Annotated in this window: 45 protein-coding genes and 2 tRNA genes (2 of these 47 cut by a window edge); 27 read left to right on the top strand and 20 right to left on the bottom strand. The window is 53.9% G+C overall.

The window, feature by feature from the left end:
* A protein-coding gene (gene rnt / locus RZ35_RS06900; RefSeq protein ID WP_026742643.1) for a ribonuclease T crosses the window boundary here: on the top strand, nucleotides 1–195 show its final stretch. 480 nt of this gene lie to the left of the window's left edge; only the last 195 of its 675 coding nucleotides appear in the window; its start codon lies off the left edge, out of view; the stop codon is at nucleotides 193–195.
* A gap of 78 nt (nucleotides 196–273) precedes the next feature.
* Here rnt and RZ35_RS06905 read toward each other — a convergent pair whose 3' ends face one another.
* The gene (locus tag RZ35_RS06905; protein WP_026742644.1) at nucleotides 274–624 is read right to left on the bottom strand and encodes a Grx4 family monothiol glutaredoxin; all 351 of its coding nucleotides are present in this window, start codon (nucleotides 622–624) and stop codon (nucleotides 274–276) included.
* Nucleotides 625–961: 337 nt separating this feature from the next.
* Between RZ35_RS06905 and RZ35_RS06910 the strand changes: the two genes are divergently transcribed.
* Nucleotides 962–1,885, top strand: coding sequence for a C40 family peptidase (locus RZ35_RS06910; RefSeq protein ID WP_026742645.1), 924 nt, complete (start codon nucleotides 962–964; stop codon nucleotides 1,883–1,885).
* A 115-nt stretch (nucleotides 1,886–2,000) separates the two neighbouring features.
* Here the strand turns inward: RZ35_RS06910 and cydH are convergent, their stop codons facing one another.
* Nucleotides 2,001–2,093, bottom strand: coding sequence for a cytochrome bd-I oxidase subunit CydH (gene cydH, locus RZ35_RS17810; RefSeq protein WP_099017386.1), 93 nt, complete (start codon nucleotides 2,091–2,093; stop codon nucleotides 2,001–2,003).
* A gap of 375 nt (nucleotides 2,094–2,468) precedes the next feature.
* On the opposite strand from cydH, the gene purR reads away from it, so the two are divergent.
* Together purR and cfa are read left to right on the top strand one after the other, a co-directional pair.
* On the top strand, nucleotides 2,469–3,494 hold the full coding sequence (gene purR, locus RZ35_RS06915; protein WP_026742646.1) for an HTH-type transcriptional repressor PurR: 1,026 nt from the start codon (nucleotides 2,469–2,471) through the stop codon (nucleotides 3,492–3,494).
* A 347-nt stretch (nucleotides 3,495–3,841) separates the two neighbouring features.
* Nucleotides 3,842–4,993, top strand: a complete 1,152-nt coding sequence (gene cfa, locus RZ35_RS06920; RefSeq protein WP_026742647.1) for a cyclopropane fatty acyl phospholipid synthase — start codon at nucleotides 3,842–3,844, stop codon at nucleotides 4,991–4,993.
* 48 nt (nucleotides 4,994–5,041) lie between these two features.
* Here the strand turns inward: cfa and RZ35_RS06925 are convergent, their stop codons facing one another.
* Nucleotides 5,042–5,689 (bottom strand): riboflavin synthase, encoded by a 648-nt coding sequence (locus tag RZ35_RS06925; RefSeq protein WP_026742648.1) that lies wholly within the window; start codon nucleotides 5,687–5,689, stop codon nucleotides 5,042–5,044.
* Between the two features lie 265 nt (nucleotides 5,690–5,954).
* On the opposite strand from RZ35_RS06925, the gene RZ35_RS06930 reads away from it, so the two are divergent.
* The 6 genes from RZ35_RS06930 to potF all read left to right on the top strand — a co-directional run bounded on the left by RZ35_RS06930 (nucleotide 5,955) and on the right by potF (nucleotide 13,247).
* Nucleotides 5,955–7,328 carry an MATE family efflux transporter gene (locus RZ35_RS06930; protein ID WP_026742649.1) on the top strand — a complete coding sequence of 458 codons (1,374 nt, stop codon included), beginning with the start codon at nucleotides 5,955–5,957 and terminating at the stop codon, nucleotides 7,326–7,328.
* Between the two features lie 153 nt (nucleotides 7,329–7,481).
* Nucleotides 7,482–7,558: transfer RNA gene (locus RZ35_RS06935), tRNA-Val, on the top strand.
* 330 nt (nucleotides 7,559–7,888) lie between these two features.
* Nucleotides 7,889–9,286, top strand: a complete 1,398-nt coding sequence (locus RZ35_RS06940; RefSeq protein ID WP_026742650.1) for an NAD(P)/FAD-dependent oxidoreductase — start codon at nucleotides 7,889–7,891, stop codon at nucleotides 9,284–9,286.
* Nucleotides 9,287–9,361: 75 nt separating this feature from the next.
* A complete protein-coding gene (locus RZ35_RS06945; protein WP_026742651.1) occupies nucleotides 9,362–10,219 on the top strand; it encodes a helix-turn-helix domain-containing protein in 858 nt (285 codons plus the stop codon).
* A 145-nt stretch (nucleotides 10,220–10,364) separates the two neighbouring features.
* Nucleotides 10,365–11,846: an aldehyde dehydrogenase family protein gene (locus RZ35_RS06950; protein WP_026742652.1), complete on the top strand. Its 1,482-nt coding sequence runs from the start codon at nucleotides 10,365–10,367 to the stop codon at nucleotides 11,844–11,846.
* Nucleotides 11,847–12,131: 285 nt separating this feature from the next.
* Nucleotides 12,132–13,247, top strand: coding sequence for a spermidine/putrescine ABC transporter substrate-binding protein PotF (gene potF, locus RZ35_RS06955; RefSeq protein WP_051625495.1), 1,116 nt, complete (start codon nucleotides 12,132–12,134; stop codon nucleotides 13,245–13,247).
* A 251-nt stretch (nucleotides 13,248–13,498) separates the two neighbouring features.
* On the opposite strand, the gene RZ35_RS06960 is transcribed toward potF, so the two are convergent.
* On the bottom strand, nucleotides 13,499–14,266 hold the full coding sequence (locus tag RZ35_RS06960; RefSeq protein WP_026742654.1) for an SDR family NAD(P)-dependent oxidoreductase: 768 nt from the start codon (nucleotides 14,264–14,266) through the stop codon (nucleotides 13,499–13,501).
* A gap of 1,448 nt (nucleotides 14,267–15,714) precedes the next feature.
* Here RZ35_RS06960 and RZ35_RS06965 point away from each other — a divergent pair.
* The 10 genes from RZ35_RS06965 (at nucleotide 15,715) to RZ35_RS17265 (ending at nucleotide 27,334) form a co-directional block, all read left to right on the top strand.
* Entirely contained in the window at nucleotides 15,715–16,599 is an 885-nt protein-coding gene (locus RZ35_RS06965; RefSeq protein WP_026742655.1) for a LysR family transcriptional regulator, read from the top strand.
* A gap of 355 nt (nucleotides 16,600–16,954) precedes the next feature.
* Complete coding sequence (locus tag RZ35_RS06970) at nucleotides 16,955–17,491, top strand: hypothetical protein (RefSeq protein WP_026742656.1); 537 nt, start codon at nucleotides 16,955–16,957, stop codon at nucleotides 17,489–17,491.
* A 1,149-nt stretch (nucleotides 17,492–18,640) separates the two neighbouring features.
* Nucleotides 18,641–19,273 carry an anthranilate synthase component II gene (locus RZ35_RS06975; RefSeq protein ID WP_051625496.1) on the top strand — a complete coding sequence of 211 codons (633 nt, stop codon included), beginning with the start codon at nucleotides 18,641–18,643 and terminating at the stop codon, nucleotides 19,271–19,273.
* Nucleotides 19,266–21,266: an aminodeoxychorismate synthase component I gene (pabB, locus tag RZ35_RS06980; RefSeq protein WP_026742657.1), complete on the top strand. Its 2,001-nt coding sequence runs from the start codon at nucleotides 19,266–19,268 to the stop codon at nucleotides 21,264–21,266. The genes RZ35_RS06975 and pabB overlap by 8 nt, the downstream gene beginning before the upstream one ends.
* 44 nt (nucleotides 21,267–21,310) lie before the next feature.
* Nucleotides 21,311–22,591 carry a chorismate mutase family protein gene (locus RZ35_RS18180; protein ID WP_455709700.1) on the top strand — a complete coding sequence of 427 codons (1,281 nt, stop codon included), beginning with the start codon at nucleotides 21,311–21,313 and terminating at the stop codon, nucleotides 22,589–22,591.
* Between the two features lie 16 nt (nucleotides 22,592–22,607).
* Complete coding sequence (locus tag RZ35_RS06990; protein ID WP_026742658.1) at nucleotides 22,608–23,192, top strand: hypothetical protein; 585 nt, start codon at nucleotides 22,608–22,610, stop codon at nucleotides 23,190–23,192.
* Between the two features lie 40 nt (nucleotides 23,193–23,232).
* A complete protein-coding gene (locus RZ35_RS06995; RefSeq protein ID WP_455709701.1) occupies nucleotides 23,233–24,366 on the top strand; it encodes an MFS transporter in 1,134 nt (377 codons plus the stop codon).
* Nucleotides 24,367–24,732: 366 nt separating this feature from the next.
* Nucleotides 24,733–26,154 carry a cytochrome ubiquinol oxidase subunit I gene (locus RZ35_RS07000; protein ID WP_026742659.1) on the top strand — a complete coding sequence of 474 codons (1,422 nt, stop codon included), beginning with the start codon at nucleotides 24,733–24,735 and terminating at the stop codon, nucleotides 26,152–26,154.
* 1 nt (nucleotide 26,155) lies between these two features.
* Nucleotides 26,156–27,163 (top strand): cytochrome d ubiquinol oxidase subunit II, encoded by a 1,008-nt coding sequence (cydB, locus tag RZ35_RS07005; RefSeq protein ID WP_026742660.1) that lies wholly within the window; start codon nucleotides 26,156–26,158, stop codon nucleotides 27,161–27,163.
* Between the two features lie 18 nt (nucleotides 27,164–27,181).
* On the top strand, nucleotides 27,182–27,334 hold the full coding sequence (locus RZ35_RS17265) for a DUF2474 domain-containing protein (protein ID WP_071999765.1): 153 nt from the start codon (nucleotides 27,182–27,184) through the stop codon (nucleotides 27,332–27,334).
* A 201-nt stretch (nucleotides 27,335–27,535) separates the two neighbouring features.
* Here RZ35_RS17265 and RZ35_RS07010 read toward each other — a convergent pair whose 3' ends face one another.
* A complete protein-coding gene (locus tag RZ35_RS07010; RefSeq protein ID WP_026742661.1) occupies nucleotides 27,536–31,402 on the bottom strand; it encodes a non-ribosomal peptide synthetase in 3,867 nt (1,288 codons plus the stop codon).
* Nucleotides 31,403–33,201: 1,799 nt separating this feature from the next.
* Between RZ35_RS07010 and RZ35_RS07020 the strand changes: the two genes are divergently transcribed.
* From RZ35_RS07020 to RZ35_RS07030, 3 genes are all read left to right on the top strand, one after another.
* Nucleotides 33,202–34,200, top strand: coding sequence for an ABC transporter substrate-binding protein (locus tag RZ35_RS07020; protein ID WP_455709702.1), 999 nt, complete (start codon nucleotides 33,202–33,204; stop codon nucleotides 34,198–34,200).
* A gap of 119 nt (nucleotides 34,201–34,319) precedes the next feature.
* Nucleotides 34,320–35,195, top strand: a complete 876-nt coding sequence (locus tag RZ35_RS07025) for an ABC transporter ATP-binding protein (RefSeq protein ID WP_051625499.1) — start codon at nucleotides 34,320–34,322, stop codon at nucleotides 35,193–35,195.
* Between the two features lie 30 nt (nucleotides 35,196–35,225).
* Entirely contained in the window at nucleotides 35,226–36,092 is an 867-nt protein-coding gene (locus RZ35_RS07030; protein ID WP_026742664.1) for an ABC transporter permease, read from the top strand.
* Nucleotides 36,093–36,504: 412 nt separating this feature from the next.
* Here RZ35_RS07030 and RZ35_RS16935 read toward each other — a convergent pair whose 3' ends face one another.
* A complete protein-coding gene (locus RZ35_RS16935; protein WP_026742665.1) occupies nucleotides 36,505–37,065 on the bottom strand; it encodes a helix-turn-helix domain-containing protein in 561 nt (186 codons plus the stop codon).
* A gap of 544 nt (nucleotides 37,066–37,609) precedes the next feature.
* Between RZ35_RS16935 and RZ35_RS07040 the strand changes: the two genes are divergently transcribed.
* Nucleotides 37,610–37,686: transfer RNA gene (locus RZ35_RS07040), tRNA-Val, on the top strand.
* Nucleotides 37,687–38,083: 397 nt separating this feature from the next.
* Here the strand turns inward: RZ35_RS07040 and RZ35_RS07045 are convergent.
* The 6 genes from RZ35_RS07045 to licT form a co-directional block, all read right to left on the bottom strand.
* Complete coding sequence (locus RZ35_RS07045) at nucleotides 38,084–39,115, bottom strand: nucleoside hydrolase (protein WP_099049249.1); 1,032 nt, start codon at nucleotides 39,113–39,115, stop codon at nucleotides 38,084–38,086.
* A gap of 55 nt (nucleotides 39,116–39,170) precedes the next feature.
* Nucleotides 39,171–40,763, bottom strand: a complete 1,593-nt coding sequence (locus tag RZ35_RS07050; RefSeq protein WP_036152827.1) for a carbohydrate porin — start codon at nucleotides 40,761–40,763, stop codon at nucleotides 39,171–39,173.
* 135 nt (nucleotides 40,764–40,898) lie between these two features.
* Nucleotides 40,899–42,593 (bottom strand): alpha-L-rhamnosidase-related protein, encoded by a 1,695-nt coding sequence (locus RZ35_RS07055; protein ID WP_200873751.1) that lies wholly within the window; start codon nucleotides 42,591–42,593, stop codon nucleotides 40,899–40,901.
* 95 nt (nucleotides 42,594–42,688) lie between these two features.
* Nucleotides 42,689–44,083, bottom strand: coding sequence for a glycoside hydrolase family 1 protein (locus RZ35_RS07060; protein WP_026742669.1), 1,395 nt, complete (start codon nucleotides 44,081–44,083; stop codon nucleotides 42,689–42,691).
* 27 nt (nucleotides 44,084–44,110) lie between these two features.
* Nucleotides 44,111–45,988 carry a PTS beta-glucoside transporter subunit IIABC gene (bglF, locus tag RZ35_RS07065; RefSeq protein WP_026742670.1) on the bottom strand — a complete coding sequence of 626 codons (1,878 nt, stop codon included), beginning with the start codon at nucleotides 45,986–45,988 and terminating at the stop codon, nucleotides 44,111–44,113.
* A gap of 264 nt (nucleotides 45,989–46,252) precedes the next feature.
* Nucleotides 46,253–47,107, bottom strand: a complete 855-nt coding sequence (licT, locus tag RZ35_RS07070) for a BglG family transcription antiterminator LicT (RefSeq protein WP_026742671.1) — start codon at nucleotides 47,105–47,107, stop codon at nucleotides 46,253–46,255.
* Nucleotides 47,108–47,753: 646 nt separating this feature from the next.
* Here licT and pykF point away from each other — a divergent pair.
* Complete coding sequence (gene pykF / locus RZ35_RS07075) at nucleotides 47,754–49,166, top strand: pyruvate kinase PykF (RefSeq protein WP_026742672.1); 1,413 nt, start codon at nucleotides 47,754–47,756, stop codon at nucleotides 49,164–49,166.
* Between the two features lie 334 nt (nucleotides 49,167–49,500).
* The gene (locus RZ35_RS07080) at nucleotides 49,501–49,737 is read left to right on the top strand and encodes a major outer membrane lipoprotein (RefSeq protein ID WP_026740320.1); all 237 of its coding nucleotides are present in this window, start codon (nucleotides 49,501–49,503) and stop codon (nucleotides 49,735–49,737) included.
* Nucleotides 49,738–49,909: 172 nt separating this feature from the next.
* Here RZ35_RS07080 and RZ35_RS07085 read toward each other — a convergent pair whose 3' ends face one another.
* The 7 genes from RZ35_RS07085 to sufA form a co-directional block, all read right to left on the bottom strand.
* Nucleotides 49,910–50,914: a L,D-transpeptidase family protein gene (locus RZ35_RS07085; RefSeq protein WP_026742673.1), complete on the bottom strand. Its 1,005-nt coding sequence runs from the start codon at nucleotides 50,912–50,914 to the stop codon at nucleotides 49,910–49,912.
* 249 nt (nucleotides 50,915–51,163) lie between these two features.
* Nucleotides 51,164–51,580 (bottom strand): cysteine desulfuration protein SufE, encoded by a 417-nt coding sequence (gene sufE / locus RZ35_RS07090; protein WP_026740322.1) that lies wholly within the window; start codon nucleotides 51,578–51,580, stop codon nucleotides 51,164–51,166.
* A 19-nt stretch (nucleotides 51,581–51,599) separates the two neighbouring features.
* Nucleotides 51,600–52,826, bottom strand: a complete 1,227-nt coding sequence (gene sufS / locus RZ35_RS07095; RefSeq protein WP_026742674.1) for a cysteine desulfurase SufS — start codon at nucleotides 52,824–52,826, stop codon at nucleotides 51,600–51,602.
* A complete protein-coding gene (sufD, locus tag RZ35_RS07100) occupies nucleotides 52,823–54,118 on the bottom strand; it encodes a Fe-S cluster assembly protein SufD (protein WP_026742675.1) in 1,296 nt (431 codons plus the stop codon). The genes sufS and sufD overlap by 4 nt, the downstream gene beginning before the upstream one ends.
* Nucleotides 54,093–54,839, bottom strand: a complete 747-nt coding sequence (sufC, locus tag RZ35_RS07105) for a Fe-S cluster assembly ATPase SufC (RefSeq protein ID WP_026740325.1) — start codon at nucleotides 54,837–54,839, stop codon at nucleotides 54,093–54,095. Before sufC ends, sufD begins: the two co-directional genes overlap by 26 nt.
* 93 nt (nucleotides 54,840–54,932) lie before the next feature.
* Nucleotides 54,933–56,444 carry a Fe-S cluster assembly protein SufB gene (gene sufB / locus RZ35_RS07110; RefSeq protein WP_026742676.1) on the bottom strand — a complete coding sequence of 504 codons (1,512 nt, stop codon included), beginning with the start codon at nucleotides 56,442–56,444 and terminating at the stop codon, nucleotides 54,933–54,935.
* A gap of 14 nt (nucleotides 56,445–56,458) precedes the next feature.
* On the bottom strand, nucleotides 56,459–56,830 hold the full coding sequence (sufA, locus tag RZ35_RS07115; RefSeq protein WP_026742677.1) for a Fe-S cluster assembly scaffold SufA: 372 nt from the start codon (nucleotides 56,828–56,830) through the stop codon (nucleotides 56,459–56,461).
* Nucleotides 56,831–57,249: 419 nt separating this feature from the next.
* Here sufA and RZ35_RS07120 point away from each other — a divergent pair, with 419 nt between their 5' ends.
* A complete protein-coding gene (locus RZ35_RS07120) occupies nucleotides 57,250–57,651 on the top strand; it encodes a hypothetical protein (RefSeq protein WP_026742678.1) in 402 nt (133 codons plus the stop codon).
* A gap of 15 nt (nucleotides 57,652–57,666) precedes the next feature.
* Here RZ35_RS07120 and RZ35_RS07125 read toward each other — a convergent pair whose 3' ends face one another.
* Nucleotides 57,667–57,671, bottom strand: partial view of a hotdog fold thioesterase gene (locus tag RZ35_RS07125; protein WP_026742679.1) — the 3' end only. It continues 421 nt past the right edge of the window; only the last 5 of its 426 coding nucleotides appear in the window; its start codon lies off the right edge, out of view; it ends in the stop codon at nucleotides 57,667–57,669.

Here is a 57,671-nt window from a genome sequence, read left to right on the forward strand (position 1 = left end):
CAAACGGTGCTGGCCAAGGCCTGTATTACCGCCGGGATTCCTTTCGACTCCTCGCAGGCCCACTCCGCGCTTTACGATACGCAACGCACCACTCAGCTGTTTTGCGAACTGGTTAACCGCTGGAAAAAACTGGGCGGATGGCCACTAGCGCTGAATGAGTCCGAAGAAAATAATGCTATGGTGGTCGATCGCTAGACACGTTCAGGGCGGCCTAAGCCGCCCTGAACAGTACCGAACACGCGGTCAACTCACGCTTTGGTCAAAGCCCTTGGCTTACTCTTTATCCTGCTGCTGAGCATTGTATTTTTCAGCCGTTTGTTTGATAAGTTTTGGCAGCTCGCCACTCTGATACATTTCGATCACGATGTCGCAGCCCCCTACCAGTTCACCGTCAACCCACAGCTGCGGGAATGTCGGCCAATTGGCATATTTCGGCAATTCTGCGCGGATGTCCGGGTTCTGCAGGATATCGACATAAGCAAAACGCTCGCCACATGCCGACAACGCTTGAACGGCCTGAGCAGAAAAACCACAGCTCGGCAGTTTCGGGGAACCTTTCATATACAGCAGGATCGGGTTTTCAGCGATTTGACGCTGGATTTTTTCAATTGTCGTTGTCGTCATTCTATTGCTTCCTTAAAGCACGTGATGGCTAGTGATAAGCCACTAGCCATAGCATCAGTACAGGGTATACGCTCACCCAACTACTCTGACATATTTTAACGATAGCGATAACCACAAAAAACGACATCTTTTGTAGGGTTATCGCCAGATGGTTTTTAGAGACAATAACCGGTTATATCAACAACAAAAATTAGCATTCATTCAGTGAAAAAATCACGTATTAACGATTTTTCACTATTCTGTACTCATTAACTGTGTTTTAGCACTTTGTAATTATGTTGATTTGAGGAATACTGTGGAAATCGGACGAATAAGAACCACCATCGGTCACACTATAATGCGTTTACTTGCTACTTTTTTCGTACTATTTTTTAGCCACTTGGTTATCAGTCAGGCGATATCTGCCCCCCAAGCTCCGACGTTAATCTCTCGTAAATCCCCCGTCGATCCCTCAGATGCTGTCGATACGAAGAAAAACAAAGAAACCAAAAACGCGAAAAAGTCTGCCCCCTCCCCACAAGACAAGAAAAAAATCCGCAATATCGCCCCGAAGTCCAAGGCAGCCGGTGATGGCGATAACGACAAAAAAACCAAGCGCAACATAAAACACACGCAGACCGTAGCCCACACCTCTTCACATAAAGACGCCCCCACCCGTCAGCCCACGCCCAAGACCGTCAAACGGTTATCCCGTGGTCAATCCACGCTGACGCTAGCGAAAAAAACACCAAAACGAGGTCACGCTGCTCGGATGGATGAAGAAAAATCGACCGCCGCGCGTGTTACTCGTAATAGAAAAGAGGATGTCGACGAACCCCGCGGCCTGACACTAAGCGCGGCGCACAAGCTCCGCTCACAACGCGCTAAAGTCACCGCGCTCAACAAATTGATGAGTCAAATTGGCAAACCCTACCACTGGGGCGGCTCATCGCCGTACACCGGTTTCGATTGTAGTGGGCTGGTCTATTACGCCTACAAAGATATTGTGAAAATACCTATTCCCCGTACCGCCAATGAAATGTTTCATTTGCGCGATGCCGCGCCTATCAAGAAAAACGAGTTGGAAAGCGGCGATCTGGTCTTCTTCCGCATCAACCATCGTGGTACGGCTGACCATGTAGGCGTTTATGTTGGAAACGGACGATTTATTCAGTCGCCTCGTGCAGGTTCAGATATCAAAATAAGCAAACTCAACGAAGACTATTGGCAGGAACATTATATTGGCGCCCGCCGGGTGGTCATGCCGCAGACGGTGAGATAACTCTCGGCAATCATTTAAATGAACACAACAACGAAATAGAAAAAGGGACCGAAGCCCCTTTTTACACTATGCCCACGAGAATGATTTTCGTGAGCGCAAACCTCGGCAAAATGGCTTAAGCGCCAAATACCGCAGTAAAACTGAAGGCGATAATCACCGCCAATGCCGCGACAGTCGTCAACAGCGACATTTTTAGATTGGTATCCATTACTCTCTCCTTAATTTTAAGCACAACCCTCGGGGTCGCCAGCCGTGTCAGTATAGGGGAACGGAGTGCTATCAGCACCCAAATGATGAATATAATGTTATGAGAACGTGACCCTTCTGTTTTATCACAGTAATAACGTCCTTTTATCGTTGCAGGAGTAGAATTAACGCTTTCACTTTTCGCCCGGATCGGACAGAATTACCGGTTTACTGCTGTACGAACTCCGTTGGTCGAGCATCATTTCCTATCTTCAGGTATATCCGTCGACACCCCTCCTTCTGAAATGCATCCATCTTCAGAAAGAGACGAATTCGCGCAGGCAAACGATTAACAAGTTACTTACTGCTGCAGGAAGTAGGTTTAGGAGTCATTTAGATGGCAACGATTAAAGATGTGGCAAAACGTGCTGGCGTTTCAACCACAACCGTATCCCACGTCATTAATAAGACCAGATTCGTCGCCGAAGAAACCAAAGCCGCCGTTCACGCTGCCATTGACGAACTGCATTATTCTCCGAGCGCTGTCGCGCGCAGCCTGAAAGTCAATAACACCAAGTCTATCGGACTGCTGGCGACCTCCAGCGAGGCGCCCTATTTCGCCGAAATTATCGAATCCGTCGAAAACAGCTGCTATGCCAAAGGCTATACGCTGATTCTTTGCAACTCTCACAACGATCTGGACAAACAGCGGGCTTATCTCGCCATGCTGGCGCAAAAGCGTGTAGACGGACTGCTGGTCATGTGCGCGGAATACCCGCCTGAACTTCTGACGATGTTGGAAGGCTATCGCCATATTCCTATGGTCGTCATGGACTGGGGACAGGCACACAGCGACTTCACCGATACCGTCGTCGATAATGCTTTCGAAGGTGGATATCTTGCCGCGCAGTACCTCATTGAACGCGGCCACCGCGATATCGGGGTGATCCCAGGGTTGCAGGAGCGTAACACCGGTAGCGGACGTTATCTGGGCTTCAGAAAAGCGCTCGACGAAGCTGGCATTGATATCCGTGATGAGTGGATCGTACAAGGCGACTTCGAGCCGGAATCCGGCTACAAAGCCATGCATCAGATATTGGCGCAGAAAAGCCGCCCGACCGCCGTGTTCTGCGGCGGCGATATTATGGCAATGGGCGCCCTCTGCGCGGCTGATGAACTTGGGCTGCGCGTACCGCAGGATATCTCCATCATCGGCTACGATAATGTTCGTCATTCACGCTATTTCACCCCGGCGCTGACCACGATACATCAGCCGAAAGAACGGTTGGGGCAATCCGCGTTCGCCATGCTGTTGGACCGAATCACCAGTAAGCGTGAAACGTCCCAGGTAATCGAGGTACATCCTCGACTGATCGAGCGTCGATCCGTGGCTGACGGCCCTTTCCGCGATTATCGCCGTTAGTTATTACATCTATTTCGATTGAAATAATTACCCCCGCCTTTTCCCCTGCTTCAGCCATTTAAAGCTTGTACCGTGGTTGAAGCAGTCATAAACTTGTCACTGTCTTCTAAGACAATAACCTACGAATAAGACATACTGAGCAGTTTGCTATCCTGTCGATATAACGTGTTGCCTACTTTGGCTTTTGTGGCATGGATAGATGCCTTTCGTACCGGCTTTTCTCTTAATTTCCCCCAGTCCCTTTTTCGGGGGATAGACGATGGATCACGTCCACCGACACCTTCTGCAGGTAATTTTGTCTAAGCTGTTTCTTGCGATGATCGCTGACAGCAAGATAGGGAGAGGTTATGAGTTCATCTTATGTGGAGGAACTGGACATCCATAACACGTCCTGGTTCCAAATTGTGAAAGAAATGTTGTCTTCGGCGGACATCGCCATTAATGGCGCGCGTCCGTTCGATATACAGGTAAAAAATCCTGACCTCTATAAACGCGTGTTGCGAGAAGGCTCTCTTGGTTTGGGAGAGAGTTACATGGACGGTTGGTGGGAATGTGAAAGACTCGATATCTTCTTCCACCGCGTACTCCGGGCCGGACTTGATAACAAGCTGCCCAAACATGTTAGCGATATCGCCCGCGTTCTCATCGCCCGCCTCACCAACCTACAGTCCAAAAAACGAGCCTGGATTGTCGGAAAAGAGCATTACGATCTCGGCAATGACCTTTTCTCACTCATGCTTGACCCTTACATGCAGTATTCCTGCGGCTATTGGAAGGACGCCGAGACGCTGGAGCAGGCGCAGGAAAACAAGCTGCGCATGATCTGTGAAAAACTGCAATTGCAACGCGGCATGACTTTATTGGATATCGGCTGTGGCTGGGGGGGATTATCTGAATATGCAGCCAGGTACTATGGGGTTTCCGTCACCGGCGTGACAATTTCGCGGGAACAGCAGAGACTGGCGCAGGAGCGGTGTCGGGATCTGGACGTCACCATCCTGCTTGAAGATTATCGTGATTTAGACCGCCAGTTTGACCGCATCGTTTCCGTCGGCATGTTTGAACACGTCGGCCCCAAAAATTACGATACCTATTTCCGCGTCGTTCGCAAAAATCTGAAGCCTAAGGGATTGTTCCTACTACACACCATCGGCGCGAACAAAACCGATCTGTCCGTTGACCCGTGGATTGACCGCTATATTTTCCCTAACGGCTGTCTGCCGTCCGCGCAACATATCGCACACGCCAGCGAGCCTTACATGATAATGGAAGATTGGCACAATTTCGGCGCCGACTACGACCGCACGCTGATGGCCTGGCATGAGCGGTTCCAGCAGCATTGGCCGGCGTTGGCCAGCGCCTATTCCGCTCGTTTCCAGCGTATGTTCAGCTATTACCTGAACGCCTGCGCGGGGGCTTTCCGGGCCAGGAATATTCAGCTGTGGCAGGTATTATTCAGCACCCATGGCGTGGAAGGGGGAATTCGCGTGCCACGTTGACAGTACAGGCTGGCGGAGTCCATCGGTTTCGCCAGCCTGCAACCGCGGTCAGGCCTGAGCAGGCGTAGGAACCACGGACAGCGAAAGGTTCTGATTCGCCAGGACGCGTTCGACGGTGTCGACAATCGCCTGAGTCTGCGGATCGATTTCGATGTTGATGTGCTCGCCCAGTCGTTTTTTACCCAGCGTGGTACGCTGCAACGTCTCGGGGATCAGATGCACGCAGAAGCGGCTTTTCGTCACTTCCCCCACCGTCAAGCTGATCCCATCGATACCGACAAATCCTTTGTGCAAGATGTACTTCATCTGCGTTTCGTCTGCCGGGCGGAACCAGATCTGATGGTTGTTTTCCGAGGTCAGAATCTTCACGATCTCCGCCGTACACATGATATGGCCAGACATCACATGCCCCCCGACGTCATCACCGAATTTGGCGGCGCGCTCGACGTTAACCCAAGAGCCGACCTGCAAATCCGCCAGATTGGTTAAACGCAACGTCTCTTTCATAATATCGAAACTAACATGGTCGCCATCGATTTTCGTCACGGTTAAACAGCACCCGTTGTTGGCGATAGACGCACCTATCTGCAACCCCGGCAGCAGCGCTTGGGGCAGTTGCAGAACGTGAGTGCGGAAGTTGTTTTTTTCATTAATAGACACCACCGGCGCGGTGCCCTGAACAATACCAGTGAACATGGATTCTGCCTCTTTACAAATCAAACTCGTCTGTTGAATATCGCTGGCTTGAAATCGCCAACAAAAACGCTACCGTCAGTTTGCACGATATCGAGTGATGTGGGTAGTTAGCCTGAAAGATTTAACTGCTGAAATCACCGAGTGTAAATAGACAACTTATTGGTAATAGTGCGTTAACGCATTACAATGTGCCACTTTTTCCCAAAAAATAGGATGATGGCGTCATCTAGTGTGACGAACTGTCGATCTTCATAAAGGTGTTCGCGTGCAAAAGTATCTAACGGAAGCGCGTCAGCTGTTGGCGCTAGCGATCCCCGTCATCATTGCCCAGGTTTCACAAACGTCCATGGGTGTCGTTGATACCATCATGGCCGGCTCCTACAGCGCTACCGATATGGCGGCGGTGGCAGTCGGAACGTCGATTTGGTTGCCAGTCATCCTGTTCGGCCACGGCCTGCTAATGGCGTTGACGCCGGTCGTGGCCCAGCTCAATGGTTCAGGCCGGCGTGAACGCATTGCGCATCAGCGGCAGCAGGCTTTTCTGCTGGCCGCCATGATCTCGGTCGTCACCATGCTCGTGCTTTATCAAGGCGACAAGGTAATTCAGCTGATGCATAACGACTCGCCGGAGCTGGCGGACAAAGCCGTCGGCTATCTGCGCGCGCTGCTTTGGGGCGTTCCCGGCTATCTGTTTTTCCAGGTGCTGCGCGGCCAGTGCGAAGGGTTGTCCAAAACCCAACCTGGGATGATCGTCGGTTTCATCGGCCTGCTGGTCAACATTCCTATCAACTACGTGTTTATTCACGGAAAGCTGGGCATGCCCGAATTGGGTGGGGTTGGCTGTGGCGTCGCCACCGCCTCGGTGTACTGGATAATGCTGTTGTTGCTGGCGGGCTATCTGCACCGGGCGCGCTGGATACAAAGTATTAACAGCCACGCCACGCCTTTGCGGCCCGACTGGCCCGTCATCAAACGGCTATTCAGCCTCGGGTTGCCGCTCGCGCTGGCGATGCTGTTTGAAGTCAGCCTGTTTGCGGTGGTCGCCTTGCTGGTCCTGCCGCTCGGCGTTGTCGATGTAGCCGGTCACCAGATCGCGCTTAACTTCAGTTCACTGATGTTCGTACTGCCGATGTCGCTGGGCGTCGCCGCCACCATCCGAGTAGGACACCGACTTGGGGAAGGTTCGGTGGCCGATGCCCGCATTGCCGCACGCACCAGTCTTTTTTGCGGCGTCGCGCTGGCGTGCTGCACGGCGATTTTCACCGTAGTACTGCGTGAACCCATCGCTTTGCTTTACAACGACAATCCACTGGTCGTGGCGATGGCGTCGCATCTGATGCTGCTCGCCGCCATCTATCAGGTGTCCGATGCCATTCAGGTTATTGGCAGCGGCGTGTTGCGCGGCTATAAAGATACCCGCGCCATCTTCTTTATCACTTTCACGGCCTATTGGGTGCTCGGCCTGCCCTCCGGCTACCTGCTGGCGCTGACGGATAAATGGGTTGCGCCGATGGGCCCGGCGGGATTCTGGTGCGGGTTCATCATTGGCCTGACCGCCTCCGCCATCATGATGGGCTTGCGTATTCGCTGGGTGCAAAACCAGCCGGCGGCGGTCACGCTGGCGCGTTCGGAGCATTAACTTACTGAAATGATGAAAAAAACACCGAACTGGATATAAGCTCGTCAATCGAACCGGCAAGGCGGCAATTTGGTTTATTTGCCCCTTGCCAGCCGCCGTTCAGGTCGTTAATATCCGTCCCCGTTGTCGCACTGACAGCAGCACTTCAGGAATGCGTTCTTAGCTCAGTTGGTTAGAGCACCACCTTGACATGGTGGGGGTCGATGGTTCGAGTCCATTAGAACGCACCATTCCTATTCCGCTTTACCGATAGGTCTTCGTTTTTCCGACTTGTAGAACCCCTTTTGCGACTGAAGGCTTTCAGTCGACAACCTGATGATTCTCAACAGATTCTGGATGACAGTCCTGCGGACGCCACCGCATCTCCCTCAAGCACAACCCAAACTAACTCATTAATTTTATTGCCATTTTTACCTCCTGTTTTCAACATTTCCCCGATCGCCTATCAGGCCATTTTTTCTCGCGGACCCGCACGGAAAGCCGCGGTCTATGTTTCAGCTGTAGCCGTGTTTAGACTCAGCTCATAAGAGACAGAGATTCGTTGTGTTTCAGGAGCCACCATGACCACTTATTCAAATCCAGACGCATTTGTTGACGTAAAACCTTATCCGTTCTGGCTGGATACCATTACCGCCGCAACGCCCGCCCCTTCGCTGCAAGACAGTATTACCTGCGATCTCGCCATCGTCGGCGGCGGCTATACCGGTCTGTGGACGGCGCTGCTGGCCCGCCGCCGGTGGCCCGAAAAAAGGATCGTCATTATTGAAGCCAGGCGCTGCGGCTCCGAGGCAAGCAGCCGCAACGGCGGCTTCTGCTCTCCCAGCATCTCCCATGGGGTCTCCATCGCGCTGAATCGCTGGCCTAAAGAAGCTAAAAATATTATCGAATTAGGCAAGACCAATCTGGCAGATCTGGAAGCGGACCTCCATGAATTTGGCATGGAGATTGAGTTCGAGCGCACCGGTCAATTGAACCTGGCGAGCCAGCCCTGGCAAATTGAAGGGCTGCGTTCCATGCAGCAGGATTATCAACGCTTCGGACTGGAATGCGAATGGCTGGAGGGCGACAGCCTGACCGAGAAGCTGAACTCGCCACGCTACAGCGCCGGGCTGTTCGAATCGAACTACGCCATGGTCAACCCCGCCAAAATGGTGAGCGAATTGCGTCGGGTCTGTCTGTCGCAGGGCATTGAGCTTTACGAAAACAGCGAAGTGAAAGCGCTGACGCAGCACGGTGAAGGCGTCCGTTTGCGTACGGCATCGGGGGAAGTCCTTGCCAAACAGGTGGTCCTCGCCACCAACATTGCTGTGCCGCTGTTGCGCCATCTGGCCTCGACGGTCATCCCCGTGTATGACTACGTGCTGGTCACGAATCCGCTCAGCGAACAGCAACTCGCTGCGATCGGCTGGACAGGGCGTTACGGCATCTCCGATAGCGGCAATAAGTTTCACTATTTCCGCAAAACGGCAGACAACCGCATTCTTTGGGGCGGATATGATGCGATTTATCATTACGGCAGTCGTCGAGACGAATCGCTGACCCAACGGCCCGAGACCTTCAACCGTCTTGCCGAACAGTTCCGCGAAGTCTTCCCGCCCATTCAGGACATCGGCTTCAGTCATGCCTGGGGCGGCATTATTGACACCTCGGCGCGCACGACGATGTTTACCGGCTGTGAGGCCGACGGCAAGATCGCCTACGCGTTGGGTTATACCGGACTCGGCGTCTCCGCCTGTCGTTTTGCCGCGCTGAATATGCTGGACCAGCTCGCTGGCGAAAAAACACCGCGCACGGAGTTACGTATGCTGTCCCGCGCGCCGATCCACTTTCCCCCTGAACCGCTGCGTTTTGCCGGCGTACAGGCCGCGATCCGCTCTTTGGCCCGGGAAGACCGTGACGGGCATCGCAATATGCTGCTGAAAACCTTTGATGCGCTGGGTATCGGCTTCGATTCCTGACGGCTTATGGCTTAGCTCAAAAAACGGCGGCGTTTTTAACTAATATCGGTTAGGTTCTCTGTGAAAGAATCTGCAATGGGATTGATTATGGATGATGACTTACGCGCCCCTGAACGATTAACTACCACTCCCTATTCACCCGAAACGGCGAATCACCACACGCAACAAGTCATGATGCGTTATTACGAAGCCTGGTGGCAGCGCGACCTGGATGGGCTTCTCGCCTTATACTCTCCGACGGTAGAGTACAACGACTTTTTTCAGGGATGCCGCATCGCTCCCGACGCGCTGCGCGATTACCTAAGCGCCTGTCTTTCAACGACGGCGGAAGACACGCTCCACTATACCGATCGCCTGCGCGTCGATGGCGATACGGCAACCCTGCAATATCAAACCCCGCTTAGCGGCAGTGACAGCCAGGCGATGATCTGCTGTTGCGAGGTAGTCACCGTCTGCGACGGCATGATTACCCGCGTTAATGAATACGCATCCCTGCTCTCTCAGCCGCAGGAAAAAGGCTCCCCGAGCGAACTGGACCACCGCGCCGCTTCCCAGCGACTGGGGCTGTCCGCCCGCCAGTTAAGTATCATGGCCGACGACATTCAGCATTATTTCACCCAACAGCACCCTCATCTGAATGCGGATCTGAATCTGGTTCAGGTCGCGACCGCCACGGGCTACACCCGCAATCAGATTTCGTTTTTCCTCAATCACGTCATGGGCTGTAGTTTTTACCAATATCTCAATCGGCTCCGGCTTCGCCATGTGTTGACGCAATGGAATGACGGCAAGTATTCGTCCAAACGCATTGACGATGATGCCAAAGCGGCTGGCTTTCACTCCCTCTCGACCTTTTACCGCTGCTTCAGAGAGGAGACCGGACTTTCGCCTAAATCTTACTTGCAGCAGAAAATCGCCAAAAAAGCGGATTGACCCAGTCACCGCGACAAACCTTCAAACGCGTGCCGGAATCATCCCCTTAAAACGCGCGCGGCCAACCGGCAAGACCGCGCTCTTTCGGCAGCCGGTCGCGTTGACCGCTTAACAGCATTTCATCGTCACCCGGGAGAAGAACATCATGCATGATCAGCTTTATATTGATGGCCAATGGCAGGCGGCAACCCAAAATGGGCGTCTGGCGGTAGTCAATCCCTCGACCGAAGCGCAAATCAGCACGGTCGCCGCGGCCGGACCGGACGATATCGAAAAGGCGGTAACGGCCGCCAGACGCGCCTTTGATGAAGGTCCTTGGCCGCGCATGAGCGGCCAAGCGCGCGCAGAGTATCTCCTCGCCATAGCGGAGATCCTGCGTCAACGTCAGAATGCGCTGGCCGAGCTTGAAGTCAAAGACAACGGCAAACCGTTACCGGAAGCGCGATGGGATGTTGAGGATGCGATCGGCTGCTTTGAATACTATGCCTCGCTGGCCGAGACGCTGGATGCTGAGGAACAAACGATCCCCCTGCCGGATGCGCGTTTTCGCTGCCGCGCGATCCGCGAACCGACCGGCGTCGCCGGTTTGATCATTCCCTGGAATTACCCGCTGCTGATGGCAGCCTGGAAAGNGGCTCCGGCGCTGGCCGCAGGTTGTACCGCCGTGCTCAAACCGTCAGAGCTGACGCCGCTGGGGGCGCTGGAACTTGCCGCCGTCGCCGATGAGGCGGGGTTGCCTGCCGGCGTCCTCAACGTAGTCACCGGTCTGGGCGGCGAAGCGGGCGCGCCCCTGGCTCATCATCCGGGCGTAGACAAGCTGGCCTTTACCGGCAGCGTGCCGACCGGACGCGCGATCATGCAGGCGGCCGCGCAGGACATCAAAAATGTCAGTCTGGAATTGGGCGGGAAATCGGCGTTTATCGTCTTTGACGATGCCGATATTGAGGCCGCCGTCGAGTGGATTTTGTTTGGCATCTTCTGGAATCAAGGACAGGTCTGTTCCGCGACCTCGCGCCTGTTGGTGCAAGATGGCCTCTATAAACGCCTGATCGAACGATTGATTGAGGCCACCCGCAACATACGTATCGGCGACGGTCTACAGGAAGGCGTACAGCTCGGCCCGCTGGTGAGCGCCGAACAATACCAGAAGGTGCTGCGGGCGATAGAACGCGGCAAACGCGAAGGCGCCCGTCTGGTCTGCGGCGGTAAACGCCCCGTCCATTTGACGCAGGGCTGGTTCATCGAACCCACAATCTTTCTTGACACGCCGACGGACAGCGCGCTGTGGACGGAGGAAATATTTGGCCCTGTGCTGGCCGTTCGTCGTTTCCGGCACGAAGAGGAGGCGGTGAAAGAGGCAAACAACAGCCGTTTTGGACTCGCCGCAGCGCTGATGTCGGCCGATGAGGAGCGCTGCCAGCGCGTCAGTCGGGCGTTGCGCGCCGGCATTGTTTGGGTGAACTGCTCGCAGCCAACATTCACGCAAGCGCCCTGGGGCGGTTACAAGCAAAGCGGCATCGGCCGCGAACTGGGCCGTTGGGGGTTCGACAACTATCTGGAAACGAAGCAGATCACGGAATACGTCAGTGAAGAGGCGTGGGGGTGGTATCTCAAGGGTCAGCCGTGATGGCTCACTCCCCCGTTCGCCCGAGGTCAAGGCGTCATGTCATGACGGCGGCATCAACCCACGTCGTTCGGCCTCTGATATTTGTTTTTCCTATTTTTCATTACCGGCAATTTACTTTATAAACATCAATTAAAACAATTAGTTAAATGTGTTTTTTACTAGGGCACCCTGTTTGCCTTAGGGCGTCTGATTGTCCACGCCCTGCAAATTATCTTCGTACAACATTAAAACTTCTCGTTACAGGTCTTTAATGGTTCATTCACTCCCGATAGGAGGAAGCAACGGATGTTCACCCCCAACAGTATGAAAAGGTTTTCTAACGCGGTGGCGGTCCTGCTGATGGCTGTTTCCGCCATCGCATCCGCACAAGAGAAGATACTGCACATCTACAACTGGTCTGATTATATTGCCCCGGATACGCTGGAAAATTTCCAGAAAGAGAGCGGCATCAAGGTCATTTACGACGTTTTCGACTCCAACGAAGTGCTGGAGGGTAAACTGATGGCCGGCAGCACCGGGTTTGATCTGGTGGTGCCGTCAGACAGTTTCATGGCGCGTCTTCGCACCGCCGGCGTTTTTCGCCCGCTGGACTGGAGCAAATTGCCGAATGCCAAAAATCTTGACCCCGACCTGATGAAACTGGTCGCACAGCACGATCCGGGCAATCGATATGCGGTCCCCTACCTGTGGAACACCACGGGCATCGGTTATAAAGTCGATAAAGTCAAAGCGCTGCTGGGCGCAGACGCGCCGGTCGACAGCTGGGATTTGGTGTTCAAACCGGAAAATCTGGAAAAACTGAAAAGCTGCGGCGTTTCATTCCTGGACGCGCCGGAAGACGTTTTCGCCGCGGTACTTAACTATCAGGGCAAAAATCCTAACAGCGAAAACGTGAAGGACTACAGCCAAACGGCGGCTGACCTCTTGCTGCAACTGCGTCCCTTTATCCGCTATTTCCACTCTTCGCAGTACATTAACGATCTGGCTAACGGCGATATCTGCGTCGCTATCGGCTGGTCGGGAGATGTGTTGCAGGCGGCGCAACGGGCCGAGGAAGCAAAGAACGGTGTCAATATTCGCTACAGCATTCCGAAGGAAGGCGCTCAGGTGACCTTCGATACCTTCGCCATCCCGACCGATGCCAAGCATCTGGACGAAGCCTATCAATTCCTCAACTACCTCATGCGCCCGGACGTTATCGCCAAAATCAGCGATCACGTGTTTTATGCCAGCGCCAATAAAGCGTCGTTGCCGCTGCTGAGCGAAGAGGTCCGTAACAATCCGGGCATCTATCCGTCGGATGCCGTCCGCGCCAGACTCTTTATTACCATGGACAAGTCACCCAAACTCGACCGCGCTCGTACCCGCGCCTGGACGCGCGTGAAAAGCGGCGGAAAATAACGTCTCCAGGGTCCGCCATCGGCGTTGCGCCTTGCAATGCGAGGAGAAAAAGCGGCTATCGGAGCAGGATAACCGCTTGCCTGTCACCCAAAATAACGCAGAGCGCTAAAACGGTCGCCAGCCTTGACGGCTCAGCTAACCCCTGGCGCGCTGGTGGGTGATGCGCCAAAGAATAAGCCCCGTTTCCCGAGGGGAAACGGGGCTTGCGTTGAGATGCGGCACAGCCGCCCGAGCGAATCGCTTTAACGCCCTTACTGCGCGAGGAACCCCCCGTCTATCGGCAGCACGGCGCCGGTGATGAACGACGCCTCATCGGACGCCAGGAATAAAATCCCCCAGGCGATCTCTTCCGGTTTCCCCATGCGTCCCAGAGGATGCATCGCCACCACCTTCTCAATACCGTCTTTGGTCAGACCGGCCACGGCCGGGGTATCGATCGTCCCCGGCGCCACAGCGTTAACGCGAACCCCTTTCCCCGCCAGCTCAATCGCCAGATGTTTAGTCAAACCCGACGCCACAAATTTCGCGGGGCCATAAACGGCCTGCCCCGGCTGCCCCCCGGCGGCGGAAATAGACGAGAGGAAGACAATGGCGCCCTTGCCTGCTTTTACCATCTCACTGGCGGCGTATTTTGCCGACAGGAACATGCCGCGCGCATCAACGGCAAACGTCTCGTCCCACAGTTCCGCGGTCGCCTCTTCCAGCGTGGCTTCCGGGATAATACCGGCATTGGCCACCAGAATATCGATACGCCCGAACTCTGCGAGAGTGGCGTCGATTGTGCGGCGAATATCATCTTCATGTCGGACATCACAGGCCTGCGCGGTGACCTTATTGCCGTGCTCGCTCAGGCGGACGGCCAAGTCCTTGACCCCCGCCGCATCCACGTCGGCGAGCATCAACTGTGCGCCCTGCGCGGCAAAGAGTTCCGCCGTCGCGCGTCCGATACCTTTCGCCGCCCCCGTAATGATGGCGACTTTGCCCGCCAGACGCCGATCGTGGTGAGTATTTACGCTCATGATATCTCCTGTAATTTGCGTGTTTCAGTCACAGAGTGGATGCATTCTGCAGGCACGTTGCCATCAATCGCGTCGGTGCCGTCGGTGTGGGACGGTAAACATCCAGTAAAGGCCAATGACGAGGCCTTGCCCTCGCATCAGTTAAGCGAGGTTGAAGCCCCATTGCCGGCATGCTCAGCCTCTTCGGCGGCGTGGCTCGCTGCAGAATGCGTTCCGTTCTTATTACAGTCTAGGTAGCGGAATGCGATCTTGCACCGCGTCTACGCTCCTCATCCTGATGTCGTAAGACGCGATACTACCGGTAGACATCGGCCCATCGCCTATTCGGTTTGGGAAAAGGTGAGACGGAGTCAAAACGTATTGATCATCGCCGCCTCGATGAATGAATCAAGCCACCAACTGACGGCGACCTTACCGAAATGAAAGTAAATAGTGTCCTAATTCACACAATCTATAATCCATGATGTCCTTACGTTTTTTTGACCTCTACTTCTTGAATATAATGGACATCCAGATTTTTCATTTCTTTCGAATAACTCACGTCAGTTTCTAAAAAAAGAAGAACCATTAAGAATCAAATAAGCGCCAGGTCTTACATCCCTTCACACAAATAATGACGGTACCGGCCTCATCGTTTCATCATAAAACGGTCCTGATTCACAAACGACGGCCGAATAACTTATTCGTTTTTGAGGTTATCCATGTTGACCGAAAAATACGGAATCGACATAACGACAAATACCCTGATATATTAGCCAACACTCGCAGAAAATTGGCCAATACCGCGCCTCCTTACATAATAAAGAAAAACAATCCGGACATATGGCGGTTATCCAGAATTCTCGTCAAAGTACAAAGTCCGTACGATTTGATATATTAAACACGCGCCCCATAGCAGCATGGCGTCCAGTCATTTCCGACTGTGAGACAATAGTTACCTAGCGGATCATCCTATTGCCCAGGGTTCACAGCGGACCGGCAAGCTCGCCGTCGATATGCCGTCGTATTTCCTCCCTACGGAGTCAAATAACGGCGTAAGCATATAGTGTTAAAGCCACTTCCTTCTGATCGGGTACAGCACTTGCCCATCGATTCGGAGTAGTGTATAGAATAGAAAGCTCACGTATTTCTAACCAAAATAAAATATCAGGATATCCCCCAATGCCGCACCGAGCTGTAGCCAACGAGAGAAACACCGGACGAAGAATTAAATATTTCCTTATTCTCTGTTACGAATTTTAATATAATCAAACATCACTCATAACTATTAACACGCTCATTAAATTCATCAATAATATGCATGCCAAAAATTTTTTCACGCGATGACGCTGCACCACTATTGCATTTGCTCTGGAAACTGGGAAGTACTGTTCTGGTCGGAACAACATGCTTTTCATTTATCAATTAGGAAGATGAGTTTTATTTAATGGAATCCACAGAGGTGGGATATGATATTTTCAAAAAAAGTTGAGCATTTTATCGTGATATCGGAATTAGGCTCATTTAAAGCCGCCGCAGAACGCATCCATGTGACACCTCCCGCACTGAGCAAAAGTATTAGCGATCTCGAAGACTCTCTTGGATACCGGCTGTTTAATCGTTCAAATTCAGGCATAAATCTGACGAAAGAAGGTGATTTATTTTATCGACAACTACTGCCTGTCAGAGAGCGTCTGGAAAACATCACCAAACTGGTCACCAAAAATACCCGGTTCTTTCGTGAGCTGAAAATCAGCACGGACNCCTACAACGATAGTTTCTATAAAATCATCTTTTCGGACTCGATAAAAAAAGGCATCAACCTCTTATGCATGCAGCATTCCTACGCCGAATTCAAAAACAAACTGTTATCGGAAGAGATCGACTTCTTTATTTCCTCCAGCCCTAAGTATGTCGACAGCTTTGAGCGTATCGCCTGCATCGCGTTCATGAATGACAGCTGTATGCTTATCAGCTCGCAAAATGTAATTGATAAATATCAAGATATCATGGATTTAGTCGTCGAGGAGGATTTAGTCGTCCACTCCTCGATGCTGCCTCATCCCATATTAGAAAAAACCATCCAGCACCGTCGGATGGCCAATACCCGCGCCAGAGTGCACGTTTTCCCTGACTTTTCTCACGTCATTGAATATCTCGCTGTCGATAAAGGTTATTCATTCTCCTGCTCTTCTTTCATGAACTTCGAAATATCCCGGCATATTCCTTTGGCTACACGCCCCCTCTCTCTCAATCAGCCTGCCGAGATGTCGTATATTTATTATCTCAAGCGCAAGGAGGATGAGCTGCACCACTTCATTCAATTGATCAGAGAGTGCCATAACGCACCGTGAGTTTTCTACGCCCCTCAGTAACTCCTGCCGCTTCTGAGGGATATTCAGGGGGTGACATAAGACGCCCGGCAGTGACGGTCGGCGGGCAGCGATGGGAACGATCATCGCGCAGTTCTCGGCCGCGAACATTCATCTCGCCGACATGGCAAATAGCGCGATAGGGGGAAATGCCGGGATGCCACATGGTGCCCTAGCCCTATAGCGTTAACGAGGTGATCGCCGTTGACATTATTGAAACGCGCACGTGTGTCTTTTCATAGATTTTGCTACTGTTTTATCGCATTTCTACTGCGCCAGGTCTCGATGCGCGCCCAGAGTGATTACCTCCGCCGATTCGGCATTGACAGGAGTTTCCATGAATCGGAGCTGTACCCTATTGTTTTTGGCGGCGCTGTCCGCCAATGTCTGCCCCCTAGCCCTAGCGGCTGAGATCAAGCCCGCCCTTGTTGCCGTTCAGTCAGAAACCGACGCCCAGCTCGCACAGGCGCATCCCAGCGAACTTTACCAGTATGCCCAGCGGCTGTATGAGGCCGGTGAACGGGATAAAGCCGTCACCTGGTTTTACATTGGCCAACTGCGCTTTCGCTATTATTTGTTGGCTAACCCCAACCTTCCGCCTGACGGGGAACCCGCGCTAATGGCCTCTCTCAACGCCACGCTCGGCCAGACCATTAACGAATGGGCTGGCGGCTCGCCCAAAAACTGGTCTGCCTCAATCCAGCAGGCGCTGGCGTGGGATGCCTCCCACCCTAATCCCGTGACGCCGAAAGCCCAGCATGCCGCTGAATTGCAAAAGGTACGCTCGGGCCTGGAGCAACTCGGTGACTATATTCGCCATAACGAAGCTGAAATTCGCGCCAAGCGCCAAGAAGCCGGGCTGGAAAATCGCTAATTGCACAGCAAAACGTAGCGGATGACACGACGCCCAAGGCCATTGGGCGTTATCTTGCGAGCCGACCTTCCGCGCTTTGGGCCTTGATACAGGACAAGGTCGGCGAAGCCGTCCCCCATTAAACGTCGTTTTCAGACCTATCGACCCATATAGTTTCCCCATCCCCCAGCGAACAGGCGCTCTGATAGACCTGAATTAATCCGGTACCTACTCTCATTTTTCAGCTAAGCCGCCACTCTCTATCGGTTTCTCGCGAACAGTTTCACGCGACCTAAGCGCCCGTTACGCCAATGATGCTTGTCTCCAGGGGTATGCAGCCCAGTCAATTGGCAGATATCCTCAAAAACAGATGAATGAGCCTCGTCCGTTGTTAAACGTTGAAGGTGAAGACTGCTACTTTAGGAATAGAATATCGAAATTCAACATAATTGGCGTTGCGGCAGGAACACGGCAAGAAAGCCGATAGAATGTTCGAATCCGGATCATAAGTTCTGGTGTACAAAAAACTCAGCGTACCGGCGAAGTGAAATATGATGCGACTTCTTTTATACGTTCAACCCTCTTAAAAGATGAAGAAATCATTATTTTTAATGATAACACTCACTCCAACCAAGTGTTAACCGGCCTCAACAAAAGATAGTAAATATTATTTTTACTCACTTTTAACGTGACTAAAAATCATCTTTTGATTACACCTAAAAAAGGCCAACAAATAAATAGATAAACTAACTTTAATAATAACTATTTTTCAGCATAACGTTTTCAATAAGTGGTATGAATTGGGTGATTCTTTTAATCCTCTTAACACATTCAAAGCACAATACGATCTATATGACTGATTAAAAACAAAAAAATACTGTAAAACCAACAAATAAACTGTCGGTGATTACTCTTTCATTTATTTGTGATTACTACGTACTGGATCACATAATTCCTCCAACCCTAAGTTTCTAACCGGGGAGATCTGCAATACTCCATTGCATGAAAAGTTTATAAGTGAAAGACTGAGAAGAATCTTAGATTAATGACTCTCTTCGTGATAAAGACTCATCATAGAGAAATAGAACAATCTATTTTTCCATATAAACCTGAACCAATGCCATGCGGACTGATAACACGCTATTTTCTAATTTCATGGAGGAATATACGATGCGTCACCAGAAAAGTGTTATTATCATTGATAATTTCGATAGTTTTACATTCAATATCGCGCAAATGATTGGCGAGGTGAATGGCCGGGAGGCTCTTGTATTACCAAATACCCTCGCCTGGCGTGAAATTAATAAAATTCCTCATGAGCGTATTATCCTCTCCCCCGGACCCGGCACGCCGCATCAGCGACGAGATGTCGGCAGCTCGATGGACATCCTGACTTATGCCGATGTACCGGTGCTCGGCGTCTGTCTGGGCCACCAGTGTATGACGTTGCATCACGGTGGTCGCGTCATCGCGGCCCCAGAGCCGATGCATGGCCGCATCCGCCGCGTTCGTCATTACGGCTCCCCATTGTTCCGCGGAATACCCGAGACCTTCGAAGTCACCCGATACCATTCGCTGGTGGCCGACAGCGCCTTGCCCGATGAGCTGGAACTTATCGCAGAGACGGAGGACGGCATCGTCATGGCGCTACGGCACCGTACCCAGCCGCATTGGGGCGTTCAATTCCACCCAGAGTCAATCTGCTCAGAGTATGGCCAAGAAATCTTCAACAACTTCCTCTCCGACGACATCGCCCCGTTGCAGATAAAAACAGGACAACACAAGGACGGTTTACATGTTTAAAGCCCATGACGGCGACCCCACGATCGCCTCCCCTGAATGTTACATGCTGCTGTGCGAGCCGCTGCCGCTGACCGTCGACGCCGAAGACGTTTTCGTGAACGTTTACGGCCACAGCGACTACGCGTTCTGGCTGGACAGCAGCCTGATTGCTCCCCATCTGTCGCGCTGGTCTTTTATGGGGGACGCCTCAGGCCACGATGCCAACATCACGCTTTTCGATGCCCCACGGCAGACCGTGCAAGTTCTCCGGCCCGTCGATAACAGCGAAGAGACGCTGACGCTGTCGATTTTCGATTATCTGGAACGTCGCCAAGCCTCACTCGCTCTGGACGCGCGGCAAACGCTGCCCGACATCCCCTTTCTCGGCGGCCACGTCGGCTATTTCGGCTATGAATTAAAAACCCTGACCTGCAACGTCTCATCGCCCCCTTCGCCTTATCCTAACGCCGCGTTTCTATTCTGCACCCGCTTTTTGGCATTTGATCATGTCGAAAAACGGCTGTATGTCGTGGCCGTTTATCGCCCGCAGGAAGAGGAAGCGGCGCGTGGCTGGGCCGAGGCGATGAAACAAACAGTGAGCCTTCTGCCGTCCGCCCCTCCCGTCGCGGGGGGAGCCGCTTCTCCACCGGTGAACTTTGCGTTGCGCCAGGACCGGGATACCTATCTGGCAAACATCGAAGCGTGTTTGGCACAAATCACCGCCGGGGAAACGTATGAAGTCTGTCTGACCAATGACATTTCCGCGCAGGTCCACGTCGACCCGCTTGACCTGTACCGCCGACTGCGTCGCCGCAACCCGGCGCCGTATGCCGCATATTTACGCTTCGGCGAACTGGCGGTGGCCTGCTCATCTCCCGAGCGTTTTCTGCGCATCGAGCGCGACGGCATCGTAGAAACTAAGCCTATCAAGGGAACGTCGCCGCGAGACGACGATCCCGCCCGTGATGCCGCCATTGCCGAAGCGCTACGTCTGGACGAGAAGAGCCGGGCCGAAAATCTCATGATTGTCGATCTGATGCGCAACGATCTTGGCCGCGTTTGCGAGCCTGGCAGCGTCAACGTCCCCAGCCTGATGCATATCGAAAGCTACCGCACCGTTCATCAGTTAGTCAGCGTCATTCAAGGCCGCCTTGGCGCCAATGAAACCGCGCTCAGCTGTATCGCGTCCTGTTTCCCCGGCGGCTCCATGACCGGCGCGCCGAAGATTCGTACGCTGGAAATCATCGACGCGTTGGAAGACGCTCCGCGCGGCATATACTCCGGCGCCATCGGCTACCTTTCACTGTCGGGCATCGTAGATCTCAACATCGTCATCCGGACCATCGTCTGTACGCCTGACCACGTTTCGGTCGGCTGCGGGGGAGCTATCGTCGCCCTGTCCGACCCTATCGCGGAGTTCAACGAAATCCTGTTGAAAGCGCGGGCGCCGCTTGCCGCTATCGCCGAGTCCGTCACCGGTCAGGTCGATGCGCCTTTCACGATTGCAGGTGAATTCAGCGATGCGGTCAGGCCTCCCGCTGAAGAACCGCTGCTGCGTTTAGCCAAACCGGAAGACGCGCAGGCGATGACGGACGCGGTCTATCAGCTACTGCGGGAGCTAGGCGGACCTGGGCCGCAGTTTTCTCACGACGGCGCCCGCCAGGCCGCCATCCGCATCACCGCCTCTCCCGATCTGGGCTTTGCCTATCTAATCGAAGACCCCGTCAGCCAGGCGATTATCGGGTTGGCGACCGTCTCCCGGGTGCACGCGCTGCGCGCCAGCAGCGAATACGGCATTTTGCAGGAACTATGGGTCGCCCAGGATTACCGCGCGGCAGGTCTGGGGCAACGATTGTTGGACGAGGTGGATCGCGAAGCGCAGTCGCGGGGATGGCCGATGATAGAAGCCACGTTGCCGATGGACGGCTATCCAGCGCTGGAGAAACTGACTCGATTTTATCAGGCCGCTGGCTACGCCAGCGCCGGTATACGCTATAGGAGACGCCAAGGATGACACCAAAAATCATGCAAATTTATCAGGTCACGGAAACAGCGCCGATGCCCATCGCGCTACTGGCTACCGGGGACGGCCGATTCCTCCCCTCCAAAGAAGTGTCCGAGCGAACCGCCCTCATTGGCCAAGGACTCCTTCGTCAGCCAGGAGTATCCTGCGCTTCGCCGTCTCAGGAGGAGGAGAATGCGGCAAATATGACGCTGACAGCATTACTGCCGCGACTCCACCATCCCCATTACCTCGATGGACTTCGTCACGTCGAACCGCCCCGGGATCCGGCTCATGCACGGGAGCTGGCGCAACGCTACGCCGCGCCCGACATCGTGCAGAATACGCTGCTGGACCCCGACTGCTATCCTCGGGCGGAAGCCTCAGCCGTGGTCAGCCTGCTTGCTGCGCGGGGTCTGACGCAACATCAGGCCCAGTATACCTATGCGCTGTGCCGCCCACCGGGTCACCATGCCGGGAAGGACTTTCTGGGCGGCTACTGTTATCTCAACAACGCGGCTGTCGCCGCACGCACACTGGCCGACGAAGGACTGGGTCCGGTGAGCGTTATTGATATCGATCATCACGNCGGCAACGGGACGAGCGACGTCCTGTCGGATCATGCGGATATTCGTTTTTACAGTCTGCACGCGTTAAGTGAAAAGACCTTTCCCTATCGTCACGCCATTGTTCCGTCCCATCCTGCGCATCGCTATATCGGATTTGAGACCCCACCCGATGCCTCCGCGTATCTGGCCGCGCTGGACGACGCACTGACAGACGCCATCTCGGCTGGCTCGCNCTCGCTGGTCGTCAGCGTCGGCTTTGATATCATTGAGGGCGATCCTCATGGGATCTGGGGACTCTCGCCCGAGATCTTCCTCGCGATAGGCGAGCGTTTCGCCGCCGCCAACGTACCGATTTGCTTCGTACAGGAAGGCGGCTATCGCATGAGCGCCCTGTCCGACTGCGCCTTCGCGCTGGCTGATGGCCTCAGCGGCTCTAGCGCTCAGAATGACATCGCTCAGCCACAGAGTCCGCTTGGGGGGCTGGAGCCTTTCCGGGTCAAGATCAACGCGCTGGACGATGCCATTATCCATCTGATCGCCCAGCGTATTGATATCTGCACACAGGTCGCCGCATATAAACGTACGCACGACATCCCGATGATGCAGCCGGGCCGGGTCGATATAGTGAAGAAACGGTGCGCGGAACGCGCGGCGAGTCATGGGCTTGACCCTGCCTTTGCGATTGCGCTGTACGAACGCATTATCGACGAGGCATGCCGGTTGGAAGACGATATCATTAACAACGATCGCGCTGCGCAGGCGCGCTGAGAAGGAGATCTGACGCATGATACGGATTTACACGCTGGGTCCCACCGGCACCTGCCATGAAAACGCCCTGCGGCACTACCTGCGCTTTCAGAACGTAGCGGAGGCGGAGATCATTCTGGTCGACGATCTCGTGGCCGCAGGCCAACAAGCCGTCGATGACGGCGATGCCTACCTGCTACAGTGCAGCGCCCATCATCAGGTGCACATCGTCACTGAGCGCTACCGCGAACGACTTCCTGTCGTGGATACCTTTATTTTCCCCACCCAGTCCCTGGCGTTGCTCAAACGTCGCGACGTCGAACATCCGCGCCATTTGGCATTGCCGGAACCTACGCTGGGCTATATCCATCCCGAAGACTGGGATGAGATTATCCTTGAAACGTCCAAACCGGTCGTGGCGGCGAAACTGCTGACGGGCGAGTACGATGCGGGACTGGCCTACACCTTCGTCGCCACCGAGAACCCCGATCGCATCGAACTTCTGGAAACCTTCGGCGAAGTCGTCACGACATGGCTGCTATATGGTCCGCGGGCGCGCTATCGAGGGGAGATCATCGCCATGCCTTATCCCGAGCTGAACGCGCCGCAGCATGTTTCCTGATCCTCATGCGCGCGCCGGCGACTCGCAACGCGCTCGGCTGATGCCGCTGGCGTTGACCTTCGGCGCGTTCGCCATCGGTCTGGATACCTTCGTCGCCATCGGCGCTCTGCACGACATCGCCGACGATCTGGCGATCTCTCCCGCGACCGCGGGCCGGCTGGTATCCGTTTCCGCTTTCTGCTACGCCGCATTCGCGCCGCTGAGCGCCTGGGGATTTCGCCTGTGGGCGCCTCAACGGGTGCTGCTGCTGTCTCTGGCCTGCTTCATCGCAGGCAATGGGATAAGCGCCCTGAGTCCGACCTTCAGCGTCTTGATGGTCGGACGCATGGTGTCCGCCTTGGGCGCGGCGATGTTCACGCCGACGGCGACCGCGATGGCCGCTCAGCGCATGCCTCCGGGTCGAAAAGGCGTCGCGCTGTCGCTGATTTTCGGCGGCATGACAATGTCGCAGGCGCTGGGCGTGCCGCTGACTGCCTGGATGTCACATGTCATGAACTGGCGCTGGGCGTTTTATAGCGTTGTGTTCTTCGGCACGCTGGCGTTGGCCTTGCTGTTGATACTGTTGGCCCCCACCGACGCCCGACCGGTCGACGCGCAGCGATTCGCGTCGGGAGCGCGCCGTTTTCCCGCCGCCGTCTGGGGGCTGTTCTGCGTCACGTTGTTGGTCGTAACGTCGGAATTTACCGTGTATGCCTACATCAGCGTCCTGCTGGCCAATACGCATCTCGGCGATATGCCGGTGCTGCCTTGGGTGATGATGGCCTATGGCTTCGGCTCAGTGCTTGGCAATATCGCCACGGGGCTAATGACCGATCGCTGGGGGCCGGGAGGAGTGCTCAATAGCGTCATCGCACTGCAAACGGTTGGGTTGGTCGCGCTGGTTCTACTGCGGGNCTCGGCTGTCGCCGCGCTCGCCCTCGGCGCGGGCTGGGGCATCGTCAGCTATATGTATCTGGTTCCAATTCAACACCGGCTGCTGGGACTGGCGGGCGCCGCGTCCCAGCAGGTGCTGGCGATCAACAGCGCGGTCATCTATATCGGCATCGGCGCCGGTAGCGCGCTGGGCGGCCTCCTCATTGCGCGAGGCGGGGTTTCAATGCTGGCGCTGATTGCAGGCATCATCGGGATCCTGGCGCTGATCCCGGCGGGGATCGTAATGCGCAAAACACGCTGACGACGGAACTCTCGCCGGAGAGCGGCAGCGATGATGCTTCACGAGGTGGGAGTCTTAAGAAATAACATGTCCCTGCCCGCGCTAGCGGCTCAGTGTTAGTTGAGACAAAGAGTCCGCTAAAAATCAGCCTATTTCTCCCTGGCCTCTGTCAGGAGTTCTCCCGTTTTACCCCCCACTCTCACCACTGTTTGACCGCCCGCCACCGAGACGCATTTGTATATTTGGACGCTGACCTCTCGGGATGGGCAAATCCGACCTAAGATTAGGCTATCTCTCTCTTTTGCCCTTTGGTTTGTGTGGATATTGACCACCGGGCCGCAGGCGAAAGGGAGGAAACGGAGATGTTCATTCAGTAAGAGGCGAGACATGTTTGGATTAGATGCATTTCATCTTGCAAGGATACAATTCGCGTTCACCGTATCTTTTCATATTATTTTCCCCGCCATCACTATCGGCTTGGCCAGCTTTTTGGCTGTGCTGGAAGCGCTATGGCTCAAAACTCGCAACGAGGACTATCGCGATCTTTATCATTTCTGGTCGAAGGTCTTCGCCGTCAATTTTGGTATGGGCGTCGTCTCTGGGCTGGTCATGGCCTATCAATTCGGCACCAACTGGAGCGGTTTTTCCGAGTATGCGGGCAGTATTACCGGCCCGCTGCTGACCTATGAGGTGCTGACCGCCTTTTTCCTGGAGGCCGGTTTCCTCGGCGTGATGCTGTTCGGCTGGAACCGCGTCGGACCAGGGCTGCATTTTTTCGCCACCTGCATGGTGGCGCTGGGAACGCTGGTGTCCACATTCTGGATACTGGCGTCGAACAGTTGGATGCATACGCCGCAGGGATATCAGATCGTTAATACCGTCATCGTGCCGGTCGACTGGTTTGCCGTCATCTTTAATCCATCCTTCCCCTACCGACTGTTGCACATGACCACGGCGGCCTTTCTCTCCACCGCTTTTTTCGTCGGTGCCTCGGCCGCATGGCATTTATTGCGCGGCAACGATACCCCGGCCATTCGCACCATGCTGTCGATGGCGCTGTGTATGGCGCTGATCGTCGCGCCTGTTCAGGCGATGCTGGGCGACATGCACGGTCTCAACACGCTGGAATATCAACCCGCCAAGATCGCCGCCATCGAAGGCCACTGGGAAAACCGGGCGGGAGAAGCCACGCCGCTGATCCTCTTCGGCCTGCCTGACATGAACGAAGAACGCACGAAATATACGCTGGAAATCCCTTATCTGGGCAGCCTGATCTTGACGCACAGTCTGAACAAACAAGTGCCGGCGTTGAAAAGTTTTCCTAAATCCGACCGCCCTAATTCCGCAGTGGTGTTCTGGTCGTTTCGAATCATGGTGGCGCTGGGCCTGCTGATGATTCTGACGGGTCTGATCAGCCTGTGGCTGCGCGTTAAACATCGCCTGTATCAGTCGCGTCCTTTTCTTTGGTTGACGTTGCTGATGGGTCCTTCCGGACTAATCGCCATTATTGCCGGTTGGTTCACCACGGAGATCGGCCGTCAGCCCTGGGTCGTCTACGGCCTTCAACGCACCTCGGCGGCGGTTTCCGCGCACGGCGATCTACACATGAGCCTCAGCCTGCTCGCCTTTATCGCGGTCTATTGCTCGGTCTTCGGCATCGGCTACATCTACATGATGCATTTGATCAAAAAAGGACCTCAGCCGGGTGAAGGCACCCATACGCCGGAAGGCGGACCGGGCAAACCGCAAACGCCGTCAAGACCATTGTCGGCCACACGTGAACCGTTAACGTCCGAAGAGGGGAAATAACGTGGCTATCGATCTTCCATTTATCTGGTTCGCCATCATCGTGTTCGCCACCCTCATGTACATCGTGATGGATGGCTTCGATCTCGGCATTGGCATCCTGTTTCCCTTTAATCAGGATGCCGGCGAGCGCGACATGATGGTCAACACGGTCGCCCCGGTGTGGGATGGCAACGAAACCTGGCTGGTGCTGGGCGGCGCGGCGCTGTTCGGCGCATTTCCGCTGGCGTACGCCGTGATTATCGATGCGCTCGCCATACCGTTGACGGCCATGTTGATTGGGCTGATATTCCGCGGCGTCGCCTTCGAATTTCGCTTTAAGGCGACCCCCGCTCACCGCCCTTTCTGGGATAAATCATTTATCGCCGGCTCCCTGCTCGCCACCTTCAGTCAAGGGGTGGTCGTCGGCGCGTTTCTCAACGGATTCGCCGTCACGGATCGCACCTATAGCGGTCCGGCGTTGGGTTGGCTGTCGCCATTTTCGCTATTCTGCGGCATCGGTCTCGTCGTCGCCTATGCGCTGCTGGGCTGCACGTGGCTGATCATGAAAACCGAGCATGAACTGCATCGCAAAATGTCCGCGCTGGCGATCCCGCTGGTGGCCGCGCTGCTGGTCATTCTCGCCATCATCAGCCTCTGGACGCCGCTTGAGCATCGCGCTATCGCCGCCCGATGGTTCGTGATGCCGAACCTGCTCTATTTTTCGCCGGTGCCTCTGCTGGTATTGGCCTGTTCGTGGGGAATTGTCCGCGCGGTGAAAGGACATGCCCACTACGCGCCGTTTCTGCTGACATTGGGGCTGGTCTTTCTGGGTTTGAGCGGTCTCGGCATCAGTATCTGGCCGCACCTCATTCCCCCGTCCATTACGCTGTGGGATGCCGCCGCCCCCCCAGAGAGCCAGCGCTTTATGCTGGTCGGCGCGCTGATCATCATCCCGATCATTTTGATCTATACCTTTTGGAGCTATTACGTCTTCCGGGGAAAAATCAAACCGGATGCGGGTTATCACTAACAGAATTGCGGAGGCATTATGGCTGAAACCAACACCGCTCCCCCCCGTGCGCCGTTGTGGCAGCGACTGCTGTGGATGGTGCTTATCTGGTCGGGAAGTATTCTGGCGTTAGGCGTGGTCTCGCTGCTGTTTCGCATGATGATGACTGCGGCAGGAATGAAGAGCCACTAATGGGAAAAGCCCCAGGCTCCGGCGAGAATCGTCGGAGCCTGGGGCTTTGTGACGGCGCAATGACCGAATTTATTGACTGACGGAGAGGAGAGCGGGTCCGTCGCCCTATGTGTCTTTCCCTGGCGAACGATGAAAAATCTTGCCGCTCAGATCGTTCTGACCTGAACGACGATAATCAAAGTGTTGCATTGCCTGAGAGGCTCAGGCGGTACAATTCTGACGTTTTAACAGCTCGTCGGCGAACTGACGCCCAAATTGTTGCAGATACTGGCGTTGCAGCAGGCATTCGTGCGTCGCTTCCACATCATACTGAATCAGTTTCCCCGTGACGTACGGGCGCCACAGCTCCGGCTGCTGCTCCTCAGATCTCAAAATATCGGTCGAGGCGCGGATAAACAGCAGGTCGCCATGAAACGGCTGATATCGACATTTTTCCAGCAAATCGAGCATCAGTGTGGCGTCGCCGATCAGACGCGTCAGGAACGTTTCGTGGATACTGCGGTCTCCAATCGCCTCCTCCATCGCACTCTTCAGCCCTTTCATTCCGCCACGCGCCGCCCCGGAGATAGCGCGAGTCATCCGTGTAATGATGGTCTCGTCATCCAGCCGCAAGGACGCTCTGCCGTGTTGCAGCGGGTAGCTGTCGAACATGGTCAGGAAGCTGACTTCCTCGCCCGCCGCTTGCAGCAGATTGGCGGCGCGTAGCGCGACGTTGCCGCCGACCGACCACCCGGCCAGCTGATACGGGCCGTGCGCCTGGATCGTCCGGATGCGTCGCAGATAGTCAACCGCCATTTCATCAATGGAATGAATGACGCGCGACGGATCCTGGAGGATAGGCGACTGTAACGCGTAGACCGGCTGGTCGTCCGGCAGATAAGGCAGCAGACCGGCGAAGGCCCAGCCGATCCCGCCGCCGGGGTGGAAGCAAAACAGCGGTGGACGATCCCCCGTCGTGCGCAACGGCAGAATAGGATCGAACGGGTCTGCGGCGCAGCCAGCGATTCTGAGTCGTTGCGCCAGCTGTCGCGGCGTCGGCGAGGAGAGAAAATCGGTGATGCCTAGCTGCACGCCAAACTCGTCGCGGATCAGATTAATCAGCTGTAGCCCCAGCAGCGAATGGCCTCCGAGCGTAAAGAAGTTCTGGTTGGCGTAGACTCTGTCGCACTCGAGGATGGTGGCGAACAGGCGGCACAGCGACTCCTCTTCCGGTGTGCGCGGCGGCGACAGCTCAACCTTGTCCTGCATGATAGGCGCGGGAAGCGCCCGGACGGCCAGCTTGCCATTGGGCGTCAGCGGGAAAGACTCGACCACCATAATCACGCTGGGGACCATATACTGAGGCAATTGACGACCGACAGCCAGCTTCAGGGTTTCGCTGTCAAGCTCTAGCTGGCTGTTGGCAACGTAAGCCACGATCGCCGGGCCGTAGGCCAGCTCCTTCAGCATCGCCACCGCATCTTCCACCCCTTGGCAGCTCAGCAACGCGTTTTTGATTTCATCCAGCTCGATGCGCAGACCGCGCAGCTTGACCTGATTATCTTTACGGCCCTGATAGTGGATGAGTCCGCGATGGTCGAAGAATACGCGGTCTCCCGCCCGGTACATTCTGCGTTCGGGGTCCAGCAGGTCGGGGACAAATCCCTCGGCCGTCAGGTCTGGGCGGTTGCGGTAACCTCTGGCGACGCCCGGCCCCGCGATATATAGCTCACCCCAGGCGCCCGGCGGCAGCAAGCGCTGATTCCGGTCCACGACATAGAGACGAGTATTGGCCGTAGGGTCGCCAATCGAGAGATCGGCAGCGCCGTAATGGGCGTTAATCGAGGTGGCGAACGAGGTTTCCGTCGGGCCGTAGACGTTAAGCAAACGACAGTGGGAGAAGCGCGCCAACAGCGCCAACGTACAGGATTCGCCCCCTAGCAGCAGCGTCATACCCTGCGGGAAATCCTCCGTCTGGTGATAAGCCAGTAAACTGGGCGTCATGACCAGCGCATGAATGTTTTTGCACTTGATCAGCGACGCCAACGCCCGACCCGGCGTGGCGGAGACCTTGTCCGCAATGACCAGCGTCGCGCCGGAAAGCAGCGTCATGAAGATTTCCAGTACCGACATATCGAAGCCCGCCGCGATAAACTGCAACACTCGAACGCCGGGCTGGAATGCCGCCGCAGCCATCGCCGAACCGGCGATCGACACCAGGTTACGATGGGTGACTTCCACCCCTTTCGGTTTGCCGGTCGAGCCGGAGGTATAGATCAGGTAGGCCAGCGTGGACGGATCGAACCGATCCAGAGGATGCGTCGCTGGCGGCAGTGCAGCCAGACTCTCCGCCGTCAGATGCAGCATGATGGTCGGGTCGACGTCGGCGTTCAGCGGACTGTCCGATACCACTATCACAGCGGCGGGTTTCGCATCGTCAAGAATGTAGCTGATACGACCTTCCGGCAACTCAGGCACGATAGGAATGTAGCAGGCGCCCAGTTTGAACAGCGCGACCATCGTCACCACCCACTCGACGCTGCGGGCGACAATCACCGCCACATCGTCGCCGGGGCGGATGCCCCGCTCCCGCAGATGCGCGGCCAGGCGGTTGGAAGCCTCATCCAGCTCGGCGTAGCTGACCTGACGTTTATCTTGTACCAACGCAATCTCATTGGCATAAGACCGTACGGTCTTGGCAAACGTTTCGGGGAACAACGGCAGCGCATCCGGACGGGGCGGCAGCGGGTAGACACGTTCACGCTCTCCGGGTAATAACAGATCAAAATCCGCTACCCGCGACTCCGGCGCGTCCACAAACTGCTCCAGCAGAGAAATCAGCCGCTGGTAAGACAACGCCAACCCGTCCATCGGATACAAATCCGCGTTGGCGTCGAACCCAAAGTCCAGGTGACCGTCGCTGTTACGGTCGAAAATATTGAAGCTCAGATGCTCTACCGGCCCACAGGCCACGTTATCCACCGACATCTCACAGCCGTCGAAGTGGGCGCTCTGGTCATAGGCAATCACATTGATTAACGTGTTGAACAGGGGTTTGTGCCCGCGCTCGGCGTAAAGATCGCGGATCATCGATTCGGAACGGTAATTCTGATGTAACAAATGGNGGCGCAGCTGCCGCTGAATAGCCGTCGCGACGGAAATTATCGTGGAGTCGGCAGAGAAAGAGATGTGTAACGGCAGAATGTTGGCCACCATCGACAGGATGTTGCGCAGCGCTTTCGCTTTTCGGGCGGCGACCGGCATGCCCACAACCAGTTCGTCCTGCCCCGTCATTTTATGCAGGTAGGCGGCGCACACCGCGATGAGGATGCTTGATAAACGTAACTCCGGATAGTTGACCGAGGCGAGGGTTCTAAGACGATCCAAATTTTCCCCGGTGTAACGCTTCCGCAGGCGGTTGAGCTTAGTCAGCGGCACATTGCCTGGCACCAGCTGCGTGACTTCCGGTAAAGCCAGACAATAATCGCGCCAATAGGCTTGATCCTTAATGTAAGAAGGACTTTCACGATAAGCCTGCTCCACTTCATGCACCCGTTTTAACGGCTCCAGCACCAGTGGGGCGGGAGTTTCATTGCGCAGCAGCTGCCCGTAATGTTCCGCCAGCAGTCGGAACAATATCCCATGACTATAACCGTCAAGGATCAAGTGCGTTCCCATCTCTATCAGGCGATGCTGGTCATTGGCTATTTTGACCAGGCAGTAGCGGATGAGTGGCGCGTGAGCCAGGTCCATATCTCGCCCCAGGAGATTGTCGAGGAGCAATTGATAGGCCGGTTCAGGGTCGAGTTCGGTGGAAAGATCAACATATTGCACGTAAGCGTGTGTCTGGCAAGGCACGACATATTGCACGTATTGCCCCGATGCGGGGTCGATTTCGAATTGAGTGTGCGTGGTATCGACTTCGCGGCACACGGTATTAATCGCTTGAATGAGCAAATCACGATTAAGCTGCCCTTTGAACTCAAGCACGTCACATAAATGATAATTCAGATTATGTTCAGCTTTTGCGATAGCGAAACAAACTTCCTGTTGGGCAGCGCTCAGTGGACAGGGTTCCTTTTCAGGCATAAAACATTCCTCTTTCTAATTACCACGCAGATTCCACTCGTTAATTTCTACGACTGAGAAGTTTTAACGAGTCTACATTTTCGCCACTGACGTAGCTTAATAACCATGGAGTTATCGACCCGGTGCAATAATTTCACGAGGAAATCTAATAGATAATAATACCCAAAGGGTAAGAATAAATGATCTTTCATTTTATTTTTCTATGATAGATATAAAAAACTTAATTAAGCAAGAGCAAATAAAACGTCTGACCAAAGTATCGCCGTCATTTATTTTTTGGCTCTTTCAAATAAACATCCATATTGGGGGATCGCGTATTAAAAAAGATAATTTTATTATGGAAACACCTATGAATTAATATTAACCACATCTAATTGCCACCCGGATAAACTAGTTTAAAACCGCATACTGCATAGCAATAAAACCAATAAAAACATAACTTTAATCACACAATACCTAAACAGCGGAGAATAATTAATCAGCACTAACGGAAAGAAAATTTTAAAAAAACGGCTAGTTATAATTTTTTCTCTACGTTGTATTTTTAATAACCCTTGTTGCTTAGCTTGAATATTAATCAGGTAGAGTGTGTCGTTATTTATATTGAGTTACATTTGTCATTTAAATAACGCAGCGAAACAATCCCCTTAAATTAAGATAACATCATGCAATCTACAAATAACTGGCATGGATAACGACTTAATTCCCCACAAATCCATTTTATATATAGCCTTCATCGATGAGTATTAACTCTTCCCCGCTTGTTATTATTCAATTGAAATATTCAGGGGTCATTCACATCCTAATGGCTTCTTGCATTATCAAAGTAATGTAAATAGTCCCGGACCGTAGACTGATTAAAAGGCGGCTTTTATTTTTCTTGTGGAAACAATTTGCGAGAAGATTGTTGTTCATCATTAATGGGATAGCCCCTTACCGTCTGGACGGTTCGCCATTATAGAAATAGAGAGAAAACATACGTCTGTCAGAGATAATGAGCCTTGTCCCTCAACGTGAAGACGACATCAGGTCAGGCGCTAACGCTCTCTCAAAACGCTGAACCCAAAAATTGACGCGCCGAAAAGTGGGCCTGATTGACGCGGATGTCGCCCTGCTTATTACATGCATTCCTTTCTTTTTTTTCGTAGACGTCTCTCGGTAAAGTATTTTGGCTACCGGTGTGCGATTTTTTTCCAGGATAAGCTTGTGGTAATGGCTAATGATGAAATATAGATAATTAAAATCAAAATAAGCAAATAGTTCGGTATTGCGATTATCGCGACGCTCTAATTGCATGGTTTATTTCATGCTGACGAAGATCTGTAAATAAAAATACATATAAATCAATATCTTATGTTTTAAATTTTGTTTTTTCATTCGGCATATAAAAATGATTAAGCAATTAAAAAAGATAAATTATTTGTATTATTAACTGACAGTGATGCCGTTTATTCGTGAAATAACCATTGCCTCTAGCTTATTACAAAACGCGATTTAGCGAGCAGGAAAGGGTCACTTATGCTTCGCCTTATACCCTGATAAAAGCGGGTATATTAAACTAAAGTAATAAAAACATTTATTTAAAATTCTCAGGCCGGCCAGAGTCACTGACTGAATAAAATGACAGTCGTTGGCACGACGACGACTCAATAATGACTTTCGCCATCGCTATTTTAGACAGTCTGTGCCGTTGTAAACGGAGAGATCTGGCCAAGGGCATAACACTTTTTTAATGGAAATAAAGTATGAGACACCAGAAGAGTTCCCCTCGCTCCACCAGGCGGTTTCCCCGCATTGTCATGGGGTTAACGACTTTCGCCGCGCTGTTGACGTCAGCGCTCACATTCCCCATGCAAGCTCAGGCGGAGGGTCAGCTGCGCATCGCACAGCAATTCGGCATTGTCTACCTGCTGCTAAACGTGGCGCAGGATAAGCAGCTGATAGAGAAACATGCCAAGGCCGAAGGACTGGACGTCAAAGTGGACTATCTGCAACTCTCGGGCGGCGCAGCGGTGAATGATGCGTTGCTGTCAGGATCGGTGGATATCGCCGGCGCGGGTATCGCCCCCCTGTTTNCCCTGTGGGATCGCACCAAAAATCGTCAGAACGTGAAGGCCGTGCTCGCCACCGGCAGCTTCCCCTACTATCTCATCAGCACTAACCCCAACGTCAAAACCATCGCCGACTTTACCGATAAAGATCGCATCGCCGTTCCGGCCGTCGGCGTCTCGTTACAATCTCGCTTCCTGCAGGCGGCTTCGGCCGAACTTTGGGGCGATAAGGCGTTCAACCGTCTGGATAAGCTGCAGGTCGCAGTGCCGCATCCGGACGCCACCGCCGCCATTATCAGCGGCGGCACGGAAATTTCCGCTCACTTCGCCAACGCCCCTTTCCAAGAGCAAGAGCTGGCAGGCAATCCCAAGGCGCACATCGTCCTGAACTCTTATGACGTGCAGGGCGGTCCGACGTCGCCGGTGGTGCTTTACACCACAGAAAAATTCCGCCAAGAGAATCCTCGCACTTACAAGATCTTCGTCGATGCGCTGGCCGAAGCGGCGGACTTCACCACCCAAAATCCTGAAGCGGCGGCAGACTCTTTCATTCGCATCACCAAGTCAAAAATCGACCGCAAGCTGTTGCTGAGCATTCTCAAGAGTCCTGAATCCAAATTCAGCATCACGCCGCAAAACACGCTGTCTTTGGGCCAGTTCATGTACCGCGTTGGCGCGCTGAAAAACAATCCTGTGTCGGTTAAGGATTATTTCTTCGACGACCCGCACATCGATTCGGGAAGCTGAATGCCGACGGCGCGTAGATCTACGGCTTAACGACCCTTCGGGTTTAGCGGACGTTCACGCGCCGACGGAGCGCCATCGTCATCCTCACTGGCGATGGACAACAACGAGAGGAAACCAAGATGTCTGAACATTTATCGCAGGATCGTGACGCCACGCTCCGCCCCGATGTGCCACTGCTGCAAGTGGAGAACGTCGGACTGGAATACGCCACTCGCGAACGCCGGGTGCGCGCCACCCATGACGTGAGCTTCGATATCTTCCCCGCCGAACGCTTTATCTTGCTCGGCCCTTCCGGCTGCGGTAAATCCAGCCTGTTGAAGGCCGTCGGCGGTTTTCTGCCGCCCGTCGATGGCCGCATCCTGTTGGAAGGAAAAGCCATCTCGCAGCCTGGCCCGGAACGGATGATGGTCTTTCAGGAGTTCGACCAACTGCCGCCGTGGAAAACGGTGTTGGAAAATACGCAGTTCCCACTCCTCGTGACCGGCAAACGGTCCGCCGTCGAGGCGCGTGATCAGGCGATGTACTATCTGGAAAAAGTGGGGCTGGCGGACTTCGCCAACGCCTGGCCGCATACGCTGTCCGGGGGCATGAAGCAGCGGGTGGCGATAGCGCGCGCATTAGCGATGAAACCGAAGGTGCTCCTGATGGACGAACCGTTTGCCGCGCTGGATGCGCTGACACGCCGCAAAATGCAGCAGGAGCTGCTGGAACTATGGGAGGAGGTACGCTTCACGCTGCTGTTCGTCACCCACTCGATTGAAGAAGCGCTGGTCGTCGGTAACCGCATTCTCTTGCTGTCGCCCCATCCAGGACGTGTGCGCGCCGAACTCAATTGTCATCAGTTCTCTCACCACGATGAAGGCGGCACAGAGTTTCAGGCGGCGGCGCGGCGCATCCACGATCTGCTGTTTCCGACGGGTCATCCCGTGGCTCCGGCGCCAACCTCTTCAACGCCCTCGCCTATTCAATCGCTGGCTGGACAACACGTGCGCTGAGTTTTATCTCTTAACATGAAAGGTTTTATGATGAGTCAACTTCCCCCTGTTCGTCCGGAGTACCAGAGAGAGCTGGCACCGCTGACCGATATTAACGTCGCCCAGCCATTACCGTTGCGCAACCGCCTGTGGAATCAGGGCGCCGTCCGCAAGTCACTATTGCTGATCTTGCTGGCATTGCTATGGGAGGGCGCCGCCCGCTGGCAAAATAATGATTTGCTGCTGCCGACGTTTACTCAGGCGGCGGCGGCGTTCATTGAGGATATTCGCAACGGCGAACTGCCCGCCAAGATCGCCATCTCCATGAGTACGCTGGTCAAAGGCTATGTGATTGGGACCGCGTTGGCTCTGGCGCTCAGCGCACTGGCGGTCTCCACCCGTCTGGGGCGCGATCTGCTCTCCACGCTGACCTCCATGTTGAACCCTCTGCCCGCTATCGCGCTGTTACCGCTAGCGCTGCTGTGGTTCGGGCTAGGTACACAAAGTTTGATTTTCGTGCTGATACATTCGGTGCTGTGGCCGATGGCGCTGAATACCTATTCAGGCTTTCTCGGCGTCTCGGAAACATTGAGGATGACCGGGCGTAATTATGGGCTGAGGGGATTACGTTACGTCTGGCACATTCTGATCCCGGCGGCACTGCCTTCTATTCTCTCCGGTCTCAAAATCGGCTGGGCTTTCGCCTGGCGTACGCTCATCGCCGCCGAACTGGTCTTTGGCGCATCCAGCGGACAAGGCGGACTGGGCTGGTACATTTTCCAGAACCGCAACGAACTGTATACCGACCGGGTCTTCGCCGGACTGGCATCGGTCATTATCATCGGGCTGCTTGTGGAAACGCTGATCTTCGCCACCATAGAACGGGTCACGATCAAACGCTGGGGGATGCAACGCTAGCGATATGCAGTACGCCGACGAGGATATTTCGTCGGCGTACTGCCCTTTGAAACGGGCAAAGGCAAAGGCTCTTTTCTTTATGTATGAATAAGACCTGGGAGACCCATTCATTCTTCACTGCATATTACAACCGGGCATGATTTGAAAGATTAAGTGGCACCATAACATTTTGCTAGTTAACTATTTCAACATCATTAATCTAGTCATGAAATAGATAAAAACACTCATCCAATAGATTGGATAATATCGGGTTATAATATTTTTCACGTTTATAAAAACATTGTAAATAAAAGTTCAATTCAGATAAACAACGTGAGTTATTTGATACCGAGAGCAAAACATTTTATTTGCGAACGTATAAATATAAGCAGTTAACGATTCGAATAAAAAGCTCACAAAGCACTATGAATAATCATCTACGCTGAGACGCTTCCATGATACTTTTAATATTAAGCTTTCGCAGCATGCTTTGTTTGTGGCAGCTGATTGTTTTTTCGCTCAAACATAAAAGACCAGACACTTCTTTGTTGCTTTTTCCTTTCAACAGATACTGAAGCACCAGTTGCTCTCTGGGAGAGAGTTTTTGCAGCTGTACATCCCATGACGGACCTGAGTCATGGCTTGTGACGTCTTGTATCTTGGCGATGATTTCAACAACCGGACTTTTCAGATCGATAATCGCATCGTAATTGATATAGCGAAACATCCGGTCAGGCTGACTGTCTTTGAAGATGACAATCTTGTTATTGCTGTTGATGTATTTTATTACGTCAACCAGCGAAGAGATGATGGAAGAGTCGTGCAATACTTCGATGAGAAATACCTGCTCTTTTTCTTGCTGCAAATTGTTGACTAAATCACAGATATCCTCGGCGACAAAACACCTATCGCTATCCGTCATTATTTTACTGATAATGATATTCTGTAAAGAATAAGAAATGATTTCATTCTCAACCAGGAACACGTAGTCCATTGTTATACCACCCCCATACCGCAAGCAATAGAAACCAAGTAAAGCCGTTTTTAATGTGGCTAAATCGAACAGTATGAATTTTTATCGTTTAAGCAATTCTCATAAACCATAGCACTTAACAAAAATTATGGTAGGTTAAATCTGGACTTTACTGGTCTGCTCTCTTATTACCTATCAAATTAACTTTCTGGCCGCATATTATTTGTGCGTTTATCCATTGCTAAATCTGAATTTTATCTCCTCTTCGATTTCCTCACTCTATCAACGGATTGTGTGTTTCACTGGGTTGAATTCGGAGCGACAGCCATCGTCGTCGCCCGGTCTTGAATGGTCACATTAGAGCGATTTTTACTCACCTTAGCCCTCTTTGTGCGCTCTGGGGCGGAAAGTCGGCCAAACATTCGTCACTTGAATAAGAGAAGGAATAAAGGGCTTGCCATCCATGCCGGAGCAGTCCATAATGACGTCCATTCCAGTTACTGGAACGCAAGAAAAAGCATTTTAATCAAAGAGTTATCTTCAGATTTTATGCGCAACACCCTGTACGACCGTAGCTCAGTTGGTTAGAGCACCACCTTGACATGGTGGGGGTCGGTGGTTCGAGTCCACTCGGTCGTACCAATTCTCTTCTGCCTTGTGCAGTGCTAGTTTACTGACATACTCCAATCTGCCTGAATCGCCTAAGCCTCCTGTGTATCTATCCCTTGTAGGGTTAGCTCTATCCGTTGATTCCCCTGCTCCGCTCTCTTTCTTAGGGTTCACCGGTTGTAGCGTTCCACCGTTAGCGACAGGCTGCGAATTTACTACGAACATCACGTTGATAAAGATGAATACCGCCAGTGCATGAAACATGCTCACCGCGACGGTTTCCCGGCCAATCAGAACAATATTACGTCGCGACAGGGTCTCAAGACCTAACACGTGCCAGACTAAAAGCCGCCACGTTTTCTGTAACGGCTTTCATACCTTTGCTGCTTTTGTTTGCGTGAAGGCATTCCCCCGGTATTTAACTTCGGTCTTACCGTGCGTTCGCCCCCTTCTGTCCAGAGAGTAACGCCAGCTTGGCATAGAAATCCTCCAGCGTGAAACGAGTGTCCACCGCATGGTAAACCCGGATCTGTCGCGGACTTTGCTGCTGTCCGTAGCTGAGGTCATCGTTAATCCGTGGGCCATCGCGCAGCGTATATTGATATTCGTGGTCATCCAGCAACAGCGCCACCGAGGGATTATCGCCTAATACCCACACTTCGCTTTTCGGCCAGGGCACGTCCTTTAAGGTCATCGAAATTTCTCGATTGAAGTCGATCAGCTGTTGCCACAGATACTCGCCGACCTTGCCCTGCGGTTTGACGCGCGTCGCCAGCTCCGCCAGAGAAACTCTGACCGACATATAGACGTTGTGCGGCACCTGCCATAGCGCAACGCTGGACTGGAACACCCTATTCGCCGCCTGCGGATCGTTGTACAGGTTGTATTCCCAGCCGCCCTTTGGATAAGGCATACCGCCGATCCAAATCACGGTCATTTTCTTCGCAATCGTCGGGTCCGCCTGCAGCGCGGCCGCAACGTCGGTCAGCGCGCCAAGCACGAGAACAAACAGCGGTTGAGGATCGTCTTTTTGGGCCTCGACGATCAGCTGCCGCGCGCCTTCGCTCAAGGCTGGCTTACCCTCCAGCGGCCCCGTTGCGCCGTGATAAACCGGCACCGCCGTTTTTCCCATCACCTGAGTTAAGCGCTGCAACTCGCGATAGCTTTCCATCATGCTGTCAGCGCCAGAACGTTTTAACAACGGCGCCGTTCGAGCGTAGTGTGAGGCGATAAGACCGGTCACTTTCAGCGTGGGCGACATCAACGCGTGCGCCACCGCGAAATCGTCGTCCGCCTCGTTTTTAGCATCGCTGCTAATCATGACTCTGATTTGCTTGTGTTTCACCACGTCGTACGGCAGCTCGGCCGCTCGCGGCGACACGCTCCATAGCGCGACGAGAATCAGAGCCAGCCCCTGGCTCATCAGCATTAACCTGCGTGTCTGACCTCTAGTGATAATCATGAAAAGATCCCCATAAACGAAAAGGACACAACATGGATGCGATGGATGCGTCGAGTTACCACCAGACTTCCGCCTGCACCCCCAGGCTGAACTGATCGTCTTTATCGTCCGCGAAACTGAACTGAGAGATGCCGTTTTCCAGTGATTTCAGATAGCTGGCGTAAAAACGAATCTCCGGACGAGAGGTCAGCATGCTGGTGCTGACTTTGAGGGTGTGGAACAGCGTGGTTTTGTAGCCTGACTCACGATAGTTGACGCCGCCTGCCTTGTTGGTCTGGTTGAAATAAGCCAGCTCGACGCCGGTCTGGTTGTACTGATCCCAGATATACGCGGGACGGACTACCGCACGGAACGTTTCAAAGTCCGAGTGCGCGCCGGTCTCATAGCTGTACAAATCGTTGCCGCGGCCATACACCAGCGCGTTTGCGATGATCACGTCGGGATGCAGGTACGTTTCCCCCTGCGAGATCAACCGGAAGGCGGTCCCCCCGGTATGTTCGCCGTAATAATATTTGCCGTCGCCGTAGTCCGGATTGGCGTCGGATATTCGCATGAAGCCGCTAGCGATGGAGTTACTGGCGTACTGGAGGGCAAATTCATTAAACCCGCCGTTGTCGAAGTTCTGCCGGAAAAGTCCGGTCGCCAGCCACGCGTCTTTTAATTCGAAATAGTTGCTCGAATGCTGGCTGTCGCTTTCGTTCGCCGTGTTGTATTTGCCGTCTATTTCCAGCGTCGCTTTGTTCCAGAGTGGAATTTCCCGGTAGCGGATATCGATGGCGTTGGTATTCACCTGTGTCGTTGAGGTAAAGGACTTATTGTAGAGATCCAGATCCTGACGCAGTAACGCCATATCCAATTTCCCGACGCCCACGTCAATGTTCTCCAGCCCGACTGCGCCCGCAGAGTCGGCTTTATGCGCTTTCCAGTCCAGCATCTGAATTTCATAATTTTTCAGATAATGTTTCCCAACCCAGAACGTGGCCTCCGGTAGAAACGGAATAAAGCCCGTGGTGGTGACGTACATGTCGGAAAATTGGAGCAGGTTGTCGCTGCTGGAGTCAAAGACGCCGTTACTGTATGACTGCCCGACATTGCCATCGAGCCACACGACGGCATGCGCGGTTTTGCCGTCCTGATCGTAGACGCGTTGGTTCAGGATCAAATCGAACCAACCGCTGTGCTCGTTACCGAAACGGCCCAGAGACCCAATCGCATAAGACTTGGGGACGCCGCGCGATGAGGTGGCCCAGCCGGATCGAAAATACCCCGAGTAGGTAAAGCCGATGTCGTTTTTCACGTAGTTGCTGATATCGCGAAGCGTCAGCGGCGTAGAAGAAACGGTAGCGTTGCTGGGGTTGGCGTTGGCCGCAGTCGAGGAAGACGTCGGTGTAGCTTTCGCCGCGTTCTGGGCATTATCGTTCACGACCGTCACGTTGACGTCGCGCGGCTTCGGCGCCATGTTTTGTGAGGCCTGACTGGCGGCGATTTTATATTCCTGCAACTCTTTTCGGGTGGCGTTTAATTCCTTTTCGAGCAGTTCGAGTCTTTCCTCCACGGTTAATTTCGCGGCCAGCGCGTGATTAGGCACACCGGCGTAGAGCAGAGCCAGCGTGATGATATTTAGGGATACAGAGTTGATTTTTATCATTATGGTGGTTCCAATGTTGATGCGCGGTAGGCGCAAACTCGCCTGCCCGCTATTCCCGGTCAACGTGCGTTGCTCAACGTTTTTATTTGCAGCGGCGAGGCTCCTCCGCTCACCTTTAACGTTTTTTATGTCCGCTTATCGGCGCACGAAACCGTGGCGGATAAAGTAACTGGGGGTACAGCTCCAGGCATGGCAGTAACTGTCGATTTGTTTGCTGCCGTAGGGAGACGACATCGGTTTTTTGGGATCAAACGCCTCCCAGAAGGTATTGGTCCCGGTTTTGACCATCGCACCCCAATACTCCTCCACCAGCGTTCGCGCTTCCTGACTCAGGCCACAATGAATGAGCGCATCGACCATGTGATGGTACAGGTAGGGCGTGAGCGGCCGAATGGCCTGGGGCAGCGACATAACGCGGGTCAGGGCCTGTGCCATTTGCGGTTGAGGCAGCACGTCGGCCAGCGCCATCCATGCCTGAGAAGCCCAGGAGATTTGTCGCTGCTCGCCGCTGACGAACACGCCCTGCTTTTCATCAAACAGCCCGCGTGCCGCCTGCTTCATCCGCTCAACGGTTTCCTCCAGATGCGCGACCTCGGCATTTCTCCCCAGCGATTTCGCCAGTTCGATGCCCTCCTGACAGCTGTAAATCAGTAGTCCCTGGATCGCCGTCTGTTTCTCGAGACCTTTTAACGCGGCGCTTTGGTCCGATCCCGGATTCCAGTCGATAAACACGTAATCCTTTTCCGGCGCGACAAACAGGCCCTGCGCATTGACATTCTTCAGCGCCAGCGCCAACTGCTGTTTCGCCACCGGCCACAGTTCCTGTGCCGTCGCGGTGTCGCGGCTCGCCCGCAGATAGTCGCGCACGATGCTGCCGAACAATGCGGCATAGTCGATCAGCACGACTTCGCCCCTACGCGGCTCCGGCTGTTCATAGACGCAGGCCGTAATATAACCATCTTCCCGCTGCAGCCCGGCGAACAAATACAGGCAGCGGCGCACTAAGGCGGTGTTGTTGAAGCTCACATAGTTGACCATCGCTTGCAGGCGCAAATCGCCGACCCATAACCGCCGATCGCGCTTCGGCCCGTCCTCAAAGACGGTCTGCATACATTCGTGCAATGTCCGAATGCTGACGCGGTCGATATTCTTCAGCAGGTCGCTGTCATAGCGCGCCGGCGCCAGCCGATCCTGACCGGCGGAAGAGACCGCCCTCACTTGTAGTTGGCCGAACGTGACGCAGAAATTCGTCGAAGTAGAGACGATGTCGGTTTTGACGAAGCGGAAGGCATGGCGGCGTTCAATCCTGACCTGCTGCGGCAGAAAATCGACGTTCAGAATTTCATCCGGTAGCCAGGAAGCGCTGATCCAGCCGTTGTAGGGATAGAGCGGCTGCGTCACATCCGTGACAACCTCTCCAAAAATCAATCGCAGACGCACCGGGGCATCGCAGGAGATGCCCTGCCATCCCAATGAGAACGTAAGATAGCCGGTATAGTGCTCGCCGAAATCCACGATAAAGCTGTCGCCGGTCTTGAAACTTTTGTTCGTCAATTCGCCCACGTCATACTGCTGCTTCATCGCCACGCCCAACAGATGCTCGGGCGCTTGCCGAGGCGCGACGACGTTCAACGCGGAATAAGACACTTCGGACAGCGACGGTTTCAGCACTTCCGCCATCGCGACCCAATGCTGCTGTCGGGTCAGCGCCGTCGGTCTGTCGCCGCCCGTTTTCGCCGCACCTGCCGTTTTATCCGCCGCGCGTAATGGCGCGAGATGGGCGCAGGCTGTGACGACGGCCGCGTGGATCAACAACTCTCTTCTATTCATGGTTATCAGCCACCTTATTGGACAGGCCCTGCGCCGTGGCCGCACAGCCCGTAGTCAGACGTTAAGGCATGATGGACGCCATGCCCGCCCGTCGATTACTTCAGCGCATCACCGTTGCTACGAATGACCGATTGATACCAGTAGAAGCTCTTCTTGCGCGTACGCTCCAGCGTGCCCGCCCCCTGATCGTCACGGTCCACATAAATAAAGCCGTAGCGTTTGGACATTTCCGCCTTGGAGGCGCTAACCAGATCGATGGGGCCCCAACTGGTATATCCCAGGACGTCGACGCCGTCGGCGATCGCCTCACCAACCTGCACCAGGTGGTCATTGAGGTACTTGATGCGGTAGTCGTCGTTGATGGTGCCGTCGGCCTCCAGTTGGTCTTTCGCCCCCAGCCCGTTTTCCACGATAAACAGCGGTTTCTGATAGCGGTCGTACAGGACGTTAAGCAGGTAGCGCAGCCCTTCCGGATCTATCTGCCAGCCCCATTCGGAGCTTTCCAGATACGGGTTGGGGATCATGTTCAGGATGTTGCCGCGCGCTTTCTGGATTTCTTCATCGTCCTGGGTGACGCAGCCGGTCATGTAGTAGCTGAACGAAATGAAATCGACGGTTTCCTTCAGCGCCTGGACGTCGTCCTCTTCGATGTGCAGCGCAATTCCCTGCTCTTTGAAGAAGCGTTTCATATAGGCGGGATAGGCCCCGCGAGCCTGGACATCGCCGAAGAAAAGCCATTCGCGGTTTTGGCGCAGACTTTCCATAACGTCGTCCGGTTTGCAGGTCAGCGGGTAGAGCATCGCGCCCAGCAACATGTTGCCAATCCGCGCGTCGGGAATGATTTCATGGCAGGCTTTAACCGCCTTGGCGCTGGCGACCAGTTGATGATGTATGGCCTGGTAGATAGCGGCTTTGTCGCTGTCCGGCGGCAGACCGACGCCGGTAAACGGCGCGTGAAGCGAGACGTTGATTTCATTAAAGGTCAACCACAGTTTGACCTTGTTGCGGTAGCGTTCGAAGACGGTGCGGGCGTAGCGCTCGAAACAGTCGATCGTTGTACGACTGCCCCAACCGCCGACACGCTTCACCAGTCCATAGGGCATTTCATAATGCGAGAGCGTGACCAGCGGCTGAATATCATGCTTCGCCAGTTCGTCGAACAGCCTGTCGTAGTAGGCCAGCCCGGCTTCATTCGGCGTCAGCTCGTCTCCCTGCGGGAAAATACGCGTCCAGGCGATGGACACGCGCAGGCAACGGAATCCCATTTCAGCGAACAGCGCGATGTCCTGCGGATAACGGTGGTAAAAGTCGATGGCGACATCCTTAATGCTGCTGTCACCGGGTTGGCGCTCCACAATATCGCCAAAGATCCCCCGCGGTTGCAGATCCGAGGTCGAGAGTCCTTTGCCATCGTCTTGGTAGGCGCCTTCCACCTGATTGGCGGCAATCGCGCCGCCCCATAAGAAGTCTTTCGGAAAACGAGCGTTCATTGAGTTTCTCCTGTACACGAGAGTGAGTTAATGCACCAGCGACAGCAGCGGCGCGCGAGCGGCGACAGCGCCGCGGGCTAACGGCAACACATCCAGATAGCTGTCGCTGTTGGAAATAATGATGGGGGTCGTCAGGTCATATCCCGCCGCCGCGATCGCCTCGGCGTCGAACGTCAGCAGGAGATCGCCCTGCTTGACGACGTCGCCGATGGCGACATGCGGCGTGAAATGAAGGCCGTCCAGTTTTACCGTATCCATGCCGACGTGGATCAGCACTTCCGCCCCGTGATCTGCGGCCAGGCCGATGGCGTGATGCGTTTTGAATAGCGATGCCACCGTGCCGTCTACCGGCGCATAAAGCTTGCCCTCTTCAGGCACAATCGCGATGCCTTTCCCCAACAGTCCACTGGCGAAGGTGCTGTCGTTCACCTCTTCCAGCGGGATTGCCTGACCGGTCAGGGGGCTTGCGAGTATTTCCGTGCGGACGCCTGGAACAGGACCGACCGGCGCGGCCGTCGGCGCGTCCTTCTTGGGTGAAAGCAACGTGGCCGGGATACCGAACATCCAACTGGCTACAGCGGCAAAGAGGAAGGCGATCGCCGTGCCGACAATGGCCGCCCACACGCCGCTGTTAAAGCCTTCGGGGGGAATAATCAGTGTGAAGGTGAAGATGCTGGGCAGACCGAAGGAGTAAATAGTGGTGTGAAAATAGCCCATAATGCCCGCGCCGATAGCACCGCCAATACAGCCGAAGATAAACGGACGACGCAGCGGGAGCGTAACCCCGTAGACAGCCGGTTCGGTGATGCCGAAGATCGACGCGGAGAAAGCAGAACCGGCGATACCTTTAAGTTTGGCGTCCCGGGTACGCAGCAGCACGCCCAGCGTTGCGCCCGCCTGCGCCAGCACGGCAGGCGTCAACAGCGGCAGCAGCGTATCGTGTCCCATCACGCTGAGGTTGTTCAACATCAGCGGCACCAGTCCCCAGTGCAGGCCGAAAATCACGCAGATCTGCCAAATCGCGCCCATCACCGCGCCTGCAATGACCGAGTTGAGGTTATAGAGCCAGTGATAGCCGCTGGCCAGCAGCTCGCTGAGCCAGGTTGCACAAGGGCCGATCACCAGAAAAGTCAGAGGCACCGTTATGCAGATGCACAGCAGCGGCGTCAGGAAGTTTCGGACGTTGGCATGCAGCAGCGCGTTACATTTTTTCTCCAGCTTGGACGACACCCAGCAGGCAAAAATAATCGGGATGACTGACGAGCTGTAATTCAAAAACGTGATGGGGATGCCCAGAAAGGTCATCGGCTGATAATCGGCTGACTGCATGGCGTTGAATGCGGTGATCATCATGGGATGCACCAGCGTTCCCCCGATAACCATCGTCGTAAACGGATTGCCGCCGAACTTTTTGCCCGCGGTGTAACCCAGGATCACCGGGAAGAAATAAAACAGCGCATCGCTGGCCGCGAACAAGATTTGATACGTGCCGTGGCTTGATTCCAGCCACCCCAGCGCCTGACATAAAGCCAACAGGCCTTTGAGTATCCCTGATGCTGCCATCACACCGATAAATGGCGTGAAGATGCCCGCAATAATGTCAATGAACCGGGAAAACAAACTGTCTGAGGTGTTCTCTTCCTGCAAGGCGGCGTTTTCCATACCCGCAGCCGCCGCGACGTCGCGATAAACGTCGCTGACATGATTGCCGATGACGACCTGAAACTGACCACCGCTTTCCACCACCATAATCACGCCGGGATTGTTTTTCAGCGTGGCGGCATCGGCTTTAGCGCTATCCTTGAGTTTGAAACGCAGGCGAGTGGCGCAATGCAGAACACTGCTGATATTGTCCCGTCCACCAACGCCCTCAATGATCTCACTGGCTAACATCTTATATTCCATAGGACATTCCTTAATGCGGGTCACAGCCAGATAACATCCGACATGACTGGCAGGCTATTTTTAAGACGAAAAAAAACCTGAATCACTTCCCTGGCGGTCTCATGACGACTCAGGAAGCGATTCAGGTTTCGCCTGCGTTGTCCTAACTAAGACAAATGCAGTAACAATCCAAATCTTTGAGCAGATTGCGGGGTTTTGATCACTCAGGCAAGCGACTTTAATCAGTTGATAACTAATTTGTGATGCACAACACCCTTTTGTTTTTTACTCCTCCGGCTCTTGTCCTGATATATCGGCACGCACTCTTTCGATATGAATAGTCAGGAACATCAGTTCCTCCTTTGTCAAAATATAATCGTATTGGCGATGGATGTGCGTCTGGATCTTTTCCGCACAGCCGTAGGACTGTGCATACTTCTCTTTAACGACATCGTGCAGCGATTCGTCATCGTTAGAGACCGGATCATGCCCGATAAGCCGCTGCGCAAAGAATTTGAGGTGAGTGACAAACCGGTGATAACTGAGCGCCTGCTCGTTGTAGTCCACCTCCAGGTGGTATTTGACGATATTGAGTATCTCCTGCATCACCTTGGTAATCTGAATCACCTCAGGCATTTGGCTGTCGAGTTGCGCATTGACCAGATGCAGCGCGATAAATCCGGCTTCGTCTTCCGGCAGACGAACGCCAAGACGGCGATGGATGATCGCCAACGCCTCCAGGCCTACCGCAAACTCTTTTTGATATAGCCTTTTGACTTCCCAGAGGAGCGCGTTGCGGATATCTACGCCTTGTCGATGACGCTCGATGGCGAAATGACAATGGTCAGTCAACGACACATAGATGCTGTTTTGCAGCTTCCCCGGGAGCTGTTCTCTTGCTAACGCGATGATTTTGTCCGCGGTAGTAAACACCTCAAGCGGTATCCCCTGCAAAATCTCGCTTAATCGCGACGTGAGTTCACTGCTTCGCAATTCGAACACTTTCTCTATCAGAGTCTTATCGAGGCGATCGCCAATCTGTTTTTTGAAACCTAGCCCTCGCCCCATAACCACCTGCTCGTTATGGTGTTCGTCCAAGACGGTAACAACATTATTGTTGTGTATTTTGGCTATTTTCATTTTACGAACCCTGGAAACAAAAAGACCAGATATCCCCTTGTCTACAAGTGAGTATCTGGTCTTGCCTGCCGTCAGCAGTAACAACCCTAATCCTCATCATCAACCTCCCCCCCAACTCTCTCAATATGCATCACCGAGAAACGTGACGAGGATCGACAGAAAAGCTCAAAAATTGCACATTATTTTTTTCAATGCTCGCATAGATAGCGAAATATGGCGCAGAAACAATGCATCGCATTATTTTTATCTGCGGGGAAAAATGATTGCAGAGAGATTGCGCAACACCAGTGCGCAAAAGTGAAAAATCGCCTATTTTTTTGCGTAAACGCACTAAAATATAGGTTATCATACTGCCTCACCGCTTGTTTCTCATCACCCAGCAACTATAATACGGGCGTTGTCTTATTGAATGGTTTCAGCAAACTACCGTGCCAAGATTAATAACAAGTTTTAAAACGGTATTACCTCGTTTCATCCCCTCTTTTAGGATGATATCTGACCCTGAGTGCCTTCAAAATTTCGGTTGCTGTCACTCTCTGCACTCAATGTGTTCTGTCTCTTTTTTCAGCAAATCCCTATCGGGGGTTAGCATCCTTAACCACCGGTTCCCATTTTTATCCATCACAACTTGTAGAAATTAACCGTTATGAAAAAGACCAAAATCGTTTGTACTATCGGCCCTAAAACTGAGTCCGAGGAAATGCTGGCCAAGCTGTTGAACGCAGGCATGAACGTTATGCGCCTGAACTTTTCTCACGGTGACTACGCCGAACACGGTCAACGCATTACGAATCTGCGCGCCATCATGCAGAAAACCGGACAGAAAGCCGCCATCCTGCTGGACACCAAAGGTCCAGAAATCCGCACCATGAAGCTGGAAAACGGTGCTGATGTTGCTCTGTCTGCCGGACAGACTTTCACCTTCACGACCGATCAGAGCGTCATCGGTAACAAAGATCGCGTAGCGGTAACCTACGCAGGATTCCCAGAAGACTTGAGCGTCGGCAATACCGTGCTGGTCGATGATGGTCTGATCGGTATGGAAGTCACTGCCATTAACGGCAACGAAGTCGTCTGTAAGGTACTGAACAACGGCGACCTGGGCGAAAACAAAGGCGTTAACCTGCCAGGCGTTTCCATTCAGTTGCCGGCTCTGGCAGAAAAAGACAAACGCGACCTAATCTTCGGTTGCGAACAAGGTGTTGATTTTGTAGCCGCTTCCTTCATCCGTAAACGTTCCGACGTTGAAGACATCCGTGCTCATCTGAAACAACACGGCGGTGAACACATCCAGATCATCTCCAAAATCGAAAACCAGGAAGGTCTGAACAACTTCGACGAAATCCTGGAAGCTTCTGACGGCATCATGGTTGCTCGTGGCGACCTGGGCGTGGAAATCCCGGTTGAAGAAGTTATCTTCGCTCAGAAAATGATGATCGAAAAATGTAACCAGGCGCGCAAAGTCGTTATTACCGCGACGCAGATGCTGGATTCCATGATCAAGAACCCGCGTCCGACCCGTGCGGAAGCGGGTGACGTCGCCAACGCCATCATCGACGGCACCGACGCCGTTATGCTGTCTGGCGAAAGCGCCAAGGGTAAATACCCACTGGAAGCGGTCAGCATCATGGCCACTATCTGTGAGCGCACTGACAAGGTCATGAAACCGCGTCTGGAACGTGCCGCGAACACCGGCCGCCTGCGCATCACCGAAGCCGTCTGCCGCGGCGCGGTAGAAACTGCAGAGAAACTGGAAGCGCCGCTGATTGTGGTAGCAACCAGCGGCGGTAAATCTGCGAAGTCCATTCGTAAGTACTTCCCGGATGCACGTATTCTGGCGCTGACCACCAATGAAGTCACCGCACGTCAGCTGATTCTGACTAAAGGCGTAGAAACGCAGTTAGTGAAAGAAATCGCTTCTACCGACGATTTCTACCGCATTGGTAAAGACGCTGCGCTGGAAAGTGGTTTTGCCAAATCAGGCGACGTTGTCGTCATGGTATCCGGCGCTTTGGTACCGAGCGGCACCACCAACACCGCTTCCGTACACCGCCTGTAATACCTCACGGCGAAAAGTCACCAATGAGTATCAAGCGCCCCTCGGGGCGCTTTTTTTATGGGTGACTTTATTTTACTTTTATGTGCTTTTCGGGCAGAGAACGTTCCAGTCAGTTATGCTAAAAACAGATATCAGTTCNCTCTTATTCAGAGCAATCTGATAAAAATAGCCTGTTTTCCTTACTTTTTTTGTCTTTGAAGTGAAAGGCGCTGCTTCTTTGAGCGAACAATCCAAATTAAGCGTGTTCTCATCAAAAATTTATTCTCATTAGAAAAAAGTTTGTGTAATACTTGTATCGCTACATGGAGATTAACTCAATTAGAGGGTATTAATAATGAATCGTACTAAACTGGTACTGGGCGCGGTAATTCTGGGTTCTACTCTGCTGGCTGGCTGTTCTAGCAATGCTAAAATCGATCAACTGTCTTCTGACGTTCAGACTCTGAACAGCAAAGTTGATCAGCTGTCCAACGATGTAACCGCAATCCGCTCTGACGTACAGGCTGCTAAAGACGACGCAGCTCGTGCTAACCAGCGTCTGGATAACCAGGTTCGCACTTACAAAAAGTAATCGAATCTGTTGAATGAAAAATGGCGCACATTGTGCGCCATTTTTTTGTCTGTAATAAATCCTTTAGCTAACGCCTCTCACCAGGCCCTTTTCTTCTTAGCGCCGCCTGAGGCTGGACGCCCTTCCGGGCTTCGACGACGCGACTCCCTCATGGATGGCCCGTACGCTGCTGTTATGGCTGATGCGACGCTGAATCGGCTACGCTCGTGACTGGTGCCGCTGCGTCATTGGCCGTTTGCTGAGCGGGAATCGGCTCACCAGTGTTGACCAGCACAGGCATGCCAGAGCGACGCTCAATAGCGCTTTCGACAACCGCCTTATTGGTCTCTTCATTGTTGATAAAACCCTTCACTTTCTTGCTGAGCGCGATAGGCATCGTCTGCGGGTCATCTTTATCCGTGCGAGACAATGGCTGATGAACCTCGATATAGCGCTTACCATCAGGTTCTACGGCGACTTTTATCGGCTCGTTAACAACCTGTACCCGGGTACCAGGTTCAACGGCGTTGAACAACGCTTCAATATCATCTGCCCGCAAGCGGATACAGCCGGAGCTGACGCGCATACCAATGCCGAAATTCGCGTTAGTGCCGTGAATCAGATAGACCCCGCCGCTCTTCGCCATACGCATCGCAAACAGTCCCATTGGATTATCCGGCCCCGCAGGCACGACGGCCGGCAGGTCGATGCCCTGCTCTTTATAGTGCTTGCGAATATTCGGCGTCGGCGTCCAGGTCGGGTTCGGGTGTTTAGAGATGATGGTTGTGGTCATCACCGGCGTATTACGCCCCAGTTGGCCGATACCAATAGGATAAACGATCACCTTATTCTGACCTTTGGGGTAATAGAACATCCTCAGTTCAGCCAGGTTGATGACGATGCCTTCACGCGGCGTATCCGGCAGCAACATTTGGGTAGGGATGGTGAGCGTGGTGTCAGGCTTGGGAAGATAAGGATCGGTGCCGGGATTCGCTTCCAGCATCCCTAACAAACCTATTTTATAGTCGGCTGCAATCGCTTCCAGAGAACGACCGTCGTGTGGAACGACATAAGTGGTGTTTTCACCGACTAAACGGCTATCTGGCGGCGGCAGCGGATACTCGGTGGCGTGCCCTGCTGACATGCCGCCGATGTACGACACCAGAAGCAGCCCCATTAACGTCAACGCGCGTTTCATCATCAGTTCCCTATTCTTGCGGCTTAAAGGTTGAGGTCTATACGGTGGCGGCAGAATCGCCCGTACAACCCTATAGACCATTTGCCGGACTATTATCGATTGAATTGTTTAACATTCAGTTTGTTGCGAAGCTAATATTAAGAATAAGAGCAGATCGCCCGCAGATCCACGGGCGAACTCTTAAAGCATGGCGGGAAAGAGGAGAACAACGGCGTCAGCGTGGTGCCAACGCCGCTCAAGAGAAAGCGATCAGGCCAGCTCAGCGGCCCGACTGCGAATCGACCGCAGCATCGCTTCCAGCCCTTGCGAACGTGAAGGGGTAAGATGCTGGGTCAACGCCAGCTCCTGGAAAAACGGCCGGACATCCAGCGAGACGATATCCTGCGGCGTTAGCTGCTGATAAAGGCTGAAAACAACGGCGATAAGTCCTTTGACGATTGCAGCGTCGCTGTCGCCCTGTAGCGCGACTCGCCCCTGCTCGTCCCGCGTCACCACGATCCATACCTGACTCTGACAGCCATTCACGCGATTATCTTCCTGACGCAGATCGTCGCTTAGCGGCTCCAGACGTGATCCCAGTTCCATGATGTAGAGATACTTTTCTTCCCAGTTATGACAGCGAGAAAAATTGCGTACCAGTTTCTGCGGCTCCGGCAGACTTGCCATAATATCCTCCGCGGTTAACTTAACCGCCTAATAAACCATGAATACGTTGTAGCCCGGCGACCAGCCGGTCGATATCTTCACGCTGGGTATAAACGGCCAAAGACGCTCGGCACATGCTGGAAACCCCGTAGTGTTCCATTAACGGCATGGCGCAGTGATGGCCGGTACGGATGGCGATGCCGTACTGATCGAGGAAACTCCCCACGTCGTAGGCATGGTGTTGACCGAGGTTGAAGGCAATCACACCTTGACGCTGTTCCGGACCGTACATAATCAGCGTCGGTACCGTCTTAAGCGCGGATACCGCATACTGCATCAGATCGGTTTCGTAGCGGTGGATCGCCTCGCGTCCTATTGCAGAAACGTAATCCAACGCGGCGCCCAATCCCATAATGCCGGCGGTATTGGGAGAGCCAGCTTCGAAGCGCCAGGGCGCATCGGCGTAGGTCGTGCCTTTGGTGAGGCTGACTTCGCGGATCATCGAGCCTCCGCCTTCCCACGGCGGCATGGCCTGTAGCAACGCATGTTTGGCATACAACACGCCGATCCCTGAAGGCCCATAAATTTTATGGCCGGAGAACGCGTAAAAGTCACAGTTTAACGCCTGAACGTCGACTGGCTCATGCATGATCGCCTGCGCCCCGTCCAGCAACACCTTCGCGCCGACGCTATGCGCCAGACGAACGATGTCCTGTACCGGGTTCACGGTTCCCAGCACGTTCGAAATGTGGGTAACGGAGACTAAACGAGTCCGTTCATCCAACAAATCCGGCAACAAGGCGACATCCAGCTCACCGTCGGCCGTCAATGGCAGAACGCGAATTTCGATACCGTGCGTTTGGGCCAGCATCTGCCAGGGAACGATGTTGGCATGGTGCTCCATGCCGGTAATCACCACATTGTCGCCGGGCTGCGTGAAGGTCCGCCCGTAGCTGTTGGCGACCAGGTTGATCGCTTCTGTGGTACCGCGTACGAATACGATCTCTTCCGCAGACTCCGCGTTGATGAATGACGCCGTCAGCGTACGCACATCCTCCATCGCCGTTGTCGCCCGGGCGCTCAACGTGTGAATGCCGCGGTGAACCGCGGCATATTCGTTACGATAAAAATTCAGCTCACGGTCGATCACCGACTGCGGCTTCTGCGAACTGGCCGCGCTGTCCAGATAGACCAGCGACTGGCCGTTGACTTCCTGTTTCAGAACGGGGAAATCTGCGCGGACGCGTTCTATCGGGTAATCACTCATTGCTGGCCTCCCGCGGCGCCGATGAGGCGTTCCGCTATGCGTTTGATCACGACGTCGCGCAGAGCGTCGTCAGAGATCGCTTCCGTCAGTTCGGCGGCAAAAGCGAAGATAATCATTTGTTGCGCGTCTTCACCACTGATGCCGCGGGCGCGCAGGTAAAACAGCTGCTCTTCGTCGATACGGCCAACCGTCGCGCCATGACTGCATTTGACGTCGTCGGCGTAGATTTCCAGCTGCGGCTTGGTGTCCACTTCCGCCAGACGGCCCAATAGCAGGTTGTTGTTGGTCATCTTGCCATCGGTTTTCAGCGCATGAGGCGCTACTTTGATCATGCCATTGAATACCGCCTTGGCGCGATCGCGGACGATCGTCTTATGCAACTGACGACTTTCGCCATTGCCCTGATTGTGTTCCAGATAGGTGCGCGTGTCGCAAACCTCGCTGCCACGCGGCAGGATCAGGCTATTGATGGTCAGATTAGCCCCTTCGCCGTTCATCTGCGCGCTGGTCTGATGCCGGGTCAGCCCCGCCCCCAACAGGAAACTGTGGCTGGAAACGCGCGCCGAGCGCGCCATCCGCACATCATTGTGAGCGAAGTGGTAGCCCGACGCCGCTTCGAACGCCAATTTATAATGCGTAACGTCGCAGTTTTCACCTGCGTCGACGGTCAGACGAGCGCCGCTGAAATGCGCGCGCTCATCCAGACTGACATAGTGTTCAATCACCGTAGCGGCGGCGTTCGCGCCCACCTGGAGATCGTGGCGATGGTGAACCGTGTTCAGTACCGCGCCGTCGCCGGAGCTGATGTGCAGCAGATACAGCGGCTTTTCAGCCTGTACGCCAGCGGCAAGACGAATCTGCGTGCGCTCGGCGGCCAGACTCTCGGTAAGATGCAAGAAGACGTCCGGCTGAATCGGAGCGGCCATCGGCAGCGACGCGGGGGATGCCGCTACTTCAACCTGATAAGGGCCCCAGTCGGCGTCGCTGAGTTCGGGACTCAGGCGTCCGTCGACGAACACCATCCGCCACGCATCCAGCGGCAGTGACAACGCATCGCACTGCACCGCGTTGACCGTCCGCGCGGCGGGTTCGGTGAATTCATGGCTGAGCAAGCCGTCCAGCGGCGTGTATTTCCAGTGCTCTTGCCGGCGGTTTGGCACGCCCAACTGCAACACTTGCTTCCAGTGTTGACCCGCTTCTTCAGAACGCGCTCCGGCGCCGTCGAACAACCGCTGCCACTGCTGCAACGCCTGCGTCGCTTTCGTATTACTGTTGGTCGGTAAGCCAGCCATAGCCCTGCTCCTCCAACTGTTTAACCAATGTGAAGTCACCGGATTTCACAATCCGCCCCTGATACAACACGTGAACGAAGTCTGGTTTGATGTAGTCGAGAATACGCTGGTAGTGCGTTACGATGATGAAGGAGCGCTCTTCGTTACGCAGCGTGTTGACGCCGTTGGAGACGATTTTCAGCGCATCGATGTCCAGCCCGGAGTCGGTTTCGTCGAGAATGCACAGGTTGGGTTCCAACGCGGCCATCTGCAAGATGTCGTTGCGTTTCTTCTCACCGCCGGAGAAACCGACGTTGACCGAACGGGTCAGCAGATCAGCCGGCATATTCAGTAGTTTGATTTTTTCTTCAATAAAGTCTTCAAAATCAAAGCGGTCTAAAGGTTCCTGCTGACGATATTGACGAACGGCATTGACCGCGGTCTGTAAAAAGAACTGATTGCTGACGCCCGGAATTTCGACCGGATACTGAAACGCCATGAAAATGCCTTCGCCCGCACGATCTTCCGGCGACAGTTCCAACAAGTCTTTGCCTTTGAACGTGACGGAACCTGACGTCACTTCGTAGTCCTCGCGGCCAGCCAGCGTCGCGGACAGCGTACTTTTGCCGGAGCCGTTCGGCCCCATGATGGCATGGACTTCGCCCGGTTTGATTTGAAGATTCAGCCCTTTGATGATTTCTTTTTCTTCGACACTGACTCTTAAATTTTCAATATTCAACATACTTTATCCTTCAGACGCCTTTGCCGCAGGCGCTCGTCTTATAGGCACCGGAGTGCATGTGTTCAATAGGTGACATTGTCACTTTCACAGCGATCAGCCCACACTGTGCTCAAGGCTTATGGCCAGGAGCTTCTGGGCTTCCACCGCAAACTCCAGCGGCAGTTCGGAGAAGACATCTTTACAGAACCCGTTCACGATCATTGAAATCGCATCATCTTCGCTGATACCGCGCTGCAAACAGTAGAACAGCTGGTCTTCGCCGATTCGGGACGTGGTCGCTTCGTGCTCCAGCTGCGCCGTGTTGTTTTTCACTTCCACGTACGGGAACGTGTGCGCGCCGCACTCGCTACCAATCAACATCGAGTCGCACTGGGTGAAGTTACGGGCGTTCGTCGCGGTCGGCATAATTTTCACCAGTCCGCGATAAGTGTTCTCGCTGCTGCCCGCCGAAATCCCTTTCGAGATAATGGTGGACCGCGTGTTTTTCCCGATGTGGATCATCTTGGTTCCGGTGTCGGCCTGCTGATGACCGCTGGTCAACGCCACAGAGAAAAACTCGCCGACCGAGTTGTCGCCACGCAGCACCACGCTGGGATATTTCCAGGTGATTGCAGAGCCGGTCTCAGACTGCGTCCAGGACATTTTCGAACTTTCTCCCGCGCACAGCGCGCGCTTGGTCACAAAGTTCAAAATCCCGCCTTCGCTGTCTTTACCCGCGAACCAGTTCTGCACGGTGGAATACTTCACTTCCGCCCGGTTATTGATGATCACTTCCACGACGGCGGCATGCAGCTGATAGCTGTCACGCACCGGGGCGGAACACCCTTCGATGTAGCTGACATAGCTGTCGTCGTCCGCGATCAGGATGGTACGTTCAAATTGACCGGTTTTCGCCGCGTTAATACGGAAGTAGGTCGACAGCTCCATCGGACAGCGCACCCCTTTCGGGATGTAAACGAACGTGCCGTCGGAAGCCACGGCAGCGTTCAGCGCGGCAAAGAAGTTATCGTTGGACGGCACCACGGTGCCCAGGTATTTGCGCACCAGCTCCGGGTGTTCCTGAATCGCTTCGCTGAACGAACAGAAAATCACGCCGTGTTTCGCCAGCTCATGACGATAGGTCGTCGCAACGGACACGGAATCGAAAATCGCGTCGACGGCTACGTCTTTACCTTCACGTACCGGCACGCCAAGCTGCTCGAACGCCTTTTCGNCCTCGGTGGTCAGGTAGTTCTGCTCGCTTAGCGTATTGGCGCCGTTTTCACCGGACTGCTGCACCGCGCCGGGCTGTGATCCGCAGGTGTCGTCGCACTGGCCGCAGGATGGCGCGGAATAATAGCTGTAGTCCTGATAATCAAGCTTGTCGTAATGCGCCTTCAGCCAGTGCGGTTCTTCCATTTCCAACCACGCGCGGAAGGCGTTGAGACGAAACTCAAGCATCCATTCGGGTTCGTTACGCTTGGCGGAAATCGCCCGCACCACTTGTTCATTAATACCCCTGGCCAGCTCATCCGTCGCCAGTTCGGTGAAGAAGCCCTCTTTGTAGCGGCCGTCGCCGAGCCAGATCTGTACATCATCGGATACATCTACGTTACTACGCGCCATAATAGTGTCGCCGCTTAGAGCCCAAAGCTCTCACCACACCCGCAGGCGTGTTGAGCTTTAGGGTTGTTGTATTTAAACACCTGATTCAAGCCTTCATGGACGTAGTCCACTTCAGTGCCGTCAATAAAAGGCATCGCCTTGAGAGGAACGTAAAGACGGGCGCCGTCGCGCTGAAACACTTGCTCGTCAGCATCAGGCTGTTTGATCATATCCAACACGTAACCAAAGCCCGCACATCCAGACTGCTTCACACTCAGCCGTAGCCCCTGCACTTCGGGGTCCTGTTGCATCAGTCGAACAATATGGGCGGCTGCGCTTTCAGTCAGCGTGAGTCCCTGCCAGACATTTTCATCCAGTGAAAATGTCTCTACATTTTGCGATTGCATGGGGATTACCTCGTCTCTCTAAACTTTCCGCTTTTAGCGGGTCTGCCCTAATGGTAGTGATAATAGTGAGGGGGCTTCAACCTCGTGATTTCTAGGGCTATACGACGCTCCGACCCCAAACACCGTTTTTTTTAACCGCCCCGAAAACGCTCGGGGCCGATTCAGGGGGGAGCGCTTATTCTAACCACATGAAATAAAAGAACAATAATCGAAGTTGAAGTGATCGCGTCGGCGGATTGTTCAACATTTTATTATCATAAGTATAACATCTATCGCTGGAACCTATTTTATAAACAGGAGGAATCAACAGATATTTTCCCCCTATTTTAAGCTTTTTGCTGCTATTTACATCTCAACCGTTGCATGTCACTTTGAGGGAAAATATGATAACGATTATCATTTAACAAAGGATTGACCCCATGTTTCCTTTCAATGCCTGGCTGCAATCCCATATCGATGACTATCGTGCGACACTGCGTGACGCCACGATGGAAATGTATATGGCAGAAGTGAATCTGGATAATCCCGATAGCGATATCACCCACATTCGCAGTTACTATCTGTCCGGTATGAGGATGGTGGAGCTGAGCCAACACTACGGCGACGACGACAGCTATCTGCTGGCACTGGTCAAAATGCACCATCGGCTCATTCGGGAGATTAACAATCCGCGGCGCTGCCATCTGTGCCGCCTGCAGAGCTACCACTTCGGCCGACAGACGCTACAGCTGATCTGCAATCAGTTCAGCCAACAAGGCTGCTGGCAAAAAGTCACGGCATTTCAGGCCGACTTCGCGAAACGCGTCGCGTTTATGCCCTGAGGCGAACGCTGAGCGTTATC

The sequence above is a fragment of the Lonsdalea quercina subsp. quercina genome, from assembly GCF_000688655.1.
Lineage (GTDB): Bacteria > Pseudomonadota > Gammaproteobacteria > Enterobacterales > Enterobacteriaceae > Lonsdalea > Lonsdalea quercina.

Coding starts and splice junctions, on each gene's coding strand:
- RZ35_RS06905 (WP_026742644.1), bottom strand. CDS start 624: ATGACGACAACGACAATTGAAAAAATCCAGCGTCAAATCGCTGAAAAC.
- RZ35_RS06910 (WP_026742645.1), top strand. CDS start 962: ATGCGTTTACTTGCTACTTTTTTCGTACTATTTTTTAGCCACTTGGTT.
- cydH (WP_099017386.1), bottom strand. CDS start 2,093: ATGGATACCAATCTAAAAATGTCGCTGTTGACGACTGTCGCGGCATTG.
- purR (WP_026742646.1), top strand. CDS start 2,469: ATGGCAACGATTAAAGATGTGGCAAAACGTGCTGGCGTTTCAACCACA.
- cfa (WP_026742647.1), top strand. CDS start 3,842: ATGAGTTCATCTTATGTGGAGGAACTGGACATCCATAACACGTCCTGG.
- RZ35_RS06925 (WP_026742648.1), bottom strand. CDS start 5,689: ATGTTCACTGGTATTGTTCAGGGCACCGCGCCGGTGGTGTCTATTAAT.
- RZ35_RS06940 (WP_026742650.1), top strand. CDS start 7,889: ATGACCACTTATTCAAATCCAGACGCATTTGTTGACGTAAAACCTTAT.
- RZ35_RS06945 (WP_026742651.1), top strand. CDS start 9,362: ATGGGATTGATTATGGATGATGACTTACGCGCCCCTGAACGATTAACT.
- potF (WP_051625495.1), top strand. CDS start 12,132: ATGTTCACCCCCAACAGTATGAAAAGGTTTTCTAACGCGGTGGCGGTC.
- RZ35_RS06960 (WP_026742654.1), bottom strand. CDS start 14,266: ATGAGCGTAAATACTCACCACGATCGGCGTCTGGCGGGCAAAGTCGCC.
- RZ35_RS06970 (WP_026742656.1), top strand. CDS start 16,955: ATGAATCGGAGCTGTACCCTATTGTTTTTGGCGGCGCTGTCCGCCAAT.
- RZ35_RS06975 (WP_051625496.1), top strand. CDS start 18,641: ATGCGTCACCAGAAAAGTGTTATTATCATTGATAATTTCGATAGTTTT.
- pabB (WP_026742657.1), top strand. CDS start 19,266: ATGTTTAAAGCCCATGACGGCGACCCCACGATCGCCTCCCCTGAATGT.
- RZ35_RS06990 (WP_026742658.1), top strand. CDS start 22,608: ATGATACGGATTTACACGCTGGGTCCCACCGGCACCTGCCATGAAAAC.
- RZ35_RS07000 (WP_026742659.1), top strand. CDS start 24,733: ATGTTTGGATTAGATGCATTTCATCTTGCAAGGATACAATTCGCGTTC.
- RZ35_RS17265 (WP_071999765.1), top strand. CDS start 27,182: ATGGCTGAAACCAACACCGCTCCCCCCCGTGCGCCGTTGTGGCAGCGA.
- RZ35_RS07025 (WP_051625499.1), top strand. CDS start 34,320: ATGTCTGAACATTTATCGCAGGATCGTGACGCCACGCTCCGCCCCGAT.
- RZ35_RS07030 (WP_026742664.1), top strand. CDS start 35,226: ATGAGTCAACTTCCCCCTGTTCGTCCGGAGTACCAGAGAGAGCTGGCA.
- RZ35_RS16935 (WP_026742665.1), bottom strand. CDS start 37,065: ATGGACTACGTGTTCCTGGTTGAGAATGAAATCATTTCTTATTCTTTA.
- RZ35_RS07045 (WP_099049249.1), bottom strand. CDS start 39,115: ATGATTATCACTAGAGGTCAGACACGCAGGTTAATGCTGATGAGCCAG.
- RZ35_RS07050 (WP_036152827.1), bottom strand. CDS start 40,763: ATGATAAAAATCAACTCTGTATCCCTAAATATCATCACGCTGGCTCTG.
- RZ35_RS07055 (WP_200873751.1), bottom strand. CDS start 42,593: ATGAATAGAAGAGAGTTGTTGATCCACGCGGCCGTCGTCACAGCCTGC.
- RZ35_RS07060 (WP_026742669.1), bottom strand. CDS start 44,083: ATGAACGCTCGTTTTCCGAAAGACTTCTTATGGGGCGGCGCGATTGCC.
- bglF (WP_026742670.1), bottom strand. CDS start 45,988: ATGGAATATAAGATGTTAGCCAGTGAGATCATTGAGGGCGTTGGTGGA.
- licT (WP_026742671.1), bottom strand. CDS start 47,107: ATGAAAATAGCCAAAATACACAACAATAATGTTGTTACCGTCTTGGAC.
- pykF (WP_026742672.1), top strand. CDS start 47,754: ATGAAAAAGACCAAAATCGTTTGTACTATCGGCCCTAAAACTGAGTCC.
- RZ35_RS07080 (WP_026740320.1), top strand. CDS start 49,501: ATGAATCGTACTAAACTGGTACTGGGCGCGGTAATTCTGGGTTCTACT.
- RZ35_RS07085 (WP_026742673.1), bottom strand. CDS start 50,914: ATGAAACGCGCGTTGACGTTAATGGGGCTGCTTCTGGTGTCGTACATC.
- sufE (WP_026740322.1), bottom strand. CDS start 51,580: ATGGCAAGTCTGCCGGAGCCGCAGAAACTGGTACGCAATTTTTCTCGC.
- sufS (WP_026742674.1), bottom strand. CDS start 52,826: ATGAGTGATTACCCGATAGAACGCGTCCGCGCAGATTTCCCCGTTCTG.
- sufD (WP_026742675.1), bottom strand. CDS start 54,118: ATGGCTGGCTTACCGACCAACAGTAATACGAAAGCGACGCAGGCGTTG.
- sufC (WP_026740325.1), bottom strand. CDS start 54,839: ATGTTGAATATTGAAAATTTAAGAGTCAGTGTCGAAGAAAAAGAAATC.
- sufA (WP_026742677.1), bottom strand. CDS start 56,830: ATGCAATCGCAAAATGTAGAGACATTTTCACTGGATGAAAATGTCTGG.
- RZ35_RS07120 (WP_026742678.1), top strand. CDS start 57,250: ATGTTTCCTTTCAATGCCTGGCTGCAATCCCATATCGATGACTATCGT.